The sequence below is a fragment of the Leifsonia sp. Y878 genome (assembly GCF_057669685.1).
Map to the genome: position 1 here is coordinate 115,343 of NZ_JBYHFS010000004.1, position 57,671 is coordinate 173,013.

Genomic DNA, 57,671 nt, shown 5'->3' on the forward strand with positions numbered 1-57,671 from the left:
AACTGCTGGACGATACCCGGCACCCGGGGGTCGAGCGCGAGCTACTGATTGCGCGCATTGCGGGTGAGAGGCCGATTCGTGGAACGAGATCCGCTCGCGTGGCGATTGCATTCAGCGACAATCGCTCCGCGTCACCGGGAGAGTCCCTCAGTCGTGGACAGATTCATCTGTGCGGCTTCCCGGCGCCAGAGCTCCAGGTTCGGTTTGTAAGCCCGGAGGGAATCGAAGACTTTGTGGACTTCCGCTGGCTGCAGAAGCAGGGGGATCGCACCTTGCAGCTCATTGGCGAGTTCGACGGTGAGGTGAAGTACACCCGCGGCGAATTCCTCAAGGGCCGGAGCCCAGCAGACGTGGTCGTAGCGGAGAAAATCCGGGAGGACCGATTGCGGGCGAACACCGGCCACGGCGTGGTCAGGTGGTTGTGGGGAACTGCGATGCGCAGGGATGAGCTTCGGAACATCCTTCTGCGCGCCGGACTCCGACCGCGGCCGGGGGCCGCGGTGGTGTGAGCGGCATCTGCTGCTGGCCGGTCAAGTGTCCAACGCCGCGCCCGCCCGTTTGTCGCATCGAGTGTCGCCGTTTGTGCCGAGAGCCGCCGTTATGACGGCGACACTCGGCACAAACGGCGATTCTCGGCGTAGGGCCGCGCCGCGACAACCTGGCGGCGGGCAACTGGTGGCGGCGCAGCCCGGCACCGGCGTGCCTGCCGACCACTCCCCCACCGGCACTAGGCCCACCGAGTCAACCGGCCCCCGCAGGTGGCGGTTCCCAGCTTCATCGGCTAGTCTTGGCAGGTTGTCTGCGTGCCGGATTCCCGGCCTCCGTTTACGACACATGCACAACCCTCCTGTTGCAGAAAGTCTGCAGCCGTTTTAGTCCGAAGGAGGTGGGTTAGTCATGCACCAGTACGAATTGATGGTTATCCTCGATCCCGAGATCGATGAGCGCACCGTAGCTCCCAGCCTTGACAAGTTCCTCAACGTTGTTCGCAACGCTGGTGGCACCATTGACAAGGTTGATGTTTGGGGTCGCCGCCGTCTCGCATACGAGATCAACAAGAAGTCAGAGGGCATCTACGCCGTCGTCGATTTCACCGCAAGCTCCGAAGCAACGGTCGAGCTCGACCGCCAGCTGTCGCTGTCTGAAGCTGTAATGCGCACCAAGGTGCTCCGTGCAGAAGAAGGCATCGCCCAGGTTGCTGTCGCCGCAAAGCTCGCCGAAGAGAAGGCCGCCCGCAAGGCTGCCAACCCTAAGGCTGCCGCTGCGAAGCCTGCTGCCGCTGAAGCTGAGCCTGCCGTTGCCGTTGCCGCCGACAAGGCAAGCGACAAGTAGCCCATGGCCGGCGAGACCGTAATTACCGTGGTGGGCAACCTCACCAGCGATCCGGAACTGCGTTACACGCAGGGCGGGCTGGCGGTTGCCAACTTCACCATTGCATCCACTCCGCGCAGTTTCGACCGCGCAGCAAACGAGTGGAAAGATGGCGAGGCGTTGTTCCTGCGCGCGAGCGTCTGGCGTGAATTCGCCGAGCACGTTGCCGGATCACTGACCAAGGGTTCCCGCGTTATCGCTACCGGGCGTCTCAAGCAGCGTTCGTATGAGACGAAGGAAGGTGAGAAGCGCACCAGCATGGAGCTCGAGATCGATGAGATCGGCCCAAGCCTGCGCTACGCAACCGCTTCCGTCACACGCGCGCAGTCGTCTGGTCCCCGAGGCGGCGCTCCTGCCGTCAGCGGTGGCGACGAGCCATGGGCAGCCAGTGCACCCGCCGCAACCGGCGGAGATGTCTGGAACACCCCTGGCAACTTCAGCGACGAGACACCCTTCTAAGCCGCGCTTAGCCGCTGGCTGAAAAAACACTTAAGAAAGCAAAGGAAATCATGGCTGGAAAGAGCAGCGGCGACCGCCGCAAGCCACTCCGCGGAGCCAAGGGTGGCAAGAACGCCGCCCCCGCGAAGTCGATCCGGGTCGGTGTCATCGACTACAAGGATGTCCCCACCCTCCGCAAGTTCATCTCCGAGCGTGGAAAGATTCGCGCCCGCCGCATCACTGGCGTCTCCGTCCAGGAGCAGCGCCTCATTGCCCGTGCTGTAAAGAACGCTCGCGAAATGGCCTTGCTGCCTTACGCTGGCTCAGGCCGGTAAGGAGCCCTCATATGTCGAAACTGATTCTGACGCACGAGGTCTCTGGCCTCGGCGCACCGGGCGACGTCGTTGACGTCAAGAACGGCTTTGCTCGTAACTACCTCGTTCCCCAGGGCTTCGCCGTGGCATGGACTCGCGGTGGCGAAAAGCAGATCGAACAGATCAAGGCCGCACGTGCAGCACGTGAGCACGCAACCCTCGAAGAGGCGCAGGCTCTCAAGGCTGCACTCGAGAACACCAAGGTCAAGCTGGTCGTCAAGACCGGTGCTGGCGGACGCCTGTTCGGCTCCGTCAAGACCACCGATGTCGCTGACGCTGTTGCTGCAGCCGGCCTCGGAACGATCGACAAGCGCAAGATCGAGCTCAGCCCGATCAAGCTGGTTGGCGAGCACGAGGCGACTGTTCGCCTCCGTGACGAGCTCAGTGCGACGATCACCCTTCAGGTTGTAGCTGCCAAGTAAGGCACCTGCGATCGATGTAGCGGCTGACCCCGATGGGGTCAGCCGCTACATCTCGTTAAGGGCCGGAAATAGGCCATTAGTGCACACGTTTGTACACAGGTTCGTTTCCATAGCATCAACTTTCAACACAGTATTGAAGTTTCTTTTTCCACACAGGTGTGGATCGTTTAATTGCCTGATCAAGTGGTAAATGTGGTGCCAATATTCTTTTCTATCCACAGGTGAGTGCACAGGTTGTGCACAACGCGTGCGGCGTTTCGCGCAGATTTTCCACAACGTTATCCACAGGGTGGTTTGGCTGTGGGGCATACCGCTCCGTAGGGTGACTTGAGCCACATCGGATGACGGTGTGCGCGGAGCGATCCCTGTCAGTGGTCGCTGGTAGAACTCAAGCAACACACAAGCAACACATAGAAGGAGGCGCGGAGTGTCGATAGCCCACCTCGGCCTGAACGATCAGCGCAGCGGATCGGAAACGCGACACACAGAGCGCACTCCCCCACACGACCTCCTCGCAGAGCAGAGTGCTCTCGGCGGAATGATGCTCAGCAAGGATGCTGTAGCGGATGTCGTCGAAACAGTTCGTGGCAACGACTTCTACATCCCCAAGCACGAGATCATCTACGACGCCCTGCTGTCGCTGTACTCGCGCGGAGAACCCACCGACGTCATCGCCGTCACCGACGAGCTCACCAAGATTGGCGAGCTGTCCCGTGCCGGCGGCGCGGAGTACCTCCACACACTCACCAGCCTCGTTCCCACGGCCGCCAACGCCGGCTTCTACTCGTCCATCGTCGCTGAGCGCGCGCTGCTGCGTCGCCTCGTCGAGGCGGGCACCCGCATTGTGCAAATGGGCTACGCCGGTGAGGGTGAAGTCCTCGACATCGTCAACAACGCCCAGGCCGAGATCTACTCGGTCACCGGCAACACCGAGACCGAAGACTACGTTCCGCTCACCGAGGCCGTCACGACGGCCATCGACGAGATTGAAGCTGCCAAGGGCAACGACGGATCGATGACCGGTGTCCCCACCGGGTTCGCCGAGCTCGACGAACTCACCAACGGCTTCCACGGTGGCCAGCTGATCATCGTCGCGGCTCGTCCGGCACTCGGTAAGTCAACGCTCGCGCTCGACTTCGCTCGCGCGGCATCCATCAAGAACGACATGCCCAGCATCTTCTTCTCGCTCGAAATGGGCCGCAGTGAAATTGCGATGCGTCTGCTCTCTGCTGAGGCATCCGTTCCGCTGCAGAGCATGCGTAAGGGTACGGTCGACACCCGCGACTGGACGACCATCGCGTCCACCCGTGGCCGCATCAACGATGCGCCGCTCTACATTGACGACAGCCCGAACATGACCCTGGTCGAGATTCGGGCCAAGTGCCGCCGCCTCAAGCAGCGCGTGGGCCTCAAGATGGTCATCATTGACTACCTGCAGCTGATGACATCCGGCAAGCGCGTTGAATCGCGTCAGCAGGAGGTCAGCGAGTTCTCGCGTGCGCTGAAGCTGCTCGCGAAAGAACTCCAGGTTCCCGTTATCGCGCTGTCACAGCTGAACCGTGGCCCTGAGCAGCGTGCAGACAAGATGCCCGCCATCTCCGACCTTCGAGAGTCCGGATCGCTCGAGCAGGACGCCGACATGGTCATCCTGTTGCACCGTGAGAGCGCTTACGAGAAGGACAACCCGCGTGCTGGGGAGGCCGACCTCATCGTGGCCAAGCACCGTAACGGTCCGACGCGTACCGTGACCGTGGCGTTCCACGGGCACTACTCGCGCTTTGCGGATATGGTGCCTGGCGCGTAGTTCTCGCCCGGTCCAGTTCCGTGGTGCCGCCATCGGATTACCATGAGCCATGGCTAGGTCGTCGGTCGGGCAACTCGGAGCAGAACTGGGCACGATGCCCGACTCGGAGCTGCTCGACTATCTGAGCCAGAATTCCGGGCTGCCTGGGCCGCGCGCAAACCTCACACTGGCTGATGCGTTCGCCACTGTGGCCAGTCGCGCACTCATTTTGCGAGTTGTCGATGCCGACGATGAGTACCTGCGCTTCTGCGGGACCGAAGCCATCGGTCGATTGTTGGTGGAGACCCCGACAGACTCCAACCTGCGTGCGCTGCTGCGCGAACGGGCAGCGGATGCCGCCTGGCGCGTTCGAGAAGGCGCGGCGCGGGCCCTGCAAATGGTCGGTGATCACGATCCGGTGCTACTGCGTGACATCGTGACAGGGTGGGCCGCAGACGACAGTCCTTGGGTGCGTCGAGCAGCGCTGGCGGGCGTGTGTGAACCTCGTCTCCTGAAGCAGCCGGAGACGGCGGAGCTGGCGCTCTGGGCCTGCGAGCGTGCGACCGAGTTCGTCACCCAGGTTCCGCTGCAGGAACGCCGCGACCCAGGAGTGCGCAACCTGCGCCAAGCGCTCGGCTATTGCTGGAGCGTCGCCGTGGCCGGGACTCCCGATAGGGGCTTGCCGCTATTTGAACAATTGCAGACATCGACGGATGCCGATGTGCGGTGGATTGTCGACTCCAACCTGAAGAAGGCACGTCTCAAGCGCCTAACTGAAGGCGCCTGACTGATGAGGTGTAGTTCACCCGGCGATCTGCGTTCCTCTTGCGCATTTGCGCACCACCGCTACTATCGAGCTATGTTCATTTCGCAGATTGTGGTCACGACCACGCCGGATTCTCTCCGGCGTGGTGACTGAGCACAGCTGCACACTCACGAAGCCCCGGGGACTCCCCCGGGGCTTCGTTGTTTCGTGGGGACTGCTCGGGCACGATGGAAGGCCCGCACATGGAACACAATCACCGCAGTCTCGGCCGCGAACTGCGCCTTTTCGACACCAAGCCGATCATCGGTGCCGGCCTGCCGCTGTGGTATCCGGCAGGTGCCGTCATCCGCTCAGAGCTCGAGCAACTCGCTCTTGAACAGGCGCTGACCTCTGGCTGTTAACGCGTCTACACCCCTGTGCTGGCGAAGCGGGAACTGTTTGAGCGGTCCGGTCACTGGGACAAGTTCTCCGCGGACATGTTCCCCGAGATGCTGGTCGGCGAGGAGAGCTTTGTGCTGCGCCCAGCGAACTGCCCACACCACACCCAGGTCTACGCAGCGGAGGGTCGCAGCTACCGCGACCTTCCGATCCGCCTTGCGGAGCTGGGCTCGATGTTCCGGAGCGAACTCTCTGGCAACCTCGGCGGGCTCAGCCGGGTGCGCCAGATCAACCTCGATGACGCCCACAGCTTCTGCCGCGAAGACCAGGTGGGAGCTGAGGTACTGCTTGCACTGCGGGCCATCCGGCGCAGCTACGACATCCTGGGCATCGAGATTGCCTACTACCGACTCTCCCTGCGAGGGGCGGCCGGCGACCCCGCTGACGACGGCGGTTTCGTGGGGAGCGACGACCAGTGGGAGCGAGCCGAACTCCACCTCCGAGCGGCGTTGGCGGAGTTTGGCGCACCCTATGTGGACGCACCGGGCGAAGCGGCCTTCTATGGGCCGAAGATCGATGTGCAGGTCATCGATGCGAACGGCAAAGAGGAAACCCTCTCCACCGTGCAGGTCGACTACAACCAGCCAGAACGCTTCGACCTGCAGTACACCGACGAGCAGGGCAAGAAGGTGCGCCCGGTGATGATCCACCGGGGCTTGCTCAGCTCCATGGAGCGGATGACTGCGCTGCTGATCGAGAGATATGACGGTCGGCTGCCGACCTGGCTCGCACCTGTGCAGGTGCGGGTGCTGCCGGTCAGTGCTGCGCGCCATGGCGAGGCCGCGCATGCCGCCTGGGAGGAGTTGCGTGCCGCAGGAATCCGCGCCGAGATCTCTGACCGCGGCAGCTTGGGGTCGAGGATCAGGGATTCTCGGGCATCGCGTGACCCGTATCAGGCGATTATCGGCGATGTGGAGAGCGCGGAGCGAAGTGTGAGTATCAACGCTCCGGGCTTGGCGATGACCGGAAAGCTGCCCCTTACGGACTGTGTGGAGCGGATGCAGGCAGAGATTCGCGATCGCTGCATCGAGCGTTCGGTGCTCGATGCAGCAACTTCGGTCGCCGTCTAGCGCTCAGGGACGATCACCCGGAAACCGAGACCGTCGACGGTTGACTCCCCGTCGACGGTTTCGCCCGTCTGCGCATCAGTGGTGTCCGGACTTGGGTCGACGTAGGCCGAGCACCACCAGGATAATGCCGACGACTGCGACGATCAGCCCGATGAAGAGCCACGTTCGGTTGCCGGTCATGAAACTTCCCGGAATCAGGTTCATTCCCTGCCCGGCGAATACTCCACCAATGATCACCGCGATCACACCGGTGGTGATGAGGGCGGTGCGTCCGACTTTGCTGTTCATGTTGCCCAACGTACCCGTGCCACGTCGTCACCTCTGGACGGGTTGGGCGTTGAATTCGTTCCGGCACAGCGCAAACGGCAGCTAGCCCAGGGCAGCGCGGCGCGTGGTGTGCCTGGTCGGCACCGCGGACCAGGGGTCTTCAGGCCATGGATGCTTCGGATAGCGGCCACGCATCTGGGCGCGCACCTGTGAGTACGGTCCTGCCCAGAATGACGCAAGGTCATCGGTCACGGCAAGTGGATGCCCGGCGGGGGAAAGCAAGTGGAACAACACCGGTACTCGTCCTGCGACGAGACGCGGGGTCTCTGCCCACCCGAAGCATTCCTGCAGTTTCACGGCTACAACGGGGCGGGCGGCGGAATCATCGACCGGTGGGTAGCTGAGACGCACCTGCGAGCCGCTGGGCACCTCAAGGCGCTCCGGAACCAGCGCATCGAAGTCGACCGCGGCGGGCCACGGCAGGATGCGCCGGAGCGCAGGGGCCAGGTCGATGCGCGCAGCCGGCGTGCCGGCGGCGAGGTTTGACAGCTCGGGGCCGAGCCAGGAATCGAGGGTGCTGAGCAGGGCGGCGTCTGAGACATCCGGCCACGGGGAACCGAGCTCGCGATGCAATAAGGCGAGGCGACGCCGCAGGGCGTCCGCGGCCTCTGACCAGACGAAAACCCCAAGTCCTTGTTCTGTGACCGCGCGACGGACGGCATCTCGTCCACCATCATCCGCTTGTACGCGTAGCGGGACTGACGCGCGAATGATCGCGCCGATTCGACGTTCACGGCGCGCAACGACACGCCCGTTCACGAACTCCGCCTCGACCCTGTCGGTGCAGAGATGGGACGCCACCTGCTCTGCCTGGTCCTCAGAGATGATGGCGGCAGAGCGGATGATGGCTCCTGTTCCTGCGGCCGCTCGCCCCTGGGCCCTGGTGACGTCCGCGACCGCCAACCATTCGGCGCTCGCAAGCGGACCGGTGATCCCGGCACGGGTGCCGGAGGCGAGAAGAAAGGTTGCGCCGTGCGGTGACTGATCAACGCGACGGGCGATCCACTCTGGGAATGCGAGCGCGATGACAAGTCCGGTCTGATCAGCGCCGCCTCGCGCTGAGGCGGTGCCGGTCGCCCCGGTGAACCGCTCGAGACGCCGGACCTCCTGCTCCCATCGGCGGGCATCCGGGCTGCGTCCATTGCGCAGTGCGGTGAGCGCGGCCTGGGCATCGCCGTCCGCAACACGGAGATCGCCGCTGAGCAGCGCGACGACCTCGGCCGCTGTGCGCCCGCCGACCAGGGCGCTCCCAGCGCGCAGTGCGCGGGCGAGGCGAGGGTCAGCCGGGATGCGGGCGAGCTGTCGACCTTCGTCGGTGGCGCGGCCATCGGCATCGATCGCGCCGAGCCCGTGCAATACGGCGATGGCATTGTTCAGGCTGCCTGCGGGAAGCGGATCCACCAGCCGCAGGCCCACACCATTAGGTGCTCCCCAGCAGGCGAGGAGCAGGGCTGCGTCGGTGAGATCTGCCGCCTGGATCTCAGGGGCAGCGTGCGACGGTGCGGTGGCGAAGGTTCGCTCGTCAACGCATCGAACCACGACGCCGGGCCCCTGCCGGGTGGCGCGCCCCGAGCGCTGGATGGCAGATGCCTTGGGCGTTGGACCGGTGACGAGACCGCTCATGCCGCGCACTGCATCCCGCTGCGGAGCGCGAGACAGGCAGGTATCGACGACCAGGCGCACACCGGGGACGGTCAGAGAGGATTCGGCGAGTGACGTCGTCACGATGATCCGTGCAGGAGCGTCTGCGTTGCGCCCGCTGATTACCGCATCCTGCTCCGCGGCCGGGATCTGGCCGTGCAGCTCGCGCACGTCGAACTCCGCGGCGAGACCACGGATGCGTCCGGCGATCTCGGAGACCTCACGCGCGCCCGGCGCGAAAACGAGAGCATCGGCGTCCGGATTGGTACGCACGAGGTTGCGGTGAGCGGCAACCGCGATGCTCGCGACGTGGTCCAGGAAGGCCCAGGTCACCCCGCGTTCATCCAGCCGAGGTGTGGCAGACGGCGCCCAGCGCACCTCAAGCGGATGTGCAGGCACCGTCTGGGTCACGATCGGGGCTGGCGACGCATCTGTTCCCAGTACTGTCGCGAACCGGCCGGCGTCGAGTGTCGCGGACATCGCGATGAGTACGAGGTCGTCGCGCAGCTCGCGGACCTCACCGAGCAGCCCGATCAGCAGATCCGTCTCCAAAGCACGCTCGTGCACTTCGTCGATGATGACCGCGCCGACCCCCTCGAGACCTGGGTCGTCGAGCAGGCGGCGCAGCAGCACGCCGGCGGTGACGAACTCGATCCGGGTGGACGAGCTCACGTGGCGTTCGCCCCGGACGGTAAATCCAACGCGGGAGCCGATCGGTGATCCGTCCAACTGCGCGAGTCGTCTGGCAGCAGCGCGGGCTGCGACCCGGCGCGGCTGCGTGACGATCACCCTGCCTGGAACCCGATCTGCGACGAGTGGCGGGACAAGCGTGGTCTTGCCCGTGCCCGGCGGCGCGCTGACGACGACGGACGGGCTCCGATCGAGCGCAGCACTCAAGTCATCGATCGCCGACGCAAACGCGAGCCCGCGACCGATCCGGGGCGGGTCGAACGGCGTACTGATCACTCCCCCAGTCTCTCGCGTTCAGACGGTGTGCGTTTTCACTCACCGGGAGCGCGGAGAAATCCTTCGCGTGGATGGTGTTCCGCGGATTGCTGGGGCGAAGCTTATGCCGGCGATCGCAGCAGCGACAACGAAGCCCACCATGGGGTTGGTGGTCTCCATCACGTTACCGATGAGCAACGAGCCAACGGACTGACCGAGAGCCAGTGCGATGAACAGGACGGCGGTCCCTGCTGCACCGTGTCGTGGGAGTGAGTCACTTGCCCAGGCGATAAGGACACCGCTGAGGGCGACATAACTGGCACCGAACACAACAGCGCCAACATATGCGGCAAGGATGTTGGCGGGCCAGGCTCCAATGAGAAAAGTGGCCACGCCCATCAGCGCGGCGGTGGTGATCCACCCCGTGCGCAGACCCCACCTGGTGACGAGATCGCCAGAGAAGGCCCCTCCTATGCCGGCGGCGCCAAGGATCATCCAAAAAATGGTCGCTTCGAAATCGCCCATCTGCCCTTCGGTGGCAACCAGCGACCGGCTGAAGGTCCAGACAGCCGCGCTCGACATTCCCGCGAGCAATGCGGCGGCAGAGGCCAGCCGCAATGGTTTCACATCGGCAAGTCGAAAGGTCGGGGCCTTGAGGGAAAGCGTGTGTGTTGAGGATTGCCGAACGGTGATCAGTACGGCAACGGTGGCGGTTAGGTTGATGGCGGCGATGATCCACCACGCTGTCCGCCATTGATCGGTCAGGATCAGAGCGAGAGGGCCCGCGATGACGACACCGAATCCCGTGCCTGAATTGACCACTGCCTGCGCTCGCATGGAAGCAGAAGCAGCGGAGCTCACTTTTTCCTGAACCAAAGTGACCAGGCCAGGCGAGGCGAAGCCGGCCCCGGCACCGGCGATCACCATGCTGACCGCCAGGACCATCGCGGAACCTGAGAGTGCCACGCCGATGCTGCCGAGGGCTGCGACACTACCCGCAAGCATCACCGTTAGCCGAGGGCGCCCGGTGATGCGGTAGGCCACGGCTGCCGCAACGCAATACGCGAAGAAGCTGCCGCTCGAGATCGCTCCTGTTACGGCGGGGTTCAGAGCGAAAGAACGGCTCAACGCCGGAACGAACAACCCATAGCCGAATCGGGTCAAACCGTAGGTGGCGGCGATGAGGGCGGTAGCACTGATGATGAATCGCATCTGATTGCCCACACAACCCCCTTAGTAGAACCGCTGTTATAGTAGAACCAACGTTATAGTGGTGGATATGGAAACGCAATCCGGAAGACGGTCCGCGAGAGTGCGGCTGCTCGATGCCGCGGACGAGTTGTTCTACGTCAACGGCATCTCCCATACCGGAGTCGATGATCTGTTGGCCACTGCAGATGTCTCTGTCGCCACCCTTTACGCTCAATTCAAGAGCAAAGACGGCCTACTCCAGGCGAGCCTTGAACGGCGGCTCGAGGGTTGGCGGGAGTGCTGGGATGAGGCAATCAGCGCTGCCCAATCAGACGAGGATCGCCTGCTGGCGGTCTTCGATGCGCTCAAGCTCTACCGCGAACGCCAGCACAGCGTGCGCTGGTGCGCATTTCTATCGACTGCTGTTGAAACACCCGACACCGAACATCCGGCGTCGGCCCTCGTAGCGGCGGACACGACTTTGCTGAACCAGCGCCTCCGAGACCTCGCTGCACCACTTGCGGGCGCCCAGGCGGAACAGCTGGCTGCGGCAGTTCTGCTCATCTACAACGGAACCCTCGCGAGCTTTCTTCGGGGCATCCCCGATGACCCTATAGCCAAGGGCAGAGAGATCGCCACCCTCGCAACCCGGGCACTCACCCGATAGCCGCTGGCGCCGGCTGACAGAATGGGCACCATGAGCCGCTTTGTCGACAGGACCAGAACCGCAGTGCTCGTCATCGACCTCCAGGTGGACGTGATGAACGGCTGCTTCGACGGAGCTGGCGTGCTGGCACGTACGGACGCCCTGATTGCGCGAGCGCGGGCATCCGCTGTTCCAGTGATCTTTGTGCAGCACGAAGAACCGGGCATGGAAAGCGGCAGCGATGCCTGGCAGCTCGCTGCTCCGCTGGCGCCGCGGGACGGTGAAGCTCGGGTGTTCAAGGCGTATCGGGATTCGTTTGTCGACACGTCCCTGGCCGCGGTGCTCGCAGAGGCCGGGATCTCACGGCTGGTGATTGCGGGCGCGCAGTCCGACTATTGCGTGCGAACAACGGCGCAGCGCGCGGCCGCTGAGGGCTATGACATCGTGCTCGTCAGCGACTGTCACACCACCACGGACTCGACCTTCAATGGCGTGCCGATCAGCGGTGAACAGATCGTGGCCCACACCGCGCAGTACTTTTCGGGGCTCAGGTACCCCGGTCAGGAATGTGGCCTCGAGACCCACGACAGGGTCACGCTCACCTAGCCTGCACCGGCTGCAGCGACCCTAGATTGCGGAGTGCCACGAGCACATACTGGGCCTATGGCTAAGAGATCAGTCGCAGACCAGCTTGTTGCCCAGCTGCTCGATGCAGGAATCCATCGTATCTACGGGATCGTCGGGGACAGCCTCAATCCCATCGTCGACGCGGTGCGTCGATCTGGTGGTGCTGCGAAGGGCGGTATCGACTGGATCCACGTTCGCAACGAGGAGGCCGCAGCATTTGCGGCGGGCGCGGAGGCGCAGCTCACGGGCAAGCTCGCGGTATGTGCTGGGAGTTGCGGCCCCGGTAACCTGCACCTGATCAACGGGCTGTATGACGCACATCGGTCTGGGGCGCCTGTGCTGGCGATCGCCAGCCACATTCCGAGCAAGCAGATCGGGAGCGGCTACTTTCAGGAAACCCATCCCGATCGACTATTCGTTGAGTGCTCGAACTATTGCGAGTTCATTTCCACGGCTGAGCAGGCACCGCGGGTGATCAATTCCGCGCTGCGTCACGCCACCGGACTGCGCGGCGTTGCGGTCGTGACGCTACCGGGTGACGTCGCCGAATACGATGCCGTTGGCAGCTTTCCCGCGTTCGTCACACCAGGGGCACCCGCACTGGTACCGGCGGCAGCGGATGTCGCGCGCCTGGCTGACGCGATCAACGCGGCCTCGTCCGTAGCCATTTTCGCGGGCGCCGGCGTGGCGGGGGCGCACGACGATGTCATCGCGTTTGCTGATCTGATTGGTGCTCCGATCGGGCATTCCGTGCGTGGAAAGGAATGGATTCAGTACGACAACCCCTTTGACGTGGGGATGACCGGCTTACTCGGTTACGGAGCCGCCCATGCCGGGATTCACAACGCCGACCTGCTGATTCTGCTGGGCACCGACTTTCCGTACGAGCAGTTCCTGCCCGACGAAGCATCAGTGGCCGTTGCGCAGATCGACTCCGATGTTGCGCATCTAGGCCGCCGAACGAGTGTGACGTACCCGATCCTCGGCGATGTCACAGCGACACTTGCTGCCCTCACACCAGAGGTGAGACGGAAGAAGAACCGTTCATTCCTAAATGAGAATATAAAGAAGCACGAACGGTTGATGCATTCCGTTGTTGGAAAGTACACCGATGTCGACACTATGAAGCCCATCCACCCCGAGTACGCCGCGACGGTGCTCGACGATCTGTTGGCCGACGACGCCATCGTCACGGCAGATACCGGCATGTGCAATGTCTGGCAGGCGAGGTACATCACGGTGAACGGTAGGCGACGCTTGATCGGCTCCTATCTGCATGGATCGATGGCTAACGCACTCCCCCAGGCGCTCGGCGCCCAGGTGGCGTACCCGCAGCGCCAGGTGGTGTCACTGTCCGGCGATGGCGGCTTGTCGATGCTGATGGGTGAACTCGTCACCGTCGCTGCGTACAAACTCCCGGTGAAGCTTGTCGTCTTCAACAATTCAACGCTCGGGCTGGTGAAGTTGGAGATGTTCGTTGACGGCATCCCGGCGTATGGCGTTGACGTGCCAGACGTCAACTATGCCGCTGTCGCGCAGGCGCTCGGCTTGTTCGGTCGACGGGTTGAGGATCCCAAAGACCTGAAAGGCGCGCTCACGGATGCGTTCGCCTACGACGGTCCGGCGCTGGTCGATATCGTGACCGACCCGCTGGCGCTCTCACTTCCGCCCACGGTCTCTGCCTCCCAGGTCACGGGCTTCGCCCTCGCCATGACGAAGGTCGTGTTCAACGGGGGCGTCGGAGAGGCTGTGCAGATCGCGCGGTCCAACATCCGTCACTTGCCGGGCATGTGAGCCGAACGCGCTTTTGTTGATCGCACTCAGCGTTGCGGATTGCTCGCTGCGTCGTTGCGCCACACGGCAGGCGCCCGGCAGAGTTGACCCATGGAGCCAACTTCGCACGACGTCCGCACCGTCATCGACGACCTGTTGCAGCGTTTTGCGGCGCTGTCCGACGAGTCGTGGGATGACCTGGCGCACAATCTGACCTGGACCAACCGGGAGACCGCTGCGCACATCTGCGACGATCTGCTCTTCTACGCGCTGCAGCTGTCTGGCAGTCATCCGCCTCAGACTTCCTACGTCGAGTTCGTCGACCCACCGGCCTGGCGTGAGGGTGGACTCTCCACCGTGCTCTACCCAGACCCTGCAATGGGAACTCCCGGCATCGTCAGTTGCCTTGATGCCGCCGGCGGCCTGCTGAGTTCTGTTGTGGCGACGGCTCCGAGCTCTCACCGTGGCTTTCACCCTGCCGGCCTGTCTGATGCGTCGGGGTTTGCCGCGATGGGTATTGCAGAGGTTGTGCTGCATGGCTTCGACATCCTCACCGAGCAGGGCGTCGACTACAAGCCGGACGGCGCCATCGTGTCTCGGGTGCTCGACCGCATCTTCCCGGACGCTGCGCGCACAACGGATGCCTGGAGCGACCTGCTGCGCGCCACGGGACGGCACCCCGAAAGCTCCACCACAGAGTGGCGCTGGAACTCCACGGTTCGCGCGCCCAGTGCCGCGCTCGGCTGACCCGCAGCCCGCTCCCATCTAGCCAGGCCCATCTAGCCAGGCCCATCTCCCCTGTTCCATTGTCTGTGCCGTCTCGAACTGGAGTTACCGTGTCCCTACCCGCCGCATCCGCTGCCCGTGACCGAATCGTTGACCTGAGCCACACCATCCGCGCCGGCCTCATCACCTACCCGGGCCTTCCGGTGCCGGTGATCACCCCGCACCTGACCAGGGAAGAGTCCCGGCAGAAATATGCGCCTGGCACCGAATTTGCGATGGACACCATCACCCTGATCGGCAACACCGGCACCTACCTCGACAGTCCGTACCACCGCTACCCGGATGGCCCAGACCTCGCCGGGCTCCCCCTCAACACGCTCGTTGGCCTGCCAGCAGTGGTCGTGCACCTCGAAGTGGATGTCGCGGCCGGCCACCGCGGAATCGGCCCAGACAGCCTCGCCAGCGTCGGCCGCTCCCTCTCCGGAAGTGCTGTACTCCTGCACACCGGCTGGGATGCAAGCTTCGGAACCCCCGAATATGCCGTCGGGTCGCCGTTCCTCTCTGAGGCAGGTGCGCAATTCCTGGTCGACGCCGGAGTTGCCCTGGTCGGTATTGATTCCCTCAACATCGACGACACCGAGAGCGGCGGTGAACGGCCAGCGCACACGCTGCTGCTGGCCGCCGGCATTCACGTGGTCGAGCACCTGACCAACCTCGGCGCACTGCCGGAGCGCGGCGCCTTCTTCACCGCAGTGCCGCCAAAAATCGAGGGATTCGGCACCTTCCCCGTACGGGCATTCGGCCAGATTCCGCACATGGCATCCTGACACCTCACGAGACGTAGACTGGGTTGGTAAGAAACTCGTAACGAAAGAGGTCGCCGCGTGGCGAACGCCCCCACAGCATCCGCTCCCGGCTCACAGCCATCAGGTTCGCGACAGTCCGGCATGCCCTACTGGCCGGTACCGATTGTGCGTGCCGTCGTGGCGCTCATCCCGGCCGCGATCATCACGTTCAACCCCGATCACTCTGCCCAGTTCGGGCTGCTGGTCTTCGGTGCGTACGCACTGGTGAGCGGCGTCTTGCTGGCCATTCTCGGCTGGAGCAGCCTCAGCGGCGTCACCCGTCGCCTCACCCTGGTGCAGGGCATCGTTGGGCTCGTGGCCGGCGCCGTTGCACTTCTCCTGCACACCGGCGGACTCGCCTTCTTCCTGTACATCGTGACGGTGTGGGCGGCCGTTACCGGCTTCGTCGAGCTCTACAGCGGCATCCGCTCGCGTAGTCGCTCTCCGTTCGCTCGCGACTGGATCGCCGTGGGAGCCCTCACCGCCATCCTCGCGCTGATTTTCCTGCTCATTCCGCCGCATGCGGTCGTCTCTGTGGGACTGCTCGGTGCTTACTTCGTGATTATCGGCGTCTTCTTGATCATCGCCGGACTCTCCCTCAAATGGGCAGCAAAAGATGACGCATCCGCTGCTGCCTCAGCTCAAGATTCGGACATCCAGTGACAAAGAAGAACAAGCCAGCACCAAACCCCAATCAGTTTGAGCCCAGCAAGTCAGACCGGTTGAAGCCGGCCGAACTCGTTGGCCTCTCGGGCGTTTTGGGCCTGTTTGTCGGCCTCGTGCTGTTGCTCGTGACCCGCGACGTGATCTTCACGCTTGTCGGCTTCGGCATCACCTTCATCATCGTGCTGGTCGTCATCGCGATCTTCTCCCTGGGAATGAAGCCCGATGATGCTGAGAAGTCCGACCTCGACGAGCAGAACAAGGGCCACTAGCGCGCCACGCGCCACCTGTCCTGTCTTCTGCTTTACCGCAGCGGTCGTAGAAATTCCCGCAGGTCGATAGCGAGCAAGTCTGGCTCTTCGTGCGGTGCGAAGTGGCCGCCACGTGGCATTGTCGTATACCGTTCCACGTTGTACGTGCGCTCAGCCCAGCTGCGAGGGGGCTGCGTGAGATCGTGAGGGAAGACCGCGACCGCCGTCGGCACGTCGACGCGCCGAACACGCGGCGTCAGGCCGGTTGCGAACTCCCAGTATGGCCGGAACGATGTCGAGATCGAGTTCGTGAACCAGTACAGCGAGGCCTGCGTGAGCAGGAAGTCGTCGCTGAATCGCGCCGAGAGATTTCCATTGGAGTCGCTCCATGCCCGGTACTTCTCGACAATCCACGCGAGAAGGCCAACCGGAGAGTCAGACAGTGCCGGTGCGAGACTGAGCGGGCGGGTCTGTTGCTCGTGCTGATACCCACCCTCCGAGCTCACCCACGCTTGCACCGCAGCCAGATACGCCTGCTCGTCACCGGTAAGTGACGCTGAATCGACGTCGACCGGAGCCGCAACGGCGAGAAGATGAATGCCGACGACCGCCTCAGGGTGTGCCTGTGCGAGTCGCGACGTTATCCCAGCGCCCAGGTCGCCCCCGTGGGCTGCATAGCGCTCGAATCCCAGCTCGTCGAACATCAGCTGGTGCCAAATCTCGTGAGTCTGCTCGGCGTGGGTCGGGCGCTGCGGTGAGAACGGGAACCCGGGTATGGCTGGCACGATGACGGTGAACGAGTCGGCCGCATCGCCGCCATGCGCGGACGGAGTGGCAAGACGTCGGGCCAGTTCGACGAGTTCGAGAGATGTGCTCGGCCATCCGTTCGTCAGCACGATCGGAAGCGCCCCTGGGGTCTCCGCCTCGAATCGCAGATAGCTGACGGCAGTGCCAGAGATCAACGCGCTGTGCCAGGGCTGTTCATTGATCTGGCGCTGCTGAGCCTCCCAATCGAAACCGTCTGCCCAGTACGACGCCAGGCGGCGGAGCTCCACCTGGTCGGTGCCAGCAGTCCAGCCGGTCACCGGCCACTCTGGCGCCCACCGAGTGCGCCGGAGCCGGTCACGCAGCTCGCTTACGTCTTGTCGAGGCACATCGAGTGAGAATCCAGGGGTCATCATGCAATTCTCGCTGCTCACACAGTTGGTGAGTCCCTCGGCGCACTGCCCTCGCGGAAAGCGTCGATCGCGAGGGCGGCGAAGCGTCGCGCTGCGGCCTCCCGATCGACGAGCAGCGTCGATGACAGCCCCCGTCCGGCCAGGAGGACTAGGACAAGGTCGTCAATCGTGAAGTCGTGACGAAGCTGGCCGTCCCGCTGCGCACGTTCGGCGAGCTCTGCGAGCAGTTGGAGCAGCGCGGAGCGATGTTGGGAGAACATCACCGCCTCCGGGTTGGCGGACATGAAAGCGTCCACGAAACCTTGGTTGCGCACATTCAGCACGCTGAGTCCTTCGATTACCGAGCGAAAGCCCCGCCACGGATCAGGGTCGGCACAGCCGGCCTCCACGATTCGACGACAGGATTTTCGTTCGTCTGCGAAGACCTCGTCGATCAGCGCCTGCTTCGTTGGAAATCGGCGGTAGAGGGTGGCGGGTCCCACTTCGGCATGGCGTGCGACCTCACGCATGGGCACGTCCAGGCCGCGCTCCGAGAAGAGTGAGCGCGCGGCTTCGAGAACCCGCTCGCGATTGTCCTTCGCGTCTGAGCGAAGCAGATGAGTCAATCGCTCAGCCATTGATCTCACTTTCGATAAGTGGACGGGGGTGTCCATTACTGTCCTGAGAGTACCGCAGGTTCAGGCAACGAAACGGAGATGATGGTGCGAGCAGTGGCAATTCAGCAATTTGGGAACCCGAGCGGCATGGCGGTGATTGAGGTTCCCGAACCGAGTCCGGCACCCGATCAGGTGATCATTACGACAGAGGCGATCGGGGTCGGTGGTGTTGACGCGGTGATCCGCCGAGGCACTCTCGGTGGCTACGGGTTCAGTGAGGGGCTGATCCCCGGCAGCGAGGTCGCTGGCACGGTTACAGCGGTCGGAGCAGATATCGATCCCTCATGGATCGGACGGCGCGTTTGGGCCTTCACCGGCACCGGCGGCGGTTACGTCGAACAGGCCGTGGCGTGGATCGGCGACATCGTGCCCCTTCCTGATGAGCTGTCGTCAATCGACGCTGTGACGCTGGGGAGTGCGGCGCCGGTCGCCCACTTCGCTCTCGCTCACGCCCACTTCGCACCTGGTGAGTCCGTACTCGTGCGCGGCGCTGCGGGCAGTATCGGTATCGCCGCCGTGGAGCTCGCCGTGCGTGGCGGCGCGAGCAGCGTCGCCGTGACCACTTCGTCTTCCGAGCGCGGTCGACGCCTCGGGGAGTTTGGCGCAACGCATGTGCTCGATCGCGCCGGAGACGGCGACCCCGAAGCTCCGGCCTCCTTCGACATCATCATCGACATTGTGGGCGGCCCAGACGTGCCGGCATTCATCGATCGGCTTGCCCCAAACGGCCGCATGGTCGTCGTGGGTGCGGTCGCCGGACTGCCACCTGCCGATTTCGGTATGCGCCTGATACTCGCGTTCCAGCAGTCGCGCTCGGTCGCCACATTCAGCCTCAACACGGTCCCGGTTGCAATGCGCGACGCAGTCAGAGCTGAGAAGTTTGCCGAGGCCGCTCGCGGCGAACTGCACCCCGTGGTGCACGACGTCCTATCCCTCGAAAGCGCAGCCGAGGCACACCGCCAAATGGATTCCGGTTCAGTTTTCGGGCGGATCGTCCTCGTCCCCACCCCCGCCCGCTAGCAGCGGCCCGTGGTTCAGACACGGCAGCAACGCCCGGCGGCTTGGCCGCTGTTGGCTGGGTGCATTGCGCCCAGCCAACGGTCCGGTCGCCGGACGAGCCGGCTGTACAACGAGCTACTTCAGGTAGTCGACCAGTGAGTCGGCCAGACCGACGTACAGCGCAGGGGTGAGCGTGAGCAGTCGCGCCTTGGCCTCCTCGCCGATTTCGAGGGCTGACACGAACGCAATCAGGTCGTCCTGGCCGATGCGCTTGCCGCGGGTGAGCTCCTTGAGGAGCGCATAGGGGTCTTCGATGGACGAGCGTCCGGCGCTGACCTCCGCGCGAATGACGGTCTGGATCGCCTCGCCCAGGATCTCCCAGTTGGAGTCGAGGTCGGCAGCCAGCAGCGTGCGGTCGAGATCGATCTCGCCGAGGCCGCGCACGATGTTGTCGATCGCGAGCAGCGAGTGACCGAATCCGACACCGATGTTGCGCTGGGTGGTGGAGTCGGTGAGGTCGCGCTGCAGGCGGCTTGTCACCAGTGTTGCCGCGAGGGAGTCGAGGATCGCGCTTGAGAGCTCGAGGTTGGCTTCTGCATTCTCGAAGCGGATCGGGTTGATCTTGTGGGGCATCGTCGAAGAGCCCGTGGCACCGGCCTGCGGGATCTGACGGAAGTAGCCCATCGAGATGTAGGTCCAGATGTCGGTGGCAAGGTTGTGCAGGATGCGGTTGCCGTGTGACATCCGCGAGTACAGCTCTGCCTGCCAGTCGTGAGACTCGATCTGGGTGGTCAGCGGGTTCCAGGTGAGGCCGAGGCCTTCAACAAACTCGCGAGACACCGTCGGCCAGTCAACGGATGGATCGGCAGCGACATGCGCCGCGAACGTGCCGGTCGCGCCACTGAACTTGCCGAGGAATTCGCTGGCAGTCACCTGGGCGCGCACCCGCTCGAGGCGGTAGACGAAGACCGCGAGCTCTTTGCCCATGGTGGTCGGCGTTGCCGGCTGCCCGTGGGTGCGGGCGAGCATGGCATCCGCTCGGTAGTCGAGCGCCAAAACCCGAATTGCCTCGATGAGGGCCGTGAACTTCGGCAGCCAGACCTGGTGCACAGCTTCGCGCACGGTGAGGGCATACGAGAGGTTGTTGATGTCTTCGCTGGTTGCGGCGAAGTGCGTCAACTCGGCGATGTGGTCAAGCCCGAGAGCGGACAGGCGGCGACGAACGAGGTACTCGACAGCCTTCACGTCGTGACGGGTGGTGGCCTCGAGCGTGGCCAGCTCGTCGATCTCGGCCTGGCCGAAGTCGGTGACGAGGGCGCGCAGGGCGGCCTTCTGCTCAGCTTCGAGCGGCGTTGAACCGAACAGGCTGCGGTCGGTGAGGGTGATGAGCCACTCGACTTCGACCTGCACACGAGCACGATTGAGTCCTGCCTCTGACAGGTATTCGCCCAGTTCGGTGACGGCGGCGCGGTAGCGACCGTCTAGTGGGCTGAGGACCTGTGGGGGTAGTGGACTCATCGGACTCCCTGTCTGATTGCGGGTGCGAGCTGCTTGAACAGCGCGAGGTTTGCACCTTCAATCATGCCTAAAACCGCGTCAAACATTGCATCGTCGGAGTAGTACGGGTCAGGAACGTCGTGCAGGCTGGCCTGATTGGCGTCGAAACTCAGCAACAGACGCACCTTGTTGCGGTCATGTTCGGTGGGGGCCCAGTTGCGCAAGACCCGTTCCTGCGAGCGATCGAGCACGACAACGAGGTCAAGATCGGCGAACCAGGCCGGGTCAAACTGCCTGGCGCGGTGGTGGCTACCGTCGTAGCCCTTCTTGGCCAGCGCCGTGATGGTGCGCGCGTCGGCCTGCTCCCCCACGTGCCAGTCGCCGGTTCCGGCAGAACTCGTCGTGATGAGTCGACCAAGGCCCGACCGGGTGACGAGATCGCGAAGCATCACTTCGGCCATGGGTGACCGGCAAATATTGCCGGTGCACACGAAGATGATCCGAAATGGCGTCGACTCGTCTGGGCTGAGCGCCTCAAAACTCATTTCTCCATTGTGGGGCACATGAGCCTCCTCCACACCTGCTGATTTTCGCCGCGTCACACGCAATATCCGCACGGCGGAGGCGCAGTAGGGGCGTTGGACAGACTCGGATGCGGGAACGATGAGAAATCGGACGAGGAAGATAACCGGTGGATGGCGCAGAAAGCTTGTTTTTTGGCGATGAAGCGCAGGTTCGGGTCGAGCAACTCGCGGCGCTCCGCCGCCAACGGATGCGACTGGGAGCACTGTGCGATGAGGTGGACATGGCGCGACGGGTGTTCGGCTCTGCGGATGGCGCCGACGGCCTCCGCTCCTGGCGCTCCCCGGCCGCGCGGGGCTACGTGGCCAGGCGACGTGAACTGGCAGCCGAGCTCGACCGGTCAGCGATGCTGATGAATGACGCGCTGGCGGCGATCGAACGAGCAATTATCGAGCTGAAGGCTCTGCTGTGAACGACGACACCCTGGTGCTCTCCGGCGGCGGCAGCACGGCTGTGGCCACCGACGAGCTCTTCACCGAGTTGGCCGTGCTTGAGCTCCTCCGCGGTCACTGCGAGGTGTGGCGCTCCGAGCTCTCGCAGATTCGGGGCATGCCCGTGCCCGGCGCTGCCGTACCTGCCCCGGCCTGGACCAGGGATGACAGCGAGTTCGCCCTCTACGCCGCAGCCAGGGCGCTTGACGGGCTCGCAGAGCTGAGCGGGGCGCTGTCCACGGCCCTGAGGGATGCGGCGGAGGGCTACGGCGAGGCGGAACGCACCATCGCGCTGCTCACTCGACTGGCCGGGGCGGGTTTCGGCTATGTCTTCGGCGTGCTGTCTCCGGTGCTGGCGGTGCTCGCGCTCCCTGCGCTGACCTCCCTGCTTTCTGGCTGGTTTATTGGCACACTCATTGCCGGTCAATCAGGTCACAGCGGTCAAACCGGGCGCAACGGCGACGCAACGCAGCTCGCGGACGTGCTGACACACAATCCGCGCCTGCTCACCAACCCGGAGCTCGTCGCAGCTGTCAGGGTGCTGGTGTCGTCGATCGACGACGCTGCTGCCGGTTTTCTGCGGATACCGCAGCCGCTGCCCACGCTCCTCGGAGACGAGGGCATCGGGCTGCTTGGCGCATCGACGTCGGCTGCCGGGGTGCTCTTCGCTGCGAACCGCATGGGTGTCATGCGCGAGACCGCGGTGACCGCGGTTCCCGTGGGGCGCAGCCGGACCGTCGTCGCCCCCGTCGGCGTGCATGGCCTGGCTGAACGGATACCCCGGGCGTCGACCGACAGCCCGCAGGTGCGGATCGAACGCTATGGGCCGGTGGATCGGCCCGGCTGGGTCGTGTACATCGGCGGAACGGTGGACTGGAGCGCGGTGCCCTCCAGCGAGCCCTGGGACCTCACGTCCAACATCGCCGCTGTCGCCGACCACAACGCCGGCTCGTACCGCGCGGTGGTCGATGCCATGACGCAGGCTGGAATCGGCCCTGACGACCCTGTGGCACAGGTTGGTCACTCCCAGGGCGGGCTGATTGCAGCGCAAGTGGCGGCATCCGGCGATTTCAACACCGTCGCTGTCCTGACATTCGGGGCGCCGGCCGGCCAGGTGGCGGTTCCGGATGCCGTGCCGATGCTGGCCGTTGCCCACACCGACGACCTGGTGCCGGCGCTCGGCGGCACAGCCAGGGACGCAACCGCTGATTCGAATGCCCACCTGCTGGTGCGGCGGGAGGCGTACGCCGACAGCCAGGTACCCACCGACGTTTCACTGCCGGCGCATGGCATGGCCACCTACGTGGAGACGGCGCGCCTCATCGACGAGTCACGCGAACCGCGGCTCGTGGCCTTCTCCGCAGGAATAGCGGCGCTCGTGGGCGCTGGGACCGCGACCATCGGGCCCACGAGTACGGGGACCGCAAGTACGGGTGCCGCGAGCACGGGATCCGTCACGTCGTGGCGTGGAATCCGTGCCTCCGGTGACCGCTAGCGGCCCAGGAGATACCGGCCCAGGATACCGGCCCAGGAGATACCGGCCCAGGAGATACCTAGGAGACGGAACGCGAGACCGGGCGCACAATCAGGCCGAGGATCCAGCTGATGATGCCGAGCACGATGGCGCCGAGTACGCCCCACCAGAACCCGTCGACCTCAAGCCCGAAGCCGAACCAGCTGGAGATCCAGGCGGCGAGCAGCAGCAGCAACCCGTTCACGATGAAGGACAGCAGCCCGAGGGTCAGGACGTAGAGCGGGAACGCGAGCACCCGCACGAAGGTGCCGATGACGCTGTTCACGAAACCGAAGATGAGTGCGACCAGCAGGTAGGTGACAATCACCGCAAGCGTGTCGTCGGCGTACGGCACAATGCTCACCCCGGCGACGATGACGCTCGTCAGCCAGAGTGCAACCGCGTTCAGGATGAGTTTGATCAGGAAGCCCATACAGCCACACTATTCCACCTCGCAGCTTATGGGCCGGCCACGACAGTATCCGCTGGCCGAGATATCGGGTCGAGATATCGGCATCCGTACATACGGCTCTCAGAATATTGGGACTTGTAGACTCGCCGGGTGAGCCAACGTGACCCGATGACCGTCCGACTGCGCCCGGAAATCATGGCATTGCCTGCGTATAAGCAGGGCAAGCCTGCTGCCGCCGACGCCTTTAAGCTCTCCAGCAACGAGAATCCGTTCGAACCTCTTCCCTCCGTCGTAGCCGCGGCCTCTGCCATCACGTCGTTCAACCGCTACCCGGATGCCACGGCGCTGGCCGTGCGCGAACGCCTCGCCGACCGTTTTGGCCTCTCTGCAGACGAGGTGCACATCGGCTCAGGGTCTGTGGCAATCCTCGCCCAGCTCCTCCTGGCGGCGGCGGGAGTTGGCGACGAGGTCGTCTACTCGTGGCGTTCGTTCGAGGCCTACCCGAGCCTCGTTGCGGTCGCCGGCGCGACCAGCGTTCAGGTGCCGAACCGGCCAGATCACGGCCATGACCTGCCGGCCATGGCCGCAGCGATCACCGAGCATACCCGGGTCATCATCGTCTGCAGCCCGAACAACCCAACGGGCACCATCGTCACCGGTGCAGAATTCGAAGCGTTCATGGAACTCGTTCCGAGTGACCTGCTGGTCATTCTCGATGAGGCATATATCGAATTCGTGACGGAGGCCTCGGCTGTCCGCGGTCCGGCGCTGCTGTCGCGCTACCCCAACCTTGTCGTGCTGCGCACCTTCTCGAAGGCATACGGACTCGCGGGCCTCCGAATCGGCTACGCGCTCGGCGCGGAAAGCATCCTCGATGCCGCACGCTCGACGGCGATTCCTCTCTCGGTGACCGGCCAGGCCGCTGTCGCCGCAATCGCTTCCCTCGACGCGGAAGACGAACTGCTTGAGCGAGTGGCGATTCTCGCCGCGCGGCGCGAAGAGCTCTGGGAGGGCCTCACAGCCGCGGGCTGGAACATCCCATACCCACAGGGCAACTTCGTGTGGCTGCCGACCGGCGAGGCGACCAGCCAGATCGCCCAGCAACTCGGGGAGGCCGGCCTCGTCGTTCGCCCATTCGCGTCTGAGGGCATCCGAGTGTCCATCGGCGAAGAAGACGCTGTAGGAAAACTTCTACAGATCTGCACAGAGATTGTTGATGGCCTACCAACAGGCCACCCAGCACGGAAGCTAGGTTAGTACGGTGGCAGGCACCCCAAACATCGATCCCATGGTCCAACTCCTCTCTCACGAGGGAAAGCTGGTCACGTCAGAACGGTCGGCAGAATTCTTGCCATACCTCGAGCGACTCGGCGACGACGACTACCGTCGTATGTACCGTGACATGGCGGTCGTCCGTCGGTTCGACCTGGAAGCCGCAAACCTGCAGCGCCAGGGCCAGCTCGCCCTCTGGGTGCCAAGCCACGGCCAGGAGGCAGCCCAGGTCGGGTCAGCGTATGCGACCAAGCCCCAGGACCACGTGTTCCCCTCGTACCGTGAACACGTCGTCGGCATGATTCGCGGAATCGACGTCGTCGACATCCTGCGCATGCTGCGCGGCGTCACCCTGGGCGGCTGGAAGCCGGAAGAGCACGGCAACTTCCACCTGTACACCCTGGTGCTCGCCTCCCAGACGCTGCATTCCACCGGTTACGCCATGGGAATCCAGTTCGACGGCGCAACGGCCACCGGCAATCCAGAGACCGACCAGGCCGTCATCGTCTACTACGGCGACGGTGCATCCTCTGAGGGCGAGGCCAACGAGGCGCTCCTCTTCGCGGCCAGTTACCAGACCCCGCAGGTGTTCTTCCTGCAGAACAACCAGTGGGCGATCTCGGTTCCCGTCTCCCGACAGTCCCGCACGCCGCTGTATCTGCGCGCCGGCGGATTCGGCATGCCAGGCACCCAGATCGACGGCAACGACGTGCTCGCCAGCTTTGCCGTGACATCCAAGTCGATGGACGACGCCCGCTCCGGCCGTGGCCCGTCACTCATCGAGGCGATGACCTACCGCGTTGGCGCGCACACCACGGCCGACGACCCCACCAAGTACCGCGATCCAGCCGAGCTCGCGGCCTGGGTGGAGCGCGATCCGATCGTGCGATTCCGTCGCTACTTGGAGGGCCTTGGCGCCCCCACAAAATTTTTCGACTCCGTCGACGAAGAGGCCAGCGATTTCGCCGCGGATGTTCGTCGCCGCGCCCTGGAGATTGTCGCGCCAGAGAAATCGGTCATTTTCGACAATGTCTACGCGGAACCGCATCCGTTGATTGAAGAACAGAAAGCCTGGCTTGATCGCTACGAGGCTTCATTTGAAGGGGACCAGGCATGAGTGACGTTCAGGCGACGTCGGCGAACCTTCCCATGGCCAAGGCGCTGAACGCCGGGCTCAGGATGTCGCTGCAGAACGATTCGAAGGTCCTGCTCATGGGCGAGGACATCGGGCTGCTCGGTGGCGTGTTCCGGGTGACAGAAGGCCTGCTCGCCGAATTCGGCGACAAGCGCGTGCTCGACACCCCACTGGCAGAGGCCGGTATCATCGGCACCGCCATCGGAATGGCGCTTCGCGGCTACCGTCCGGTGTGCGAGATCCAGTTCGACGGATTCGTGTTCCCCGGCTTCAACCAGATCACCACCCAGCTTGCTCGCATGCGCAACCGCCACGAGGGCGGCGTCAGCATGCCAGTGGTCATTCGCATTCCGTACGGCGGACACATCGGATCGATCGAGCACCACCAGGAGAGCCCGGAGACGTACTTCGCGCACACGCCGGGTCTGCGCGTGGTCAGCCCGTCGAACCCGCACGATGCCTACTGGATGATGCAGGAAGCGATCGCCTCCGACGACCCCGTCATCTTCTTCGAGCCCAAGAGCCGCTACTGGCCGAAGGGTGAGGTCGACTTCACGGCCAGCGGAATTCCGCTCCACGCCAGCCGCGTGGTGCGCACCGGAACCGACATCACGGTCGTCGGTCACGGCGCCATGATCAGCGTGCTGCTCCAGGCCGCCGATATCGCGGCCGACGAGGGCATCAGCATTGAGGTCGTCGACCTGCGGTCGCTCTCCCCCGTCGACTACGGCCCGATTCTGGCATCCGTTCAGAAGACCGGTCGACTGGTCATCGCCCAGGAAGCGTCCGGATTCGTCAGCCTCGGCTCCGAAATCGCGGCAACGGTCACAGAGCGGGCGTTCTACTCGCTCGAAGCCCCCGTGCTTCGGGTGTCAGGGTTCGACACGCCGTTCCCCCCTGCTGCGGTGGAAACACACTTCCTGCCCAGCCCTGACCGCATCCTCGAAGCCGTGGATCGCGCTCTCTCCTACTAGCCACATTGGCCTGCTACTAGCCAAACCGGGTCAGTTTCGCCCAGCATGAACGCACCCCCTGCACGAACGCAGATCTGTAAGAAAGGCACATGATGAGCCTGTCAAAGTTCACCCTCCCGGATGTCGGCGAGGGCCTCACCGAAGCCGAAATCGTCTCGTGGAAGGTCGCCCCTGGCGACACCGTGACGATCAACCAGGTGCTGGTCGAAATCGAGACGGCCAAGTCGCTCGTCGAGCTGCCGTCGCCCTATGTCGGCGTTGTCGGCGAGATCCTGGTCGCCGAAGGCGAGACAGTGGATGTCGGCACCCTCATCATCACCATCGATTCGGGGACCGAAACGGGCGCCGGCGCGGCAGCCACTCCCCCGGCCGTGAATGCATCGGCAGCCCCGGCCGCTTCCCCGGCTGCTGACCTCCTCGAAGCGGCAGCGGACACCGCCGCCACGATCTCCAACGAGAAATCGGACTCGTCCGACGAGAAGCAGGGTGCGATGCTGGTCGGCCACGGCAGCTCGGCGACGATGGCGACTCGCCGGAAGCGCCACGAGCCGCAGGCGGTGGCCCACGAAACCATGTCCCCTCCCCCTGTGCACACCGAGCAGCCTGCCGCAGTTCCGCTTCCCGTGTTGCCGCCCAAGGCATCCGTTGGACCGGTAATCGCCAAGCCGCCAATCCGCAAGCTGGCCAAGGACCTCGGCGTCGACCTCTCTCTGGTGACGCCGACGGGGCCGATTGGCGACGTCACGCGTGACGATGTGCTGCGCGAGGCGAACCAGGCCAGCGTGTTCCGCAACATCCAGACCCCTGAGTGGCCGGAAAGCCGCGAGGAGCGCATCCCGGTCAAGGGCGTGCGCAAGGCTATCGCCCAGGCCATGGTGTCGAGTGCGTTCACGGCGCCGCACGTGAGCCTGTTCGTCGACGTCGACGCCACCAGGACCATGGAATTCGTCAAGCGACTGAAGACGTCGACCGACTTCGCCGGCGTGAAGGTGTCGCCGCTGCTGATCATGGCCAAGGCCATGATCTGGGCCGTGCGCCGCAACCCCACCGTGAACTCGAGCTTCACCGACGACGAGATCATCGTTCGCCACTACGTGAACCTCGGCATTGCCGCCGCCACCCCACGGGGATTGATTGTTCCGAACATCAAGGAAGCCCAGGACATGAGCCTGCTTGAGCTTGCCCAGTCGCTGGAGCAGCTCACGATCACGGCGCGCGACGGCAAGACCACGCCGGCGCAGATGTCGAACGGCACCATCACGATCACGAACATCGGTGTCTTCGGCATGGACACCGGCACGCCCATCTTGAACGCCGGTGAAGCCGGAATCGTGGCACTCGGCACGATCAAGCAGAAGCCGTGGGTCGTTGACGGCGAGGTGCGCGCCCGTTTCGTCACAACGATCGGTGCGAGCTTCGACCACCGCGTGGTCGACGGCGATGTGGCCAGCCGCTTCCTGGCCGATGTCGCCAGCATCATCGAAGAACCGGCACTGCTTCTCGAGTAACCGTCTTTGACAATCATTCTCAATAACCGTATTCTCGGAGAGTCCCGTTCCGCTCTTTGAAATAGGTATTCCACGGTGAAACGTCGTTTTCTGCTCCTCCCAACGCTTGTCATGGCATCCGTTCTGGCCTTGACAGGCTGCAGCGGCAGCGCCGATGACAGCGCAGAAACCGACGACGGCACCATCAGGGTGGTGGCGTCCACCAACGTCTACGGGGACATCGCGGCCCAGGTGGGCGGAGACCTGGTTTCTGTCACCTCGATCATCGACAGTCCTGACAAGGACCCGCACGAGTACGACGCGGATGCCCGCACCCAGCTGGCACTGTCGAAGGCCGACCTTGTCATCGAGAATGGCGGCGGTTACGACGACTTCGTCGACACCATGCTCTCGGCATCGGGCAACACCGATGCTGTCGTGTTGAACGCCGCAGAGATCTCCGGATACGACCAAGACCCGGCCGACGGCGAGTTCAACGAGCACCTTTGGTACGACTTCCCGACCGTCGCCGCGGTGGCAGAGGAGATCGCGGTCGCGCTCTCCGACCTCGATCCGGCCAACGCCGCAACGTTCGAGTCGAACGCACAGGCCTTCGTCGCCGAGATCGGTACCCTGCAGGCGCAGGAAGCCCAGATCAAGTCCGACCACGGCGGCACAGGGGTCGCCATCACCGAACCGCTGCCGCTCTACCTGCTCGAAGCCAGTGGGCTCGTCAATAAGATTCCCGATGAATTCAGTGAGGCCGTCGAGCAGGGAACCGACGTGCCGGCCACCGTACTGGCCATGGTCACCGACCTCCTGGGCAATGGCTCAATCGGTGCGCTCGTCTACAACGCGCAGACGTCTGGCTCGCAAACGGATGCCGTCATCGAGGCCGCAGACGACAACGACGTTCCCGTGGTCGCGTTCACCGAGATCCTGCCGGCGGGCACCGACTACATCAGCTGGATGCAGGCGAACCTCGATGCGCTCGCTGGGGCGCTTGCAGGAGCGCCGTCCCCAGCCCCCGCGGGGAAGTAACCTGCCAAGGATGACTTCTTCCGTCCCCTCCCCCGCCGCGGCTGGTCGATCCCGCTTCGGGACGCCCTCAGGGTCGGTGCTGCGCATGCGCGATGCCGAACTGAAATTCGGCGATCGCACGCTCTGGAGCGGCCTCGACCTCGACGTGCACGCCGGCGAGTTCATTGCCGTTCTTGGGGCGAACGGGTCTGGCAAGACCAGCATGCTCAAGGTCATCCTGGGGCAGAACCAGTTGAGCTCTGGCGAGATCTCGTTCCTCGGCCACCCCATCACCAGGGGCAGCCGCCAGATCGGCTATATCCCGCAGCAGAAGCTGGCCGACGACGGCACTCCCCTGCGTGCCCGCGACCTCGTCGCGCTCGGGCTGAACGGCCACGTCTGGGGTCCGCCGTGGCCATCGAAGGCGCGCGATCGCAAGGTCGACGAACTGCTGGAAGCAGTCGGGGCGACCGACTACGCGAAGGTGCCGATCTCCACCCTCTCTGGTGGAGAACAACAGCGGCTCAGGGTCGGCCAGGCGCTGGCCGGAGACCCTCGCCTGCTGCTCTGCGACGAGCCGCTCATCTCACTCGACCTGAACCACCAGGCAGGCGTCAGCGAGCTCATCGACCGCCACCGCCGCGAACGCAATCTTGGCGTCATGTTCGTCACGCACGACATCAACCCCATCCTGGGCATGGTCGACCGTGTGCTCTACCTGGCCGGCGGGTCATTCCGGATCGGCACCCCAGACGACGTACTGCGCTCCGACGTGCTGAGTGACCTCTACGGCTCGCCGGTCGACGTGATCCGCACCCGCGGTCGCGTGATCGTGGTTGGCGCTCCAGACAGTCCACACGGCCTGCCAGACACCGATGGTGCCGCGCACCACGACGACACCGCAGCCACCAGGCCAGAGGAACGACTTCCGTGATCCCCTTCGACGCCTCGGACGACCTCTGGTCGCAGATCTTCAACTTCGCCGACTACGGCGAACTGCTCGCCCTGCTGCAGAACTCCATCATCGCCGGAGCGGTGCTTGGCGTCGTAGGCGGCCTGATCGGCGTGTTCGTGATGTCGCGCGACATGGCATTCGCGGTGCACGGCATCAGCGAACTGTCGTTCGCCGGGGCATCCGCTGGACTGCTGTTCGGCATCGGCGTCGTCGAAGGATCTCTCATCGGCTCGATGATCGCGGCGCTGTTGATCGGCATACTGGGGGCGAAATCACGCGACCGCAACTCGATCATCGCGGTGCTGATGCCGTTCGGGCTGGGGCTCGGCATCCTGTGCCTTGCGCTGTATCCAGGACGAACCGCCAACAAGTTCGGCCTGCTGACCGGCCAAATCGTAGCCGTTGACAACCCGAGGCTCGAGTCGCTCATCGTGATCTCGATCATCGTTGTCGTCGGACTGTTGATCGTCTGGCGCCCGCTCACGTTCGCCAGCGTCGATCCAGCCGTGGCCGCGGCCAAGGGCATCCCGGTGCGGGGCCTCTCGATCTTCTTCATGCTGCTGCTCGGCCTCGCCGTCGCCGTCTCAGTACAGATCGTCGGTTCGCTCCTCGTGCTCTCGATTCTCGTGACCCCGGCGGCCGCAGCGCTCCGGCTCACCTCCTCCCCCGTCATCGCGCCGCTGCTCAGCATGCTGTTCGCCGTCGTCTCGCTGGTCGGGGGCATCATGCTCGCACTTGGCGGGTCGATTCCGATCAGCCCGTACGTCACGACAATTTCGTTCGCGATCTACGTGGTCTGCCGGCTGATCGCGGCATCGAAGGCGCGCAGGGGCTTGTCTGGCCGGGTGCTCAGCCCGGCATAGGGCGCGGAGGATTACGGTTATACGTAACGCCACTGCCGGCAGCGTCGCTGCCGGTTACGCCGCCAAATGGGGCGTATGCAATTTATGGAATAGGTAACGACATGGCAGTGAAACGGAACACCTGGCAACGGGATGCCGTTCGGGAAGCGCTCGATTCCACGAGTGGATTCGTCAGCGCCCAAGCCCTGCACGCCACCCTGCACGCGACGGGGTCGCCCATCGGCCTTGCGACGGTCTACCGTGCCCTGTCCGACCTCGCCGCCCAGGGCGAAGCCGACTCCCTGCAGTCTCCAGACGGCGAAAGCCTCTACCGCGCCTGCAGTTCTGACAGCCACCACCACCACCTGATCTGCCGCAACTGCGGTCTCACGGTCGAAATTGAAGCGGATGCCGTCGAAGAGTGGGCGCGCAGCGTTGCCGCCGAGCACGGCTTCACCCAGGCCGCCCACGTCGTCGACGTCTTCGGGCTCTGCGCTACGTGTTCGGCTCGAATGGCGACCGCAACAGGGATGACCCAAGTCGAGTAAACCTCGCTATTCTCGATGCACGGGGTTTATGAGCCCCGTGAATTCGGGGAGCGTGAGAGATGGAAAACTCAGCTGCACAGCCGAAATCGGCCGGCAAACCGGCCAGGAAGGCCAAAGGCCGCTCCGCCAGGCGACTTGATCCCAGTCGCCTTCCTGCCCTCTACACGATCGTTGTCGGCGTCGCGCTGGTCATCATGGATGCCACCATCGCGAACGTGGCCACCCCGGTGGTGCTGCGCGATCTCTCGATGACCTCCGCGCAGGTGGAGTGGATGACGGCGATCTATTCGCTCGTCTTCGCAGGCCTCCTGCTCACCGTCGGCCGCATCGGCGACCTCTATGGGCGCCGCAAGATCTTCATCGTCGGCATGGTTGTCTTCTTCATCGGATCGGTGCTCGCGGGTGCGTCAGTGAGTGGAAACATGCTGATCACCGCCCGATTGATCGAAGGCATCGGCGCAGCGATGGTGATGCCGACGGCCCTGTCGACGTTGAACGTGATGTTCGTCGGCCGCGACCGCTCCATTGCCTTCGCCACCTACGGGGCCGTGATCGGCGGCATGGCGGCCGTCGGGCCGCTCGTGGGCGGCTGGCTCGCCACCGATGTGACCTGGCGCTGGGCGTTCTGGTTGAACATCCCGTTCGCCATCCTCGTGATCATCGGCGCGTTCCGCTTCTTGCCGGAGAACTCAGAGGAGGGAGCGCACGGGCTTGACTACGTCGGCGCCATCCTGTCTGCCATCGGTATGGGCGCACTCGTGTTCGGGCTGATTCAAGGCCAGTTCTACGGCTGGTGGGTGCAGAAAGACGGCGCGGTTTCCCCGGTTCCCTTCGCATTCCTCATCGGAATCGTCGCCCTGATCGGCTTCGTCATCGTCGAACGCTCCCGCAGGAAGGCGGGCAAGACGGTGCTGCTCGACCTCGCTCTCTTCCGCATCAAGACGTTCCGCTTCGGTGCCATCACGGCCCTCATCATTGCGCTCGGCGAGTACGGGCTCTTGTTCGTGCTCCCCCTGTTGCTGCAGAACGCTCTCGGGTTCACCGCCCTCGGCACTGGATGGCTGATCTTCGCCCTCGCCATCGGCACCTTCCTGATTTCGGCGTTCGTGCCGAACATCGCCCATCACCTCAGCGCCCGCACCATCGTGCGCATCGGTGTCGCGATCGAGGCGGTGGCGCTGTTTGGGCTCGGGCTCAGCCTCTCTGCGGACATCTCCGGCTGGGGTATCGCCGCCTGGCTCTTCCTGTACGGCATCGGCACCGGAATGACGAGCTCGCAACTGACCAACATCGTGCTGAGTGAGATTCCCGCATCGGAATCTGGCCAGGCATCCGGTGCCCAGTCGACGGCGCGGCAGATCGGTTCGGCATTCGGCATTGCGATTATGGGAGCGATCCTGCTCGCGGTCCTCGGCTCGTCGACCAGGCAGTCCCTTGAAGACCAGAACCTGAGCGCGGCAGAGGTGACCGAGATCACCGACTCTGTGACGGCATCCGATGGATCAGTCATTCCCGACCTGAAGCTCAACCCTCGCACGACAGATCAGGGCACGGCGGCAGCGGATGCCCTCGTCGACGCCTCCAAGATCGTTGCGTTCGCCGCGTCTGGCGCGCTCATTGTCGGACTGCTCGCCACTCTCGCCATCCCCCGGCCCCGGAAGCTCGACGATATTCAACAGGAAACGCTGCCGGAGACGACGGCAGCCGCATCGGAGTAGCGCCGGCAGCCCACAACTTGCGCGACACGCCCGGATTGCGTAATGTTGATCCCTGCTGTGCATATCTGTGCGCGCATTGCGGGCTCGCAAACCAATCCCTTTTCAAAGCTGTGCTTTGTGAAGTGAGTGGCTTCGTGTTCGCCGACAAGAGATCTTGGGAAGGGCATTCGCCCTTCGGTAATTGGAGGAAGACCATGGCAGCAACTTGCCAGGTGACCGGAGCCATTCCCGGCTTTGGGCACAACATCTCACACTCGCACCGACGCACCAAGCGTCGCTTCGACCCGAACATCCAGAAGAAGACGTACTTTGTGCCGTCGCTTCGCCGCAGCGTCACGCTGCAGCTTTCAGCTAAGGGAATCAAGGTCATTGACGCCCGTGGCATCGAGTCGGTCGTCAAGGACCTGCTCGCACGTGGGGAGAAAATCTAATGGCTAAGGCTCAGGACGTACGTCCGATCATCAAGCTTCGTTCGACGGCCGGCACGGGTTACACCTATGTCACCAAGAAGAACCGTCGCAACAACCCCGACCGTCTCGTGCTGAAGAAGTACGATCCCGTAGTGCGCAAGCACGTTGACTTCCGCGAGGAGCGCTAAACATGGCGAAGAAGAGCATGATTGCCAAGAACGAGCAGCGCAAGGTGATCGTAGAGCGTTACGCCGCTAAGCGCCTTGAGCTGAAGAAGGCTCTCGTTGACCCGGCCGGAACCGACGAGTCCCGCGAAGCTGCACGCCTCGGCCTGCAGAAGCTTCCCCGCAACGCTTCGCCGGTGCGCGTGCGCAACCGCGACGCTGTTGACGGCCGTCCCCGTGGACACCTCAGCAAGTTCGGTATCTCACGTGTTCGCTTCCGCGACATGGCACACAAGGGTGAACTGCCCGGTATCACCAAGTCCAGCTGGTAATTCTTAGCTGAAACTTGCCTCTAGGGGATGTCGACTTTCGAGTCGACATCCCCTTTTGCTTTCCCCCTGTTTTCTCGCGGTTTTGCCCATAGAGTTCCGCGCAGAGCGAAAACGGCGCGACTCGCCGGGCTAAAAGCGTCTTAAGTCGCGTAAATACGCGGAACTTCATGGATTTCTGCTAGATTCAACGCGGTCGAACCGACCAACAGTGCGGTTCTTTGAGTCGCACTGGAACACTGAAATTGCTGTTTTTACAGACCAAGGTCCGAGGAGGACACTCAATGGCTGACAAGTCGCTGAACAAGACCGAGCTCGTTGCCGCCGTTGCCGCGGCGTCCGGTCAGAGCCAGGCTTCCGTCGATGGCGTTCTGAACGCTTTCTTCGCGACCCTCGCCGACACCGTTGCAAACGACGGCAAGGTCACCATCCCGGGCTGGCTCGGCGTCGAGCGCACCGCAACCGCTGCTCGCACGGGCCGCAACCCGCAGACCGGCGAAGAGATCAAGATCGCTGCCGGCCACCGCGTCAAGCTGACCGCTGGTAGCAAGCTCAAGGCTGCCGCTAAGTAGTCTTTCTGCTTAGAAGAGGGCGTCGACTTCGGTCGGCGCCCTTTCTTCATGCCCGTACGCAATCACGGCCCGCGAAAGCGCAGGGCGGTTCGGAGCAGTCACCACGGCAGTTAAGCTTGGGTAGTGTCCCGTTCAGTACGCATCATCGGCCCCAGCATCCTGCTGCTCGTCGCGGTTCTTGCGACGATCATCGGCCTTGCGTACGGCGGGGGAGCAGCTCCGCAGCTCCTGTCAGATCCAGGGCCCATGGTGCGATGGGGCCTCCCCATCGCCAAACTGTTCGTCAACCTCGGTGCAGCGGGCACGATCGGCGCCCTGGCCCTCACCTGCTTCGCGCTGAGTCCACGTGAGCGGGAGTTCAATGCCGCGCTCGACTTTGCTGCCGCATCCGCCGCGTTCTTCACCGTGGCATCGGCTGCCACCGGCTTCATCACGTTCCTGCAGGTCACGAACGTGCCGCTCAGCTTCGACGACCGGTTCAGCGCAACCCTCGGACAGTTCATCACCGACATCGCCCTCGGGCAGGCGTGGCTGATCACCACCCTCATCGCAGCCGCCGTCACCGTGCTGTGCTTCGCCGTACGCAACCAGACGGCCCTGGTGTTCGTCACTGTGCTGGCTGTCGGCGCTCTGGTGCCCATGGCCCAGCAGGGCCACTCCGCCGGCGCAGCAGGCCACGACGCGGCCATCACGTCCCTCGGCCTGCACCTGGCCTTCGCCGCCGTATGGCTGGGCGGCCTCCTCACCATCGTCGTGGTGCGCAACCAGCTTGCAGCCGGTCGCATCACCGTCATCATCGGACGCTATTCGACGCTGGCCCTCGTCTGTTTCGTCGTGGTGGCGGCATCCGGTTATGTGAGTGCAGAGCTGCGTATCGGCACGCTCGACAGGCTGCTGACGCCATACGGCATCCTCGTGCTGGTCAAGGTGGTCGCACTCATCGTGCTCGGCGCCTTCGGAGTCATGCAGCGCCGCTTCTTCATTGACCGGATGCAGAAGAGCGCGAACCCGGCAGGGCGGTGGTTCTGGTGGCTGGTCACGGCCGAACTCGCCTTCATGGGACTGGCATCCGGGGTCGCTGCCGCCCTGGCGCGAACGGCAACGCCTGTCGCCCAGACCGTGGCAACAGAGGTGCCGACCTCTACCCCTGCGCAGCTGCTCACGGGGGAGCTCCTGCCGCCAGAACTCACGTTCTCCCAGTACTTCACCACCTGGAACTTCGACGTCGCCTGGATCCTGTTCTGCGGCTTCGGCATCTTCTTCTACATCGCCGGCGTGTTGCGTCTGCGCCGTCGCGGCGACAAGTGGCCGATCTACCGCACGGTGCTTTGGGTTCTCGGCATGCTCACGCTGTTCTACATCACCAACGGTGGCGTGAGCGTGTATGAGAAGTACCTGTTCTCGACGCACATGCTCATGCACATGGTGCTCACCATGCTGGTTCCGGTGCTGCTGGTGCCAGGCGCTCCGGTGACGCTCATCGCGCGTGCCGTGCGGATGCGCAAGGACGGCAGCAGGGGAGTGCGCGAGTGGGTGCTGCTCGCCGTGCACTCGAAGCCGGCCGGATTCCTGGCCAACCCCATTGTTGCGGCCCTGCTCTTCGCCGGATCGCTCTGGATCTTCTACTATTCCTCGCTGTTCAGCTGGTCGACGACCGACCACATCGGTCACCAGTGGATGATCATCCACTTCCTGATCACCGGGTACCTGTTCGTGCAGTCCCTCATTGGCATCGACCCTGTGCCGTATCGCCTGCCGTATCCGTTCCGCTTGCTGCTGCTGCTCGGCACGATGGCGTTCCACGCGTTCTTCGGCCTGGCGATCATGACGGGCACCGGGCTCTTCCTCGCGGACTGGTACGGGGCCATGGGACGCACGTGGGGCGTGAGCCCACTGGTCGACCAGCAGAACGGGGGAGGGGTCGCCTGGAGCATTGGCGAGCTGCCGACCATCGCGCTGGCGATCACCGTGGCCATCCAGTGGAGTCGAAGCGACGAGAAGGAAACCCGCCGTCGCGATCGCAATGCCGAACGCACCGGCGAAGCCGAACTCGCCGAGTACAACGCGCGCCTCGCCAAGCTGGCGGCGCACGACAAGTAGCGCTCACGACAAGTAGCGCTCGAGTTGGCGGATGTCGCGAATACCGGAAACTCTGCCGCAGAGAGCGCGATCCGTCCTGTATTCGGTGACAGTTGCTCGATTCATCCTGTATTCGCTACAGGTTTCGCCGCTGCGCGACCTCGTGAGTACTGAAACTGGCGGCTAGTGCAACTGGATGGCCAGTGAGCCATCCGCATTGATGGTCACGCTCAGGCTCACCTGGAAGTCGACGTCTTCGTCCCTGGTGCTGATGTCGCCGTCGAACAGCGACTGAACTGTGACAGAGACGTGGGCGACGCCCGGCGTGGACGGCATGTCGAACGTCGTCTCTCCGGCGGTCAGCGCGACGGGCGGGTAATCGACGATGCTCCACGTTGGGAGGTCGGTGACGCGGTCGTTGATCTCAATGCCGAACGGACAGTTCGAGGGCTGCAGCACCTCTTGGGTGGCGCACTCGTCCAGGTACTTGTCTAGCTCAGCCTGAACCTGCGTGATCATGTTCGCGTTCGGTTGTGCGTCGAGGATGACATCGACAGGTCCGGCCTGCGTGACCCTGGTGACGACCTGTTCAGACCCGAGCAGCGTCGAGGCGTGGTCGAGCGTGTACGTGGCTGGTGCGAACGCGAGGTATGCCGCCTGGTTGGAGAACGTGGCCGGCGCATCCGCTTCGTCACGGGCGCGAGTGTCGAGGGTCAGGTCGTTCACAGTGAATGTCGAGGCGTGCAACACGGTGACCTGCAAGACGGCGAGCGGGCTGCTCGTGAATCGCCAGTTGTTGAAGACACCGGCGAAGGTGCCTGCGCTCTCGACCGAGAATGTCATGGTCGATTTTTGCCCGGCAACGCTGAAGGAGTACACGACGGTGTGCGCCCCGGGAGAACTCTCGGTGTCGCTGACGAGGGCGACGTCGTCGAGGGCGCCGAGAACTGACGAGCGCAGCAGGGTCTCGGGGAGATCCTGGGGGAGTCCAGCCGCCTCGAGTTCGGCGTTCGTGGGAACAACACCGTCGAGGGCGAGCGCGCCGACGGTGTCTTTTCGCGACAGCGCATCGAGGTACTGGCGCACGAATCCGCCTGCGCTGTAGAGGTCGCGGTTGAGGGCTCCGATGGCCGACACCAGCGCCACAAGAAGCAGCAGCGAAACGAGGCAAATGGCCAGAATCGTGCGCACACGAACGCGCGCCTTGCGATTGCCCCCAGTGTTCACCGCCCCATTCTATTCATCCCCCTCTGGGTGCCTGTGCCGCGGGGGATCAAACTGACGGTTACCAGCCAGGGAGGTTACAGTTGGATGTCCCATCCAGCCCAAGTGAGAGTGTCATAGTGCCTGAGTTTCCGTTGTCGCTAGAACAGGCAGAAGTGTTCGCCGCAATCGAAGGAACCCGGCAGAACGTGTTTGTCACCGGGCGGGCCGGCACAGGTAAGTCGACGCTGCTGAACCACCTCTCGTGGAACACCAGCAAACAGATCGTGATCGCAGCCCCCACCGGCGTTGCGGCGCTCAACGTGGGCGGCCAGACCATTCACTCGCTCTTCCGTCTGCCCATCGGCGTGATCGCCGATCACCCGATCGACCAGAACGACCAGGTGCGGAAGCTCCTGAACACCATCGACACCCTGGTCATCGATGAGGTATCGATGGTCAACGCCGACCTGATGGATGCCATCGATCGCAGCCTCAGACAGGCCAGGCAACGTCCGAACGAAGCGTTCGGCGGCGTGCAGATCGTGCTGTTCGGCGACCCGTACCAGCTGGCACCCGTGCCGGGCGATGCCGACGAACGGGCCTACTTCGCCGATACCTACCGCTCCCTGTGGTTCTTCGACGCCAAGGTGTGGCGCGACGCAGAACTGCGCATCTTCGAGCTGTCCCAGGTGCACCGCCAGAGCGATGCCGACTTCAAGTTCATGCTGAATGCCGTGCGGCACGGCCAGGTCACGGCCGAAATAGCCGGAGCGCTCAATTCGATGGGCGCGCGCCCAGCGCCGACCGAAGGCGTCATCACCCTCGCAACGCGCAATGATGCGGTGAACCGGATCAACGCATCCGCTCTGAAACGCCTCACCGGCAAGGCGCTCACTGCCAAAGCGGATGTCACGGGTGATTTCGGCGGTCGCACGTTCCCCGCTGACGAGACGCTTGAGCTCAAGGTCGGCGCGCAGGTGATGTTCCTCCGCAATGACTCACCGGCGGACGGTGGCGTGCGCTGGGTCAACGGGAGCATCGGAACTGTGACCAAGATCGACTCGACTGTGTACGTCGAAATTGACGGGCACACCCACGAGGTCGAACCGGCGGTCTGGGAGAAGCACAAATACAGCTACAACGCCACGACCAAGAAGCTGAGCCGCAACGTCGTGGCCGAATTCACGCAGTTTCCGTTGCGTTTGGCCTGGGCCGTCACGATTCACAAGTCGCAGGGAGCCACGTATGAGCGGGCCGTCGTCGACCTCGGCGCTCGTGCGTTCAGCCCCGGACAGACATATGTTGCCCTCAGCCGGCTCACCAGCCTCGAGGGGCTGTACCTCACGAGGCCCCTGCGCCCGAGCGACATCATGGTGGACGAGAACGTGCAGCGCTTCATGACGAGCACTGCACGCGCAGCCCACATCGTCCAGGGCTAGCTAGGCCGCCGGGTTGAGCGCCGCGATGGTGGCGTCGTAGCGTCCCTCGACCTCGGAGAATCGCAGGAACTTCACGGCTTCCACGAGGATCTCCTTCGCGTCAGGCTGCGATTCCAATAGCGCCATCACCTCGTCGGCGAAGACGTCGAGGGGGAGGAAATGCTCGTTCGCTGACCCACCCTGGATGAGTTCGGTTTGGACGGCCGGTGGCACAAGCTCGATGACCTTGACCGTGGTGCCCGCGAGTTGGAGCCGGAGCGTCTCGCTGAACTGGTGGATGAAGGCCTTTGACCCGTTGTACGTCGGGGTGTGCGCCAATGGAGTGTGGGCGAGGCCGGAGGAGACAGTCATGATGGTCGCGTCGGGGCGCGTCTGAAGGTGCTCGATGAACGCTGCGACCAGACGCAGCGGCCCATTGATGTTGGTGTCGACAATTCGCGCAGCGTCTGCCAGGAAGGTGGTGGCGCGTACGTCCTCGATGGTCATCACGCCAGCCATGGCGACGAGGACGTTGAGGTCGCCGTGCTCGGCCAGCACCTGGTCGCGTGCGGCAAGCACAGACGCCGGGTCGGTGGTGTCGATCGCCACGGTGAGCAGGCCGTGCCGTGTGGCGAGATCCTTCAGCACGTCGGTGCGACGGCCGCCGATGATGACGGTGTTGCCGGCGTCCTGCAGGCGCAGCGCAAGGGCAAGCCCGATGCCTGACGTGGCGCCGGGGATGAAGATGGTGTTCCCAGTGATATTCATGACTCAAGTGTGTGCGGCGGCATCGGGATGCGGGAGAGGAGCTGTTGTCGTAGGACTGCCGCTCCCTGTCTCATGGCCCGGTAGTGACGGATGATAGAGATATGGACCGTCCCGCCCTCGCCGATTTTCTTCGCTCTCGCCGCGAGGGGCTGCGCCCCGAGGATGTCGGGCTCTCAACGGGGCCAAGGCGACGGGTAGCCGGATTGCGCCGTGATGAGGTCGCCGTTCTCACCGGGATGTCGACGGACTACTACGTTCGGCTGGAGCAAGCGCGGGGTCCGCAGCCGTCTGAGCAGATGCTGGCCGCGCTCGGGAGAGCGCTGCGCATGAGCCTCGATGAGCGGGACTACCTCTATCGCCTCGCCGGCCGCGGTGCGCCCTCACGCACTCCGCTCGACACTCACGTGGCGCCGGCACTCCTGCGCGTGCTTGATCGCCTCGACGAGACGCCGGCTCTCATTCTTTCCAGCCTCGGCGAGACCCTCGCGCAGAACAGGTTGGCCGCGGCGCTTCTCGGCGATCATTCCCAATACACGGGCATGGCGCGCAGCAGCGTCTTTCGGTGGTTCACCAACCCCGCAGAGCGCGAGTTCTATCCGCCTGCAGACAGGGCCAGGCAGGGCCAGGCGCAGGTCGCGAATCTGCGAGTCGCATACAGCGCGGCCGGACCACACTCGCGGGCAGGGAAGCTGTTGCGAGAGTTGCTCAGGGTGAGCCCCGAATTCAGCGAGGTATGGGAACAGCAGGATGTGGCCAGGCGCTTTGCCGACCACAAGACGCTTGTTCATCCTGAGCTTGGTCAGATCGAACTTGACTGCCAGGCGCTGTTAACCGAAGACCAGAGCCAGGCGCTCCTTGTGCTCACTGCGACCCCACGGTCGGAGGCATTCGAGAAACTCCAACTGCTCGCCGTTGTCGGTCAGCAGAATTTTGCTGGGTCGCGCTGACGACACCGGATGCCGGGGTTCGGCTCGAAAACGCGCAGCAAGAGTCCCGGCGCAGCGGGCTGGGGCGCGGCGGGCGGATCCTCGGCGGGCGGATCCTCGGCGGGCTGAGCGCGGCGGGCTGAACAGCATTCGTGTCCAGAACGTCACCCCATGGGTGGATGCGCTCGGCGCGTGCGCGGGTAGGCTCCAGTGCAGGGGAATGTACGTCGGGTTTGGGGAAGCCATGGAATTGCAGAAAAAGTGCGCTCGGAGCGCCACATCACTAGCCATCATTGCGATTGTGGGGCTGCTGGTCTCTGGGTGCACGTCGCCAGAAGACATCGCGATGGATAGCCATGGTGACCTGTCGGCTGCCTTTGGGTCCGACGTCACCGACAAGCTGAACACGGCGCTGAGTGACGGTATCGCGCTGTCAGCCGCCTCTGGGGGCATCGCAGAGGTGTGGGCGCCGTGGGGCGGTAAGTGGGTCAAGGCGCTCGGCACAACGACGATCGGCGGGTCGGCTCCCATGGACGCCGATATGCATTTTCGCATCGGCGGTGTCACGAAGCCCATGACCTGCACCGTGCTGCTCAGCCTGGTCGACGCTGGCAAGGTGAAGCTCAGCGACCCGGTGTCGAAATACATGACGCGGATGCCGGGGGCCACGGATTTCACGCTCGGCGAGCTCTGTCAGGGCACGTCGGGACTGGCGGACTACCGGGGAGAGTTGTCGCACCAGTTCGTGCACAACCCCACGCGGGTGTGGCCGCCGCTTGAGGTGCTCTCGACGGGGGCAGCTGCCACCCCCACGGCCGCGCCCGGCGAGGCCTGGTCAGATTCGAACAGCGGTTTCGTGATGCTCGGGCTCGCGCTGCAAGCGGCGACAGGGCAGGACTGGCCGTCGCTGTATGCCCAATACGTGTTCGACCCTGCTGGCATGACCGAGACCTCGCTGCCGCAGCCGACGGACTTCAAGCTGCCCCGTCCGAGCCCGCACGGCTATTCGGCCTCGGTCAACGACGACGGCTCTACCGCCTGCGACCCCATGGTCGACGACACCGAACTGTCGAATTCCATGGACTGGGTGGCGGGGGGAGTCGTCTCCACCGTGTCAGACCTGTCGCAGTGGACTCGCGCGCTCGCCGAAGGGTCGCTCCTGTCACAGGCGTCAGCGGATGCGCAATGGGCGACGATCCCCGAGGGCGCCAGTGCGGCATCCTGGCAGGGCTACGGGCTCGGCGTGCAGCAGATCGGCCCGATGCGCGGTCACAGCGGCTCGATTCCCGGGTTCATGTCGGCGGCATACGCCGACCCGGAGAGCGGGCTGACCGTCGTGGTCGCACTCAACAACTCAACGGCCGGTGCCGAATTTGCCGAGACGCTCGCGGAGCGGCTGGTCTCTGTTGCGGCGAAGGCGCCGGCGGTGGGGAAAGAGCCGGCACCGACGCTGGAGCTGCCATGGTCAGAAGAGCAGACAGACGCTGCCATGCGGGCCGCGGCGGTGTGCCAGCCGGCGGCAGGCTGAGCTGTCGGTTCTTCGCCGATGTTTGGCACGATCTCGAGGGCAGCGAGTGCTGTCGTTTCCCTAGTGTTGGACCATGACGATTGAGCCTGACACCAAAGATTGGACCTGGGTGCTTGAGCGCCCCTGCCCCGAGTGCGGTTTTGCCTCCTCCGACGTGTCGTTTGACGAGATTCCGCAGCTGATCAGGTCGAATGCGGCAGGCTGGCTGCCGGTTCTCGAGCGAGCGGATGTCGCGGTGCGCCCCGACGACCACACGTGGTCTGCGCTCGAGTACGCCGCCCATGTGCGGGATGTCTTTCGCACGTTCACCGGGCGGCTCGCCCTGATGCTCAGCGACGACAACCCACTCTTTCCCAATTGGGATCAGGATGCGACGGCTGTCGCCGAGCGGTACAACGAGCAAGACCCGGCGGTTGTGTCCGTCGAGCTCGCGGAGGCCGCTGAAAATGCAGCCGTCGCGTTCGGGGCAGTGCCGGTCGGTGACCGTGAACGGCTCGGACGCCGCAGCGATGGTGCAACCTTCACGGTGACGACCCTCGGGCAGTACTTCGTGCACGACCCGACACATCACCTGCACGACGTCGGCTAGCACCGAGGTTGGCCAGGAGCGTGGCCAGCTAGAGCGGAGCGGTCAGCGCCCGCACGATGATCGGCAGTGTGCGCGTCGCGTACGGCGACGTGGCGACGTTCGGCGATTCGTCGTTGGACAGGATCGACTCCTGCATCGCCGACTCGCAGACATCGATGATGAGCCGCGTGGCATCCGCTGAATCCATGATGAACTTCAGGCCGATGCTGGCGAGCCCTGCGTCGAGCTGGTCGGCCAGGCGGTGCCAGAAGTCTCGTTCATACGCGAGGAACCGGCTGGACTGGCTGGCATCGCGCATGGCGTTCAGTCGGAATTCGGACTGCATGAGGGTCCAGCGGCGGTCGTCCATCTGCAGTTTCAGGAACTCGGTGACCACTGCCTCCACGGTGAATGCGCTCGGTCCGGCCGACGCATCAACGCGGGGCAGGATCTCGTCGATACCGTGCTGCAGGTCGTCGAAGCGTGCGAGCATCTCTCGCTCGGCGAGCGCGAAGAACAGCTCTTCCTTCGAGTCGAAGTTCGAGTAGAAGGCGCCGCGGGTGAAGCCGGCGCGCTCAGCGATCATTTCGACGCTTGCGGCGTGAACGCCGGTCTCGGCGAACACCTCATATGCCGCCTGCAAGAGTCGCTCGCGGGTCTTGCGTCTTCTGGCGCTCTCACCTTGGACGAGCTCTGGGGCCAAATCGTGCTGCATCCTGACACCTTATAGAGAGTAGATTGCGATACACCAGTGTATCGAATGGATTGATCTTCTGGTATGCCGGTGATTTGCTAGGAGCACGTCGCGCGTGCTACCCCGTGTCGACAACGTGCAGCTCCCGCCAGAGGAGACCTCGTGTCCTCACTGCTGTATTCGCTCGGTCGGTGGGCCTTCGCGGCCCGATGGCTGGTTCTCGGGTGCTGGATAGCAGTGTTGGCCCTGATCGGCGGGGGAGCGGCGCTCATCAACCAGGGCCTCGACAACGCGATCACCGTACCGGGAACTGAATCGCAGGAGGCACTCGACACCCTGTCGACCACGTTTCCGCAGGTGAGTGGCGCGACAGCCCAGATCATCGTCGTCGCACCATCAGGTGGCGCCGTCACCGACCCGGCGATCACCACTGCCATTACGGATGCCGTCGCCGAGCTCAATCAGGTCGACCAGGTGTCGAAGGCCACGTCGCCGTTCGATCCGGACGTTGCCGACGCGGTCAACCCCGACGCATCCGCTGCCCTGATCAGCATTCAGATGGACGATGTCGTCGCCCGCATCACGGACGACACCACGCAGGCGCTCGAGACGGAGGTCGCAGCACTGCAGAAGGCGCTGCCCGCAGGGGCGGTGGTCTCGCTGGGTGGACAGGTGTTCAGCCAAAGCCTGGCCGGGGTGAGCCTCACAGAGCTGATCGGCATCGCGGTCGCCCTGGTTGTGTTGATCGTGACGTTCGGCTCACTGATCGCCGCCGGCATCCCGCTGATGACGGCATTCCTGGGCGTGGGAATCTCCATCTCGCTGATCTACGCCGCCACCGCGTTCGGTCCGATCACCTCGACGACCACGGTGCTCGCGCTGATGCTGGGGCTGGCCGTTGGCATCGACTACGCGCTCTTCATCATTTCCCGACATCAGGAACAGCTGGGCGACGGGCTCGATGTGCGGGAATCGGCTGCCCGTGCGGTCGCGACAGCCGGATCTGCCGTCATCTTCGCCGGGCTCACCGTGATGATCGCGCTCGTGGGGTTGAGCGTCGCCGGCATCCCGTTTCTCACCACGATGGGTATCGCCGCCGCTGTGGGGGTTGCAATCGCAGTGCTCGTCTCGCTCACGCTCATTCCCGCGCTGTTGGGCTTCGCAGGGGAACGGCTGCGACCCAAGCACCGGCGCACACCGCGCCAGCGCCGCGCACGCAAGCGCAGGGGGAGCGGGCGCGAGCAAGCGAGAGCGGATGCCGGTGGGGCGGCATCCGCTGCGACTATGGCCGGCGCGGATACGGCCAGTGCGGGCGCTGCCGGCGCGGTCACTGCCGAGCCCGCTACTGCCGTGAACGAGTCTGCAGATGGTGAGCCGGCATCCGGTGAGGCTGGGCGTGGGCCTGAAGCCGAGGTGCTGCCTCAGCCGAAAGCCAGGAACCGCTTCTACCGTGGCTGGGTGCGGGCCGTCACGCGGATTCCGCTGCTGACCATGATCGTCATCGTCACGGTGATCGGATTCGTGGCCGCCCCGGCGGTCGGGCTCAGGCTTGCCCTGCCGGACGCCGGGTCGCTGCCAGAGGATGACCAGGCACGCGTGACCTATGACCTCGTTTCGGAGTACTTCGGACCCGGCTTCAACGGGCCGCTCATCGTGACGGGCAGCGTCGTGTCGAGCACGGACCCCGTCGGCCTGATGGACAGCCTTGGCGCGGAGATTGCCACGCTCCCTGGCGTGGCCGCGGTGCCGCTGGACACCCCTAACCAGTCGGGGGACACCGGCATTGTGCAGGTGATTCCGACGGGAGGGCCTGACTCAGAAGAGACGAAGGCGCTGGTCAACGAGATTCGGTCGCAGCATGACCACTTCGAGCAGGAGTACGGCGTCTCGCTCTCGGTCACCGGTGTGTCAGCGGTCGGTATCGATGTGTCTGACAAACTCGCCGGCGCGCTGATCCCGTTCGGGCTGATCGTGGTCGGCCTGTCGCTGGTGCTGCTCACCATGGTGTTCCGGTCGATCGCCGTGCCCATCAAGGCCACACTCGGCTACCTGCTCAGCGTGGCGGCCGCCTTCGGCGTCGTGTCGTTCGTCTTCGAGGACGGCTTCCTGGCCGACGCGCTCAACGTGGCAGAGATCGGCCCAGTGATCAGCTTCATGCCCATCATTTTGATGGGCGTCCTGTTCGGCCTCGCGATGGACTACGAGGTGTTCCTCGTGGCCAGGATGCGGGAAGACTACGTGCACACCGGCAGGGCCAGGCAGTCCGTGCTCACCGGTTTCGTCGGCTCGGCAAAGGTCGTCACGGCGGCCGCGATCATCATGATCGGCGTGTTCGGGTCATTCGTGCCGGAGGGCGACGCGAACATCAAGCCCATCGCGCTCGGTCTGGCCGTCGGCGTCTTCGTCGACGCCTTCCTGGTGCGCATGACATTGGTTCCCGCCGTGCTCACGCTGCTGGGCGAGAAAGCCTGGTGGATGCCGGCCTGGCTCGACAAGGCGCTGCCGGAATTCGACGTCGAGGGCGAGGGCCTCCGCGCCGAAATCGAACTGCGCGACTGGCCGGAGGCAGGCTCTCGGCACGTCGCAGACGCCGAGGGCCTCACCCTCACCGTTGACGGGATCCCGCTCTATTCCGACGTGGCATTCTCCCTGCCGGAGAACGGCACGCTCATCGTTGAAGGGCAGCAAGCCAGCGTGACCGCCCTGCTTCTGACGCTGTCCGGCCGCGCTCGCGCCGATGACGGCCGCCTCAAGGTGGCGGGTTTCGTGTTGCCGGTGCGCGCGGCATCCGCTCGATCGCTGGTCGCTTTTGCCTCCCTCGAACGATCCATCGATCCGGTCGGCGAGGTCGCAGCCGCCCTGGACGAGAAGCCCCTCATAGTCGTGGTCGACGGCATCGACCATGTGACGGATGCCGCGGCCAGGGCCGATATCGGCAACCTGCTGGTCGTCGCCGGCGTTGCGGCCAACCAGGCGGGGCGCTCATTCGCCATCGCCATCGGCACCGTCTCCGTCGACAGAATCACCGACATTCTCCCTGGCGCAGACACCGCTGAGATCGTCACCGTTGCGACGACGGGCGAATCCACGACCGACCAACCGACAGAGGTGAGCGCATGAGCACCCCACTTGCACGACTTGGTTTTACCCGACCAAACGGCGCAGTGAATTGGCTGAGCATCATCGGACTTGTGCTGGTGCCACTCGTCGTGGCCGGCATCCTGATCTGGTCGTTGTGGAACCCGGCTGACCGTCTCGACCGGGTCAACGCGGCCATCGTCAACAACGATGCCCCCGTCACCATCAACGGCCAGACGGTTCCGCTCGGACGGCAACTCGCCGCTGGCCTCGTCGACGGCCCCGGGGCGTCGACGGCGCCCGGTTCGACGAGCACGCCTGGTGCCTCGAGCACGCCGGGATCATCAAGCACACCCGGCGCCTCGAGCACGCCGAGCGCGACGGGAACGCCGACTGCAACGAGCACGCCAACGTCCGCTGGTTCATCCGCGGGGTCATCCGGTCTCTCGGCTGACAGCGCGATGAACTACAACTGGGTCATCACCGATGCGGAGGACGCGCAGGCGGGGCTGGCCAGCGGTCGGTTTGCGGCGGTGATCACGATCCCGGAGAACTTCTCTGCCGCGGCAACGTCGTTCTCCGGTCCGGCCGCCAACGCAGAGCAGGCCACCATCACCGTGACAATGGGCGATAAGAGCACGGTCGTCGACAACGCCATCAGCCAGATCATCACCTCGACGGCCGCCAGCGTGGCGGGCAACCAGCTCACGACCACGTACCTGGAGAACGTGTACACGAGCTTCAACAACCTGGGTGACCAGCTCGGGCAGGCGGCAAGCGGGGCCGACTCGCTGGCGGCCGGCACCACGTCGCTCGACAGCGGGACAGCTGAATTGGCTGCGGGGGCGTCGAGCCTGGCGGCCGGGGCGACGAGCCTCTCTGCCGGAACCGACGAGCTCTCTGGCGGGCTCGACCAGCTGGCCGCAGGACTCACAACGCTGCAGAAGCAAACGGCGTCATTGCCGAGCGCGACCAGCCAGCTCGCGGCCGGCGCGACAGGGGTGGCGACAGCACTCACCGACGTCAACGCCGCCCTCGTGCAGAAAATCACGGCGGTTGAATCGCAGCTCGCGCAGGCAACGATGAAGGCGCAGGCAGTGTGCGCGCCAGGGCGCATCGCAGACGCCTGCGCCTCACTGCAGTCCGACCTCGCGGCGGCGACTACCGATGTGGCAGCGCTGAAGGCGGTTGCGTCGCTGGCCGGTCTGGCCACGGCTGCCGACCAGGTTGCCGCAGGGGCGACGCAGCTGGCCACCGCGATGCCGGCCGTGACCCGCGGAATCGGCCAGTCGGCATCCGCTGCCACCTCGCTTGCCGCCGCAGGCGAAACGATCGACTCGGCCGCTGCAGAGGTCGCGTCCGGCGCCGATTCAGTGTCAGACGGCGCGCAGTCGGTCGCCTCTGGCGCCTCCAGCGTGAACTCAGGGGCGCAATCCCTCGATGCCGGCCTGGCCAGCGCTGTCGCGCAGCTGCCGACATACACCGACAGCGAGAGCACGCACCTGGCCAGCGTTGTCGCGGAGCCGGTCGTGGCAACGGATGCCGGGGGCCTGGGCATTGGCACGAGCAGCGTTCCGTTCTACGCCACGCTGGCCCTCTGGCTGGGGGGACTGGCGAGTCTGATCGTGTTGCGCGCGGTGCCGGCGCGGGCTCTTGGCTCGACCAGGTCGTCGCTGATGCTGGCCGTGCGAGCCTGGATTCCGCTCGCAATTGTCGGTGCAGCGCAGGGGCTGCTGGTCACCGGCGTGCTGTCGACGGTGCTCAGCCTCGACCTCAGCGGCTGGTTTGTGTTCGCGGGCATCGCGATGCTCGTTGGCATCGCCTTCGGCGCGGCGAATCAGGCGCTGGTTGCCCTGTTCGGCGGTGCCGGCCGATTCGTCTCCATGATCGTCGCGCTCGTGCTGATCGGCACGAGCATCATCTCGACGGTTCCGGCCGTGCTCACCTCTCTGCTCGGCGTCTTGCCGGTGCGGCCGGCGCTCGATGCCTTCCAGGCGGTCGTCAGCGGGGGGAGTGGCGGTGGGGCGGTGCTCGGCATCCTGGTCTGGGCAGCGGGGTCGCTGGCGGTGACGACGCTGGCGATCGCGCGGAAGCGCAGCGTTCCGGCGAAGGACCTGGTCTCTGCTGCGACGTGACCCGGGCGCCGCGCGGCCGCGAGCCGAATCCTGGCGCGCGATTTTCCGTCAGGCGCGCGAAATACCGCGCGCCTGAGGGAAAACCGCGCGCCCAGATGAAACCGACGTGGCAAATCGCTCTGAGACGCGTCAGAGCCGCTCTGGCCGCTCGGAAACGGGCCAGTGCCGCTCAGAACCACTCGGAGAGCGACTCGGTGGCGCTCGCTGCCCGACCAGCGGGCCGTTCAGGCGGAGAAAATGCGAAACGCCGGGTGCGGGCGTGTGAGCGCGGCGTGTCGCAAAAACTCCGCCCGAAGTGGACCCGGGTGGGCGCAGGGGGGCGCAAGGTCTCAAGTCGCTCGCTCCTCGGCCAACGGGACGGGGCAGCTCCCGGCATCCGTTGGCAGGCTGAAACAATGCTGGGAGAAATTGAGATACACAAATGTATCGGATACATTTGCGTATTGAATACGGCGCCGTATTTGGCATGCGCGCTGCCTGATGCGCGTCCCCCTCGCTTCACTCTTCATAAGGAGACCGCGTGTCCTCACTGCTGTATTCACTCGGCCGCTGGGCATTCAGGGCCAGACGGCGGGTACTCGCGGCGTGGATTCTGATTCTCGCCCTTCTCGGTGGCGGCGCATTGGTCTTCAACCAGGGCATGGACAACTCCATCTCCATCCCCGGCACCGAGTCGCAGCAGGCGCTCGACTCGCTGGCAACCACGTTCCCGCAGGTGAGTGGCGCCTCCGCGCAGATCATTGTCGTCGCGCCCGACGGCAGCACGGTCACCGACGACGCGGTGAAGACCGCCATCACGGATGCCGTCGCCTCCCTCGACAGCCTCGACCAGGTCGCGCAGGCGATCTCGCCATTCGATGAGAACCTGACCGGCGCCGTGAGCGACGACTCCACCGCAGCCCTGATCAGCGTTCAGCTGGACGGTGCGGTCGCCGACATCACCGCCGACACCAAACTGGCCCTCGAAGACGAGACGGATGCCATACAGGCTGCTCTCCCAGAGGGGGCGGTCGCGTCGCTGGGTGGCCAGCTCTTCAGCCAGAACATGCCGACCCTCAGCCTCATCGAGCTGATCGGCGTCGGCGTCGCACTGCTGGTGCTCATCCTCACGTTCGGCTCATTCCTGGCCGCGGGCATGCCGCTCGCGACCGCCTTCCTCGGCGTCGGCATCTCCATCGCGTTGATCTTCCTCGCAACCATCGCCAGCCCCATCACGTCGACGACCCCCATGCTTGCGCTCATGCTGGGCCTCGCAGTGGGCATCGACTATGCCCTGTTCATCATTTCGCGGCATCAGGAACAGCTGAAGGACGGCCTCGATCCAGAGGAGTCCGCTGCCCGCGCCACGGCAACGGCCGGATCCGCCGTGATCTTCGCCGGACTCACCGTCATGATCGCGCTTGTTGGCTTGAGCGTCGCCGGCATTCCATTCCTCACCACGATGGGCGTCGCAGCTGCCGTCGGCGTCGCCGTCGCGGTGCTGGTGTCCCTCACGCTGATTCCAGCGTTCCTCGGCTTCGCCGGTGACCGCCTGCGTCCCAAGCAGTCCAGGCGCTCGCTCGCCCGTGCAGCTGCCCGCGCCACTGCGCGCGACGCGGCCACGTCGGCATCAGGCGCGACGTCCTCTGACTCCGACTCCAGTTCCAACTCCGCCACAGAAACGGATGCCGCAGCCGGGTACGCCGGCCACCCGGCATCCGCCAGTGTGGCGCCCGCTGAGCTGCACGCGGGCAAGAACCGGTTCTACGTCGGGTGGGTGCGCATCGTCACCCGTTTCCCGATCGTGACGGTCATCGCCGTCGTCGCCGGACTCGGCATCATCGCTGCCCCCGCCCTCGGGCTGCGCCTCGCGCTGCCGGATGCCGGCGGGTTGTCGGAGGAGAGCTCGGCCAGGGTGACCTACGACCTGGTCTCAGAGCACTTCGGCCCCGGCTTCAACGGCCCGCTGATCGTGACGGGCAGCATCGTGTCGAGCACAGACCCTCTTGGCCTGATGAACGACCTGGGCGACGAGATCGCCGCTCTCGACGGTGTCGCAGCGGTGCCGCTCTCCACGCCGAACGCCACGGCAGACACCGGCATCGTCCAGGTGATCCCCACCGGCAGCCCTGACTCTGAAGAGACCAAGGCCCTGGTGACAGAGCTGCGCTCGCTGCACCAGCACTTCCTTGACACATACGGCGTCGACCTGTCTGTCACCGGATTCACCGCGGTGGGCATCGACGTCTCAGACAAGCTCGGCGGGGCGCTGCTTCCCTTCGGCCTGATCGTCGTCGGCCTCTCGCTGATCCTGCTCACCATGGTGTTCCGCTCCATCGCCGTGCCGATCAAGGCAACGCTCGGCTACCTGCTCAGCGTTGCTGCCTCGTTCGGTGTCGTCGCCCTGGTGTTCGAATATGGCTGGTTCGCCGACGCACTGAATGTGCCCAAGGAAGGCCCGGTGATCAGCTTCATGCCGATCATCCTGATGGGCGTGCTGTTCGGGCTGGCCATGGACTACGAGGTCTTCCTCGTTGCCCGCATGCGCGAAGACTACGTGCACTCCGGCAAGGCCAGGCAGTCGATCGAAACCGGCTTCGTCGGCTCCGCCAAGGTCGTCACGGCCGCCGCGATCATCATGTTCGCCGTCTTCGCGGCGTTCGTGCCTGAGGGTGACGTGAACATGAAGCCCATCGCGCTCGGCCTCGCCGTTGGCGTGTTCGTCGACGCGTTCATCGTGCGGATGACGCTGGTGCCCGCCGTGCTCGCCCTCCTCGGCGACAAGGCCTGGTACATGCCGAAGTGGCTCGACCGCGTGCTCCCGTCGTTCGACGTTGAGGGCGACGGCCTGCACAAGGAACTCGCGCTGCGCAACTGGCCGGCAGCGGGTACACACGATGTCGCGAATGCCGAAGACCTGAGGCTGTCGGCCGGCGGTACCCCGCTGTTCAGCAACATTGCGTTCGCCCTGCCTGAGAACGGCACGCTCGTCGTCAGCGGTGAGCGGGAGGTGGCCGTGACGTCGCTGCTGCTCACCATGTCCGGTCGCATGGAAGCCGACTCCGGACGCCTCAAGGTGGCAGGTTTCGTGTTGCCGGTGCGGGCGGCATCCGTTCGCTCACGCGTCGCGTTCGTCTCGCTCAGCGAGGCGGCAGACCCGGTGCGCGCTGTCTCTGGTGCCCTGCGCGAGAAGCCGAAGGTCATAGTCATCGACGGGCTCGACCACGTGACCGACGCCGTCGTGCGCCGCAACATCTACGACCTGCTGGTGTCGGCGGGCGTGAAGGCCAGCCGCGAGGATCGCACGCTGGCCATCGTGGCCGGCACGACGCATCCCGACCTGGTCGCCGACGCGATTCCCGGCGCTGACACGGCAGAAACCGTTGACATTCCCCTGTTTGACTTGACTCGTACCAAAGAGGTAACCGCATGAGCTCGCCGCTCGCACGACTTGGGTTTGCCCGCTCCAACGGCAGGGTGACCTGGCTCTCCATCGTTGGCATCATCCTGGTGCCGCTCGTGGTCGCCGGCATCCTGATCTGGTCGCTGTGGAGCCCGCAGGAGCGCCTCGACACCGTGAACGCGGCCATCGTCAACAACGACGAGCCGGTCACCCTCAACGGCCAGACGGTCCCGCTCGGGCGCCAGCTCTCCGCCGGGCTCGTTGGCGGGGCGGATGCGGCATCGACAGGTACCGACAGCTCAGATTCGTCGGCCGATTCAACGGATGCCGCGCTCAACTACAACTGGGTGATCACCGACGACAGCGACGCGGCAGACGGACTGGCCAGCGGCCGGTTCGCGGCCGTCGTGACCATTCCGGAGAACTTCTCCGCCGCGGCCACTTCGTTCTCCGGGGACGCCGCCGACGCAGAGCAGGCGACCATCAACGTCACGACAAGTGACAAGAGCCGCCTCGTGGATGACGCCATCAGCCAGGTCATCACGACCACCGCAGCTGGCATCGTCGGCAACCAGCTCACGACGACGTACCTCGAGAACATCTACCTCGGCTTCAACACGCTCGGCGAGCAGCTCGGGGAGGCCTCGACCGGAGCCGGCTCGCTGGCCTCCGGCACGACGCAGCTCTCCGACGGCGCCGCGGCCCTGGCGAACGGCACCACAGAGCTCGCGAGCGGCGCATCAAGCCTGTCAGACGGCGTGGCCCAGCTGTCAGACGGCGTCAGCCAGCTCGCCGGCGGTCTCACCACATTGCAGCAGCAGACGGCAGCGCTGCCAGACCAGACGAACCAGCTGGCCAGCGGCGCGCAGGGCATCGCTGGCGGCATCGACCAGGTGAACGGGGTGATGGCCGGACAGGCTGCCGCCCTTCAGCAGCAGCTCGCCACGCTGACAGGCATCGCCACCGATGTCTGCTCGTCGCCCACCACCGACCCTGCCGTGTGCGCCTCAGTGCAGGAGCAGGTCACCGCCGTTGCGACGGCCGTTGGCACTGCGGCCGGAACACTGTCCGCCGTCTCCTCGTCGCCAGACCTGGTCAGCGGCGCCAACCAGGTCGCGAGCGGCCTCTCCCAGTTCGCAGCCGGCATGCCGGCACTGACGGCCGGCATCGGCCAGTCGGCATCCGGAGCCAGCGCGCTGGCCGACGCCAGCTCCGCGGTGAGCTCTGGCACCGCTGAACTCGCCACCGGTGCGGGCACCCTGGCCACCGGTGTGACCGGGCTGGCCGACGGCGTGTCCGGCGTCAACGACGGCGCCGTCTCGCTCGCCTCCGGTCTCGGCACGGCGGTCGACCAGATCCCGACGTACTCAGACGACGAGCGCACCCAACTTGCGACCGTGGTCGCAGAGCCGGTCGTCACGAACAACTCGGGCGGACTCGGCTTCGGCACGAACGGTGTTCCGTTCTACGCGGTCCTCGCGCTCTGGCTGGGCGGGCTGGCGAGCCTCATCGTGTTGCGCGCGGTACCGACCGGTGCCTTCGGGTCGACCAGGTCGTCGCTCGTCCTCGCCGTGAAGGCGTGGGTGCCGGCTGCGGTTGTCGGCGCGTTGCAGGGACTGTTCGTCACCGGCATCCTCTCGAGCGTCGTCGACCTTGACCTGGCCGGATGGTTCGGCTTCGCCGGAATCGCCGTACTGGTCGGTGTGGCATTCGCCGCCACCAACCAGGCCCTGAATGCCTTGTTCGGTGGTGCTGGTCGCTTCATCGCCATGATCATCGCCCTGGTCTTGATCGGCACGAGCATCATTGCGACGGCCCCTGCCGTCCTGGACGGCGCCCTGAGCGTCATGCCGGTGCAACCAGCCCTTGACGCGTTCCACGCCGTGATCGCGGGCGGATCAGGCGGCGGCGCCGTCGTCGGACTCATCGTCTGGACGCTCGGCTCGCTGGCCGTGACCACCCTGGCCATCGCCAGGAAGCGCACGGTGACGACGAGGCAGTTGGTTCCCGCCATCGCCTAGCGGAACGTCGGAGCAGGACGCCTGTCTAGTACCCAGGTACTACTGATCGAGCACATGCGAGACCGTCGTCCAATGTGGCCGATGGAAAGGCTACGTACGCTCGGCAGTATGCATAGGGAAACAACATGATCACAGCAGAGGCGCTCACGAAGCGCTACGGAAATAAGACCGCCGTCGACGCAATTGACTTCACGGTGAGGCCCGGCCAGGTCACGGGTTTTCTCGGGCCGAATGGGGCGGGGAAGTCCACGACTATGCGGATGATCGTCGGCCTGGACCGGCCGACCGCCGGCAGGGTCGAAGTGAACGGGCACCGATACCAGGAGCATCGCGCTCCGCTCCGAGAGGTTGGCGTGCTGCTCGATGCGAAGGCCGCCCATAGCGGCCGCTCGGCCTACAAGCACCTGCTCTCGATTGCTGCTACGCACGGTATCGGTGCTTCCCGCGTGCGGGAAGTCATCGGTCTGGCTGGACTCGACTCCGTCGCTGGTAAGCGCGTGGGCGGATTCTCCTTAGGGATGGGCCAGCGGCTGGGAATTGCCACCGCCCTGCTTGGTGATCCGGCGACGATCATTCTCGACGAACCGGTAAACGGTCTGGACCCTGAGGGCGTGCGATGGGTCAGGACACTCATGCGCAGCCTGGCTGCCGAGGGTCGCACCGTGCTGCTGTCATCGCACCTCATGAGCGAGATGGCTCAGACCGCCGACCGGCTCATCGTGATCGGACGTGGCAGGATCCTGGCGGACGGCCCCATCGCCGACATCATCTCTGGTGCCACCCGTTCGGTGACGCGCGTGCGCACCCGAGACGCAGAACGCTTGATCACGATGATCGCCGGACCCGGTGTCGTCGTTTCGATCCTGGCAGACGGCGCACTCGAGATCTCGGGGCTGACCGCTGAGCAGGTCGCTGTCGCAGCGTCTTCAGCCGGCGTCGTGCTCCATGAGATCGCTTCGGTGTCGGGTTCGCTCGAAGACGCGTATCTCGCACTCACCGCCGGAGAAGTCGAATACCGCTCGTCGAATACAGCGGAAATAGGAGCACACCAATGAGGACAATGGAAAAGCAGCGTGCGACCTTCATCGAAGGTCACGACCACCTGACCTTCGCCCGCGTCTTGCGTTCGGAGTTCATCAAACTCACAAGTCTTCGCTCGACCATCGGTCTCTTGCTCGCGATCGTCGTGTTCGGGCTCGGCGTGAGTGTGGCGTTGGGTTTGACCATGCAGGATGCCGGATTGCCCGACACCGCGTCGGCGGGGTTCATGCTCGACCAGGTGACGATCGGAACTGTCCTGTTTGGGCAGCTCATCGCAGGGATTCTCGGAGTGCTTGTGATCAGCGGCGAGTACTCAAGCGGAACGATTCAGTCGACACTCATCGCTGTTCCATCCCGGCTGAGGGTGCTCGCCGCCAAGGCGGTCGTGCTGTTCCTCGCTGTGACGGTGGCGGCCTTCGTCGCGTCGTTCGGTTCGTGGGCTGTAACGTACCCGATGTTCGCCGCCAACGGGATCGAGGTCGGATTGGCTGCCCCTGGAGTGAGCTTCGCCCTCATCGGCGGATCTGTGTACGTTGGCCTCTCGGGTGTCCTTGGGCTCGGTATCGGAACCATGCTGCGCTCTGTCGCTGCCGGCATTGCAACCGTCACCTCAGTGATCCTCCTGCTGCCGATCGTGCTGTCCGTTCTCCCCGCGTCATCGCTGGTCAGAAATCTTCACCTCCTCTCCATGTCGAAGGCCGGTGACGCCATGTCCAACCCTGGGAATGCCGCGGAGGGGTTCCTCGATCTCGCTGCCGGGTTTGTCAGCCCGGCTGCCGGATGGATGGTCGCGGCTGTCTGGGCGGCTGTCTTCATCGTGATGGGCGGCATCCAGCTACGACGAAGGGACGCCTGATCCTGTCCCACGATAGATTGCGCGGCGCCTCGACCGAGGCGCCGCGCAATCGCGCGCTCTACGACCTCCCTCGACGACGCCGCCTCTGGATCACGGATGCTCTGGTCATGACGGCGTACGTGATGGTCGCCGTGGCAACGGGAATTCTTTCAACTGAACCGCCGTACGTGACACCGCTGTGGTCTCTCGTCGTTCTCGGCCTGTGCGGCGTCGCGGTTGTGGCGGTACGACGTCGATATCCATCGCCGGCGTTCGTGTGCGCGATGGTTCTCGCTGTGCTGTCGTTGGCCGGAGGGTCGGGGGCAGAGACCGTGCTTGCCGTGAGTGCGATGTATGCCGTTGGCGTTCGTCGGAGTGCGCTTGTCGCCTGGCTCAGTTTTGTTGGTGCGCTGGCATGCGGGGCACTCGGCGCCTGGGGCATCGCCCTTCGGATGAGCGTCGGGCCTCCCCTGTTGGGACTCGAGCAGTCGAATCACCCCAGAGACATGTTCCTGGATTGGGCCAACGTCTCTGTGATGATCACGGTCATTCTCCTGATCGCGACCTTGCTGGGCACGAATGCGGGGCACCGGCGGCGTTACATCGAAGGGCTGATGGATCATGCGAAGCGGCTGGCGCACGAGCGCGATCAACAAGCCGAGATCGCGAAAGCCCTTGAGCGTGAACGCATTGCACGAGAAATGCACGACGTGATCGCGCACAGCCTCTCCGTCATGATCGCGATGTCTGACGGTGCTCACGCTGCTGCGGCAGAACGACCCGACGTAGCGAAAGAAGCGATCGCGCGCGTTGCAGAGACAGGCCGCAGAACACTCGGCGAAGTGCGTCGACTACTCGGGACGGTGCGCGGTGAGCAGGGAAACTCCACTGCGGAGCATTCGCCGCAGCCCGACGCCTCACAGTTGGCCTCGCTCGTGGCAGAGTTCGTGGCAGCAGGTCTGCCGGTGCGCTTGGTCATGACGGGGGCTCCGTCGGCTGAC

General features: G+C 64.6%; 55 protein-coding genes (2 of these 55 running past the window's edge). 44 read left to right on the forward strand and 11 right to left on the reverse strand.

The features are described 5' to 3' along the window. The 9 genes from AC25Y4_RS13835 to AC25Y4_RS13875 all read left to right on the forward strand — a co-directional run. A protein-coding gene (locus tag AC25Y4_RS13835; RefSeq protein ID WP_488121004.1) for a hypothetical protein crosses the window boundary here: on the forward strand, positions 1-509 show its 3' portion. The gene continues 493 nt to the left of window position 1, outside the view; the window shows 509 of its 1,002 coding nt (coding positions 494-1,002); its start codon lies off the left edge, out of view; it ends in the stop codon at positions 507-509. A gap of 388 nt (positions 510-897) precedes the next feature. Continuing rightward, positions 898-1,332, forward strand: a complete 435-nt coding sequence (rpsF, locus tag AC25Y4_RS13840) for a 30S ribosomal protein S6 (protein ID WP_488121005.1) — start codon at positions 898-900, stop codon at positions 1,330-1,332. A 3-nt stretch (positions 1,333-1,335) separates the two neighbouring features. Further along, complete coding sequence (locus AC25Y4_RS13845) at positions 1,336-1,830, forward strand: single-stranded DNA-binding protein (protein ID WP_488121006.1); 495 nt, start codon at positions 1,336-1,338, stop codon at positions 1,828-1,830. Positions 1,831-1,880: 50 nt separating this feature from the next. After that, positions 1,881-2,144: a 30S ribosomal protein S18 gene (gene rpsR / locus AC25Y4_RS13850; protein WP_035835236.1), complete on the forward strand. Its 264-nt coding sequence runs from the start codon at positions 1,881-1,883 to the stop codon at positions 2,142-2,144. 11 nt (positions 2,145-2,155) lie between these two features. Continuing rightward, entirely contained in the window at positions 2,156-2,605 is a 450-nt protein-coding gene (rplI, locus tag AC25Y4_RS13855; protein ID WP_488121007.1) for a 50S ribosomal protein L9, read from the forward strand. Positions 2,606-3,032: 427 nt separating this feature from the next. Further along, positions 3,033-4,409 carry a replicative DNA helicase gene (gene dnaB, locus AC25Y4_RS13860; protein WP_488121008.1) on the forward strand — a complete coding sequence of 459 codons (1,377 nt, stop codon included), beginning with the start codon at positions 3,033-3,035 and terminating at the stop codon, positions 4,407-4,409. A gap of 49 nt (positions 4,410-4,458) precedes the next feature. Next, the gene (locus tag AC25Y4_RS13865; RefSeq protein ID WP_488121009.1) at positions 4,459-5,175 is read left to right on the forward strand and encodes a HEAT repeat domain-containing protein; all 717 of its coding nucleotides are present in this window, start codon (positions 4,459-4,461) and stop codon (positions 5,173-5,175) included. A gap of 221 nt (positions 5,176-5,396) precedes the next feature. Next, positions 5,397-5,555 carry a hypothetical protein gene (locus tag AC25Y4_RS13870; RefSeq protein WP_488121010.1) on the forward strand — a complete coding sequence of 53 codons (159 nt, stop codon included), beginning with the start codon at positions 5,397-5,399 and terminating at the stop codon, positions 5,553-5,555. A gap of 15 nt (positions 5,556-5,570) precedes the next feature. Beyond that, a complete protein-coding gene (locus tag AC25Y4_RS13875) occupies positions 5,571-6,662 on the forward strand; it encodes an aminoacyl--tRNA ligase-related protein (protein ID WP_488121011.1) in 1,092 nt (363 codons plus the stop codon). Between the two features lie 75 nt (positions 6,663-6,737). Here AC25Y4_RS13875 and AC25Y4_RS13880 read toward each other — a convergent pair whose 3' ends face one another. The 3 genes from AC25Y4_RS13880 to AC25Y4_RS13890 all read right to left on the reverse strand — a co-directional run bounded on the left by AC25Y4_RS13880 (position 6,738) and on the right by AC25Y4_RS13890 (position 10,799). Then, entirely contained in the window at positions 6,738-6,950 is a 213-nt protein-coding gene (locus AC25Y4_RS13880) for a hypothetical protein (protein ID WP_488121012.1), read from the reverse strand. A gap of 81 nt (positions 6,951-7,031) precedes the next feature. Next, on the reverse strand, positions 7,032-9,596 hold the full coding sequence (hrpB, locus tag AC25Y4_RS13885; protein ID WP_488121013.1) for an ATP-dependent helicase HrpB: 2,565 nt from the start codon (positions 9,594-9,596) through the stop codon (positions 7,032-7,034). A gap of 39 nt (positions 9,597-9,635) precedes the next feature. Beyond that, complete coding sequence (locus AC25Y4_RS13890; protein WP_488121014.1) at positions 9,636-10,799, reverse strand: MFS transporter; 1,164 nt, start codon at positions 10,797-10,799, stop codon at positions 9,636-9,638. A gap of 55 nt (positions 10,800-10,854) precedes the next feature. Here AC25Y4_RS13890 and AC25Y4_RS13895 point away from each other — a divergent pair, with 55 nt between their 5' ends. The 7 genes from AC25Y4_RS13895 (at position 10,855) to AC25Y4_RS13925 (ending at position 16,318) form a co-directional block, all read left to right on the forward strand. Beyond that, positions 10,855-11,433 carry a TetR/AcrR family transcriptional regulator gene (locus AC25Y4_RS13895; protein ID WP_488121015.1) on the forward strand — a complete coding sequence of 193 codons (579 nt, stop codon included), beginning with the start codon at positions 10,855-10,857 and terminating at the stop codon, positions 11,431-11,433. A gap of 30 nt (positions 11,434-11,463) precedes the next feature. Further along, positions 11,464-12,018 carry a cysteine hydrolase family protein gene (locus AC25Y4_RS13900; protein WP_488121016.1) on the forward strand — a complete coding sequence of 185 codons (555 nt, stop codon included), beginning with the start codon at positions 11,464-11,466 and terminating at the stop codon, positions 12,016-12,018. Positions 12,019-12,075: 57 nt separating this feature from the next. Continuing rightward, positions 12,076-13,833 carry a pyruvate dehydrogenase gene (locus tag AC25Y4_RS13905; RefSeq protein WP_488121017.1) on the forward strand — a complete coding sequence of 586 codons (1,758 nt, stop codon included), beginning with the start codon at positions 12,076-12,078 and terminating at the stop codon, positions 13,831-13,833. Positions 13,834-13,923: 90 nt separating this feature from the next. Beyond that, positions 13,924-14,559 carry a hypothetical protein gene (locus tag AC25Y4_RS13910; protein ID WP_488121018.1) on the forward strand — a complete coding sequence of 212 codons (636 nt, stop codon included), beginning with the start codon at positions 13,924-13,926 and terminating at the stop codon, positions 14,557-14,559. A gap of 89 nt (positions 14,560-14,648) precedes the next feature. Next, positions 14,649-15,365 carry a cyclase family protein gene (locus AC25Y4_RS13915; protein WP_488121019.1) on the forward strand — a complete coding sequence of 239 codons (717 nt, stop codon included), beginning with the start codon at positions 14,649-14,651 and terminating at the stop codon, positions 15,363-15,365. Positions 15,366-15,422: 57 nt separating this feature from the next. Beyond that, complete coding sequence (locus AC25Y4_RS13920) at positions 15,423-16,046, forward strand: HdeD family acid-resistance protein (protein ID WP_488121020.1); 624 nt, start codon at positions 15,423-15,425, stop codon at positions 16,044-16,046. After that, on the forward strand, positions 16,043-16,318 hold the full coding sequence (locus AC25Y4_RS13925) for a hypothetical protein (protein ID WP_488121021.1): 276 nt from the start codon (positions 16,043-16,045) through the stop codon (positions 16,316-16,318). The genes AC25Y4_RS13920 and AC25Y4_RS13925 overlap by 4 nt, the downstream gene beginning before the upstream one ends. A gap of 32 nt (positions 16,319-16,350) precedes the next feature. On the opposite strand, the gene AC25Y4_RS13930 is transcribed toward AC25Y4_RS13925, so the two are convergent. Further along, entirely contained in the window at positions 16,351-17,475 is a 1,125-nt protein-coding gene (locus tag AC25Y4_RS13930) for an epoxide hydrolase family protein (protein ID WP_488121022.1), read from the reverse strand. Between the two features lie 17 nt (positions 17,476-17,492). Continuing rightward, positions 17,493-18,092 carry a TetR/AcrR family transcriptional regulator gene (locus AC25Y4_RS13935; RefSeq protein WP_488121023.1) on the reverse strand — a complete coding sequence of 200 codons (600 nt, stop codon included), beginning with the start codon at positions 18,090-18,092 and terminating at the stop codon, positions 17,493-17,495. Positions 18,093-18,185: 93 nt separating this feature from the next. Here AC25Y4_RS13935 and AC25Y4_RS13940 point away from each other — a divergent pair, with 93 nt between their 5' ends. Next, on the forward strand, positions 18,186-19,151 hold the full coding sequence (locus tag AC25Y4_RS13940; RefSeq protein ID WP_488121024.1) for a zinc-binding dehydrogenase: 966 nt from the start codon (positions 18,186-18,188) through the stop codon (positions 19,149-19,151). A 114-nt stretch (positions 19,152-19,265) separates the two neighbouring features. Here the strand turns inward: AC25Y4_RS13940 and purB are convergent, their stop codons facing one another. Both purB and AC25Y4_RS13950 read right to left on the reverse strand, forming a co-directional pair. Next, entirely contained in the window at positions 19,266-20,648 is a 1,383-nt protein-coding gene (purB, locus tag AC25Y4_RS13945) for an adenylosuccinate lyase (RefSeq protein ID WP_488121025.1), read from the reverse strand. Then, complete coding sequence (locus AC25Y4_RS13950; protein WP_488121026.1) at positions 20,645-21,172, reverse strand: low molecular weight protein-tyrosine-phosphatase; 528 nt, start codon at positions 21,170-21,172, stop codon at positions 20,645-20,647. The genes purB and AC25Y4_RS13950 overlap by 4 nt, the downstream gene beginning before the upstream one ends. A 146-nt stretch (positions 21,173-21,318) precedes the next feature. On the opposite strand from AC25Y4_RS13950, the gene AC25Y4_RS13955 reads away from it, so the two are divergent. Together AC25Y4_RS13955 and AC25Y4_RS13960 are read left to right on the forward strand one after the other, a co-directional pair. Next, positions 21,319-21,621, forward strand: coding sequence for a hypothetical protein (locus tag AC25Y4_RS13955; protein ID WP_488121027.1), 303 nt, complete (start codon positions 21,319-21,321; stop codon positions 21,619-21,621). Next, entirely contained in the window at positions 21,618-23,135 is a 1,518-nt protein-coding gene (locus AC25Y4_RS13960) for a hypothetical protein (protein ID WP_488121028.1), read from the forward strand. The genes AC25Y4_RS13955 and AC25Y4_RS13960 overlap by 4 nt, the downstream gene beginning before the upstream one ends. Before the next feature lie 58 nt (positions 23,136-23,193). Here the strand turns inward: AC25Y4_RS13960 and AC25Y4_RS13965 are convergent, their stop codons facing one another. After that, entirely contained in the window at positions 23,194-23,586 is a 393-nt protein-coding gene (locus AC25Y4_RS13965; RefSeq protein WP_488121029.1) for a phage holin family protein, read from the reverse strand. 147 nt (positions 23,587-23,733) lie between these two features. On the opposite strand from AC25Y4_RS13965, the gene AC25Y4_RS13970 reads away from it, so the two are divergent. From AC25Y4_RS13970 to AC25Y4_RS14035, 14 genes are all read left to right on the forward strand, one after another. Then, complete coding sequence (locus AC25Y4_RS13970; protein ID WP_488121257.1) at positions 23,734-24,822, forward strand: histidinol-phosphate transaminase; 1,089 nt, start codon at positions 23,734-23,736, stop codon at positions 24,820-24,822. Positions 24,823-24,853: 31 nt separating this feature from the next. Then, positions 24,854-25,954 (forward strand): thiamine pyrophosphate-dependent dehydrogenase E1 component subunit alpha, encoded by a 1,101-nt coding sequence (locus tag AC25Y4_RS13975; protein ID WP_488121258.1) that lies wholly within the window; start codon positions 24,854-24,856, stop codon positions 25,952-25,954. Continuing rightward, entirely contained in the window at positions 25,951-26,946 is a 996-nt protein-coding gene (locus AC25Y4_RS13980; protein WP_488121030.1) for an alpha-ketoacid dehydrogenase subunit beta, read from the forward strand. Before AC25Y4_RS13975 ends, AC25Y4_RS13980 begins: the two co-directional genes overlap by 4 nt. A 92-nt stretch (positions 26,947-27,038) precedes the next feature. Further along, positions 27,039-28,454: a dihydrolipoamide acetyltransferase family protein gene (locus AC25Y4_RS13985; RefSeq protein WP_488121259.1), complete on the forward strand. Its 1,416-nt coding sequence runs from the start codon at positions 27,039-27,041 to the stop codon at positions 28,452-28,454. 75 nt (positions 28,455-28,529) lie between these two features. Further along, complete coding sequence (locus tag AC25Y4_RS13990) at positions 28,530-29,474, forward strand: metal ABC transporter substrate-binding protein (protein ID WP_488121031.1); 945 nt, start codon at positions 28,530-28,532, stop codon at positions 29,472-29,474. 85 nt (positions 29,475-29,559) lie between these two features. Continuing rightward, complete coding sequence (locus tag AC25Y4_RS13995; RefSeq protein WP_488121260.1) at positions 29,560-30,387, forward strand: metal ABC transporter ATP-binding protein; 828 nt, start codon at positions 29,560-29,562, stop codon at positions 30,385-30,387. After that, on the forward strand, positions 30,384-31,271 hold the full coding sequence (locus AC25Y4_RS14000) for a metal ABC transporter permease (RefSeq protein ID WP_488121032.1): 888 nt from the start codon (positions 30,384-30,386) through the stop codon (positions 31,269-31,271). The genes AC25Y4_RS13995 and AC25Y4_RS14000 overlap by 4 nt, the downstream gene beginning before the upstream one ends. A 101-nt stretch (positions 31,272-31,372) precedes the next feature. Continuing rightward, positions 31,373-31,798, forward strand: a complete 426-nt coding sequence (locus tag AC25Y4_RS14005; protein ID WP_488121033.1) for a Fur family transcriptional regulator — start codon at positions 31,373-31,375, stop codon at positions 31,796-31,798. A 59-nt stretch (positions 31,799-31,857) separates the two neighbouring features. Continuing rightward, positions 31,858-33,516, forward strand: coding sequence for a DHA2 family efflux MFS transporter permease subunit (locus AC25Y4_RS14010; RefSeq protein WP_488121034.1), 1,659 nt, complete (start codon positions 31,858-31,860; stop codon positions 33,514-33,516). Positions 33,517-33,710: 194 nt separating this feature from the next. Next, positions 33,711-33,947, forward strand: a complete 237-nt coding sequence (rpmB, locus tag AC25Y4_RS14015; RefSeq protein ID WP_414804621.1) for a 50S ribosomal protein L28 — start codon at positions 33,711-33,713, stop codon at positions 33,945-33,947. Then, complete coding sequence (gene rpmG / locus AC25Y4_RS14020; RefSeq protein ID WP_066598602.1) at positions 33,947-34,114, forward strand: 50S ribosomal protein L33; 168 nt, start codon at positions 33,947-33,949, stop codon at positions 34,112-34,114. The genes rpmB and rpmG overlap by 1 nt, the downstream gene beginning before the upstream one ends. A 2-nt stretch (positions 34,115-34,116) precedes the next feature. Then, entirely contained in the window at positions 34,117-34,422 is a 306-nt protein-coding gene (rpsN, locus tag AC25Y4_RS14025; RefSeq protein ID WP_488121035.1) for a 30S ribosomal protein S14, read from the forward strand. A 281-nt stretch (positions 34,423-34,703) separates the two neighbouring features. After that, complete coding sequence (locus AC25Y4_RS14030; RefSeq protein ID WP_414804623.1) at positions 34,704-34,991, forward strand: HU family DNA-binding protein; 288 nt, start codon at positions 34,704-34,706, stop codon at positions 34,989-34,991. A gap of 123 nt (positions 34,992-35,114) precedes the next feature. Next, positions 35,115-37,091 (forward strand): bifunctional copper resistance protein CopD/cytochrome c oxidase assembly protein, encoded by a 1,977-nt coding sequence (locus tag AC25Y4_RS14035; RefSeq protein ID WP_488121036.1) that lies wholly within the window; start codon positions 35,115-35,117, stop codon positions 37,089-37,091. A gap of 162 nt (positions 37,092-37,253) precedes the next feature. Here the strand turns inward: AC25Y4_RS14035 and AC25Y4_RS14040 are convergent, their stop codons facing one another. Beyond that, positions 37,254-38,297 carry a hypothetical protein gene (locus tag AC25Y4_RS14040; protein ID WP_488121037.1) on the reverse strand — a complete coding sequence of 348 codons (1,044 nt, stop codon included), beginning with the start codon at positions 38,295-38,297 and terminating at the stop codon, positions 37,254-37,256. Between the two features lie 116 nt (positions 38,298-38,413). Here AC25Y4_RS14040 and AC25Y4_RS14045 point away from each other — a divergent pair, with 116 nt between their 5' ends. Continuing rightward, positions 38,414-39,715: an ATP-dependent DNA helicase gene (locus AC25Y4_RS14045; RefSeq protein WP_488121038.1), complete on the forward strand. Its 1,302-nt coding sequence runs from the start codon at positions 38,414-38,416 to the stop codon at positions 39,713-39,715. Here AC25Y4_RS14045 and AC25Y4_RS14050 read toward each other — a convergent pair whose 3' ends face one another. Next, positions 39,716-40,462 (reverse strand): SDR family oxidoreductase, encoded by a 747-nt coding sequence (locus AC25Y4_RS14050; RefSeq protein ID WP_488121039.1) that lies wholly within the window; start codon positions 40,460-40,462, stop codon positions 39,716-39,718. Positions 40,463-40,563: 101 nt separating this feature from the next. Between AC25Y4_RS14050 and AC25Y4_RS14055 the strand changes: the two genes are divergently transcribed. The 3 genes from AC25Y4_RS14055 (at position 40,564) to AC25Y4_RS14065 (ending at position 43,505) form a co-directional block, all read left to right on the forward strand. Then, the gene (locus AC25Y4_RS14055) at positions 40,564-41,409 is read left to right on the forward strand and encodes a helix-turn-helix transcriptional regulator (RefSeq protein ID WP_488121040.1); all 846 of its coding nucleotides are present in this window, start codon (positions 40,564-40,566) and stop codon (positions 41,407-41,409) included. A 223-nt stretch (positions 41,410-41,632) separates the two neighbouring features. Continuing rightward, positions 41,633-42,916 (forward strand): serine hydrolase domain-containing protein, encoded by a 1,284-nt coding sequence (locus tag AC25Y4_RS14060; protein WP_488121041.1) that lies wholly within the window; start codon positions 41,633-41,635, stop codon positions 42,914-42,916. Positions 42,917-42,989: 73 nt separating this feature from the next. After that, complete coding sequence (locus AC25Y4_RS14065) at positions 42,990-43,505, forward strand: DinB family protein (protein ID WP_488121042.1); 516 nt, start codon at positions 42,990-42,992, stop codon at positions 43,503-43,505. A gap of 28 nt (positions 43,506-43,533) precedes the next feature. Here AC25Y4_RS14065 and AC25Y4_RS14070 read toward each other — a convergent pair whose 3' ends face one another. Next, positions 43,534-44,199: a TetR/AcrR family transcriptional regulator gene (locus tag AC25Y4_RS14070; protein ID WP_488121043.1), complete on the reverse strand. Its 666-nt coding sequence runs from the start codon at positions 44,197-44,199 to the stop codon at positions 43,534-43,536. 141 nt (positions 44,200-44,340) lie between these two features. Between AC25Y4_RS14070 and AC25Y4_RS14075 the strand changes: the two genes are divergently transcribed. From AC25Y4_RS14075 to AC25Y4_RS14105, 7 genes are all read left to right on the forward strand, one after another. Then, a complete protein-coding gene (locus tag AC25Y4_RS14075) occupies positions 44,341-47,298 on the forward strand; it encodes an MMPL family transporter (RefSeq protein WP_488121044.1) in 2,958 nt (985 codons plus the stop codon). Next, entirely contained in the window at positions 47,295-49,391 is a 2,097-nt protein-coding gene (locus AC25Y4_RS14080; protein WP_488121045.1) for a hypothetical protein, read from the forward strand. The genes AC25Y4_RS14075 and AC25Y4_RS14080 overlap by 4 nt, the downstream gene beginning before the upstream one ends. Positions 49,392-49,911: 520 nt before the next feature. Next, positions 49,912-52,803 carry an MMPL family transporter gene (locus tag AC25Y4_RS14085; RefSeq protein ID WP_488121046.1) on the forward strand — a complete coding sequence of 964 codons (2,892 nt, stop codon included), beginning with the start codon at positions 49,912-49,914 and terminating at the stop codon, positions 52,801-52,803. Then, a complete protein-coding gene (locus AC25Y4_RS14090) occupies positions 52,800-54,794 on the forward strand; it encodes a hypothetical protein (protein ID WP_488121047.1) in 1,995 nt (664 codons plus the stop codon). Before AC25Y4_RS14085 ends, AC25Y4_RS14090 begins: the two co-directional genes overlap by 4 nt. Positions 54,795-54,919: 125 nt before the next feature. Beyond that, entirely contained in the window at positions 54,920-55,849 is a 930-nt protein-coding gene (locus AC25Y4_RS14095) for an ABC transporter ATP-binding protein (RefSeq protein ID WP_488121048.1), read from the forward strand. Continuing rightward, positions 55,846-56,691 carry an ABC transporter permease gene (locus AC25Y4_RS14100; RefSeq protein WP_488121049.1) on the forward strand — a complete coding sequence of 282 codons (846 nt, stop codon included), beginning with the start codon at positions 55,846-55,848 and terminating at the stop codon, positions 56,689-56,691. Before AC25Y4_RS14095 ends, AC25Y4_RS14100 begins: the two co-directional genes overlap by 4 nt. A 17-nt stretch (positions 56,692-56,708) precedes the next feature. Next, a protein-coding gene (locus AC25Y4_RS14105; protein ID WP_488121050.1) for a sensor histidine kinase crosses the window boundary here: on the forward strand, positions 56,709-57,671 show its 5' portion. The gene runs 288 nt beyond the window's last position; 963 of the gene's 1,251 nt are visible here — the first part of the coding sequence; the start codon lies at positions 56,709-56,711; its stop codon lies off the right edge, out of view.

Coding starts and splice junctions, on each gene's coding strand:
- rpsF (WP_488121005.1), top strand. CDS start 898: ATGCACCAGTACGAATTGATGGTTATCCTCGATCCCGAGATCGATGAG.
- AC25Y4_RS13845 (WP_488121006.1), top strand. CDS start 1,336: ATGGCCGGCGAGACCGTAATTACCGTGGTGGGCAACCTCACCAGCGAT.
- rpsR (WP_035835236.1), top strand. CDS start 1,881: ATGGCTGGAAAGAGCAGCGGCGACCGCCGCAAGCCACTCCGCGGAGCC.
- rplI (WP_488121007.1), top strand. CDS start 2,156: ATGTCGAAACTGATTCTGACGCACGAGGTCTCTGGCCTCGGCGCACCG.
- AC25Y4_RS13865 (WP_488121009.1), top strand. CDS start 4,459: ATGGCTAGGTCGTCGGTCGGGCAACTCGGAGCAGAACTGGGCACGATG.
- AC25Y4_RS13870 (WP_488121010.1), top strand. CDS start 5,397: ATGGAACACAATCACCGCAGTCTCGGCCGCGAACTGCGCCTTTTCGAC.
- AC25Y4_RS13880 (WP_488121012.1), bottom strand. CDS start 6,950: ATGAACAGCAAAGTCGGACGCACCGCCCTCATCACCACCGGTGTGATC.
- AC25Y4_RS13895 (WP_488121015.1), top strand. CDS start 10,855: ATGGAAACGCAATCCGGAAGACGGTCCGCGAGAGTGCGGCTGCTCGAT.
- AC25Y4_RS13900 (WP_488121016.1), top strand. CDS start 11,464: ATGAGCCGCTTTGTCGACAGGACCAGAACCGCAGTGCTCGTCATCGAC.
- AC25Y4_RS13905 (WP_488121017.1), top strand. CDS start 12,076: ATGGCTAAGAGATCAGTCGCAGACCAGCTTGTTGCCCAGCTGCTCGAT.
- AC25Y4_RS13910 (WP_488121018.1), top strand. CDS start 13,924: ATGGAGCCAACTTCGCACGACGTCCGCACCGTCATCGACGACCTGTTG.
- AC25Y4_RS13930 (WP_488121022.1), bottom strand. CDS start 17,475: ATGACCCCTGGATTCTCACTCGATGTGCCTCGACAAGACGTAAGCGAG.
- AC25Y4_RS13935 (WP_488121023.1), bottom strand. CDS start 18,092: ATGGCTGAGCGATTGACTCATCTGCTTCGCTCAGACGCGAAGGACAAT.
- purB (WP_488121025.1), bottom strand. CDS start 20,648: ATGAGTCCACTACCCCCACAGGTCCTCAGCCCACTAGACGGTCGCTAC.
- AC25Y4_RS13950 (WP_488121026.1), bottom strand. CDS start 21,172: ATGAGTTTTGAGGCGCTCAGCCCAGACGAGTCGACGCCATTTCGGATC.
- AC25Y4_RS13965 (WP_488121029.1), bottom strand. CDS start 23,586: ATGGGCTTCCTGATCAAACTCATCCTGAACGCGGTTGCACTCTGGCTG.
- AC25Y4_RS13970 (WP_488121257.1), top strand. CDS start 23,734: ATGACCGTCCGACTGCGCCCGGAAATCATGGCATTGCCTGCGTATAAG.
- AC25Y4_RS13975 (WP_488121258.1), top strand. CDS start 24,854: ATGGTCCAACTCCTCTCTCACGAGGGAAAGCTGGTCACGTCAGAACGG.
- AC25Y4_RS13980 (WP_488121030.1), top strand. CDS start 25,951: ATGAGTGACGTTCAGGCGACGTCGGCGAACCTTCCCATGGCCAAGGCG.
- AC25Y4_RS13985 (WP_488121259.1), top strand. CDS start 27,039: ATGAGCCTGTCAAAGTTCACCCTCCCGGATGTCGGCGAGGGCCTCACC.
- AC25Y4_RS13995 (WP_488121260.1), top strand. CDS start 29,560: ATGCGCGATGCCGAACTGAAATTCGGCGATCGCACGCTCTGGAGCGGC.
- AC25Y4_RS14005 (WP_488121033.1), top strand. CDS start 31,373: ATGGCAGTGAAACGGAACACCTGGCAACGGGATGCCGTTCGGGAAGCG.
- AC25Y4_RS14010 (WP_488121034.1), top strand. CDS start 31,858: ATGGAAAACTCAGCTGCACAGCCGAAATCGGCCGGCAAACCGGCCAGG.
- rpmB (WP_414804621.1), top strand. CDS start 33,711: ATGGCAGCAACTTGCCAGGTGACCGGAGCCATTCCCGGCTTTGGGCAC.
- rpmG (WP_066598602.1), top strand. CDS start 33,947: ATGGCTAAGGCTCAGGACGTACGTCCGATCATCAAGCTTCGTTCGACG.
- rpsN (WP_488121035.1), top strand. CDS start 34,117: ATGGCGAAGAAGAGCATGATTGCCAAGAACGAGCAGCGCAAGGTGATC.
- AC25Y4_RS14030 (WP_414804623.1), top strand. CDS start 34,704: ATGGCTGACAAGTCGCTGAACAAGACCGAGCTCGTTGCCGCCGTTGCC.
- AC25Y4_RS14050 (WP_488121039.1), bottom strand. CDS start 40,462: ATGAATATCACTGGGAACACCATCTTCATCCCCGGCGCCACGTCAGGC.
- AC25Y4_RS14055 (WP_488121040.1), top strand. CDS start 40,564: ATGGACCGTCCCGCCCTCGCCGATTTTCTTCGCTCTCGCCGCGAGGGG.
- AC25Y4_RS14060 (WP_488121041.1), top strand. CDS start 41,633: ATGGAATTGCAGAAAAAGTGCGCTCGGAGCGCCACATCACTAGCCATC.
- AC25Y4_RS14065 (WP_488121042.1), top strand. CDS start 42,990: ATGACGATTGAGCCTGACACCAAAGATTGGACCTGGGTGCTTGAGCGC.
- AC25Y4_RS14070 (WP_488121043.1), bottom strand. CDS start 44,199: ATGCAGCACGATTTGGCCCCAGAGCTCGTCCAAGGTGAGAGCGCCAGA.
- AC25Y4_RS14080 (WP_488121045.1), top strand. CDS start 47,295: ATGAGCACCCCACTTGCACGACTTGGTTTTACCCGACCAAACGGCGCA.
- AC25Y4_RS14090 (WP_488121047.1), top strand. CDS start 52,800: ATGAGCTCGCCGCTCGCACGACTTGGGTTTGCCCGCTCCAACGGCAGG.
- AC25Y4_RS14095 (WP_488121048.1), top strand. CDS start 54,920: ATGATCACAGCAGAGGCGCTCACGAAGCGCTACGGAAATAAGACCGCC.
- AC25Y4_RS14100 (WP_488121049.1), top strand. CDS start 55,846: ATGAGGACAATGGAAAAGCAGCGTGCGACCTTCATCGAAGGTCACGAC.